The sequence below is a fragment of the Campylobacter sp. BCW_6465 genome (assembly GCF_001762815.1).
GTDB classification, from domain to species: Bacteria; Campylobacterota; Campylobacteria; order Campylobacterales; family Campylobacteraceae; genus Campylobacter_D; species Campylobacter_D jejuni.
In genome coordinates this window covers 1-56,919 of sequence record NZ_MJXN01000017.1, presented here as the reverse complement: position 1 = coordinate 56,919, position 56,919 = coordinate 1, and the positions used below count along the sequence as shown (strand labels likewise).

63 protein-coding genes, 1 tRNA gene and 2 pseudogenes (1 of these 66 only partly in view) are annotated in these 56,919 nt (G+C 29.9%); 44 read left to right on the top strand and 22 right to left on the bottom strand.

Going from position 1 to position 56,919, the window contains the following annotated elements:
- Positions 1-95: the 3' end of a nicotinate phosphoribosyltransferase gene (locus AJ886_RS01780; RefSeq protein ID WP_083267233.1), read on the top strand. Its footprint begins 1,279 nt before the window's first position; only the last 95 of its 1,374 coding nucleotides appear in the window; the start codon falls outside the window, past its left edge; its stop codon occupies positions 93-95.
- Here the strand turns inward: AJ886_RS01780 and AJ886_RS01775 are convergent.
- Positions 64-612: a gamma carbonic anhydrase family protein gene (locus AJ886_RS01775; protein WP_070287054.1), complete on the bottom strand. Its 549-nt coding sequence runs from the start codon at positions 610-612 to the stop codon at positions 64-66. The genes AJ886_RS01780 and AJ886_RS01775 overlap by 32 nt on opposite strands.
- A gap of 88 nt (positions 613-700) precedes the next feature.
- Here AJ886_RS01775 and AJ886_RS01770 point away from each other — a divergent pair, with 88 nt between their 5' ends.
- The gene (locus AJ886_RS01770; RefSeq protein ID WP_002861021.1) at positions 701-1,330 is read left to right on the top strand and encodes a protein-L-isoaspartate(D-aspartate) O-methyltransferase; all 630 of its coding nucleotides are present in this window, start codon (positions 701-703) and stop codon (positions 1,328-1,330) included.
- Between the two features lie 19 nt (positions 1,331-1,349).
- Here AJ886_RS01770 and AJ886_RS01765 read toward each other — a convergent pair whose 3' ends face one another.
- From AJ886_RS01765 to AJ886_RS01720, 10 genes are all read right to left on the bottom strand, one after another.
- Positions 1,350-2,537 (bottom strand): aspartate aminotransferase family protein, encoded by a 1,188-nt coding sequence (locus AJ886_RS01765; RefSeq protein ID WP_074486872.1) that lies wholly within the window; start codon positions 2,535-2,537, stop codon positions 1,350-1,352.
- Positions 2,538-2,540: 3 nt separating this feature from the next.
- Entirely contained in the window at positions 2,541-3,386 is an 846-nt protein-coding gene (gene argB, locus AJ886_RS01760; protein ID WP_074470015.1) for an acetylglutamate kinase, read from the bottom strand.
- Positions 3,387-3,389: 3 nt separating this feature from the next.
- Complete coding sequence (locus AJ886_RS01755; RefSeq protein WP_002861018.1) at positions 3,390-3,836, bottom strand: GNAT family N-acetyltransferase; 447 nt, start codon at positions 3,834-3,836, stop codon at positions 3,390-3,392.
- A gap of 9 nt (positions 3,837-3,845) precedes the next feature.
- Positions 3,846-4,874: an N-acetyl-gamma-glutamyl-phosphate reductase gene (argC, locus tag AJ886_RS01750; protein WP_002861017.1), complete on the bottom strand. Its 1,029-nt coding sequence runs from the start codon at positions 4,872-4,874 to the stop codon at positions 3,846-3,848.
- Between the two features lie 163 nt (positions 4,875-5,037).
- Entirely contained in the window at positions 5,038-6,129 is a 1,092-nt protein-coding gene (locus AJ886_RS01745) for a DNA adenine methylase (RefSeq protein ID WP_002870664.1), read from the bottom strand.
- Between the two features lie 38 nt (positions 6,130-6,167).
- Positions 6,168-6,686: a translation initiation factor IF-3 gene (infC, locus tag AJ886_RS01740; RefSeq protein ID WP_002861015.1), complete on the bottom strand. Its 519-nt coding sequence runs from the start codon at positions 6,684-6,686 to the stop codon at positions 6,168-6,170.
- On the bottom strand, positions 6,683-8,491 hold the full coding sequence (gene thrS / locus AJ886_RS01735; RefSeq protein WP_002861014.1) for a threonine--tRNA ligase: 1,809 nt from the start codon (positions 8,489-8,491) through the stop codon (positions 6,683-6,685). Before thrS ends, infC begins: the two co-directional genes overlap by 4 nt.
- Before the next feature lie 130 nt (positions 8,492-8,621).
- Entirely contained in the window at positions 8,622-9,425 is an 804-nt protein-coding gene (locus AJ886_RS01730; RefSeq protein WP_041159997.1) for an undecaprenyl-diphosphate phosphatase, read from the bottom strand.
- A gap of 73 nt (positions 9,426-9,498) precedes the next feature.
- Positions 9,499-11,496 carry an OPT family oligopeptide transporter gene (locus AJ886_RS01725; protein ID WP_083267232.1) on the bottom strand — a complete coding sequence of 666 codons (1,998 nt, stop codon included), beginning with the start codon at positions 11,494-11,496 and terminating at the stop codon, positions 9,499-9,501.
- A gap of 183 nt (positions 11,497-11,679) precedes the next feature.
- A complete protein-coding gene (locus tag AJ886_RS01720; protein WP_002880928.1) occupies positions 11,680-13,026 on the bottom strand; it encodes a CitMHS family transporter in 1,347 nt (448 codons plus the stop codon).
- 315 nt (positions 13,027-13,341) lie between these two features.
- Here AJ886_RS01720 and AJ886_RS01715 point away from each other — a divergent pair, with 315 nt between their 5' ends.
- The 5 genes from AJ886_RS01715 (at position 13,342) to purF (ending at position 18,262) form a co-directional block, all read left to right on the top strand.
- Positions 13,342-13,689 carry a hypothetical protein gene (locus AJ886_RS01715; protein WP_070287051.1) on the top strand — a complete coding sequence of 116 codons (348 nt, stop codon included), beginning with the start codon at positions 13,342-13,344 and terminating at the stop codon, positions 13,687-13,689.
- A gap of 134 nt (positions 13,690-13,823) precedes the next feature.
- Complete coding sequence (locus tag AJ886_RS01710) at positions 13,824-14,951, top strand: hypothetical protein (RefSeq protein ID WP_070287050.1); 1,128 nt, start codon at positions 13,824-13,826, stop codon at positions 14,949-14,951.
- Positions 14,951-16,132, top strand: a complete 1,182-nt coding sequence (locus AJ886_RS01705; protein WP_002861008.1) for a replication-associated recombination protein A — start codon at positions 14,951-14,953, stop codon at positions 16,130-16,132. Before AJ886_RS01710 ends, AJ886_RS01705 begins: the two co-directional genes overlap by 1 nt.
- Positions 16,133-16,194: 62 nt before the next feature.
- On the top strand, positions 16,195-16,923 hold the full coding sequence (gene dapB, locus AJ886_RS01700) for a 4-hydroxy-tetrahydrodipicolinate reductase (protein WP_002861007.1): 729 nt from the start codon (positions 16,195-16,197) through the stop codon (positions 16,921-16,923).
- Position 16,924: 1 nt separating this feature from the next.
- Positions 16,925-18,262, top strand: coding sequence for an amidophosphoribosyltransferase (purF, locus tag AJ886_RS01695; RefSeq protein ID WP_070287049.1), 1,338 nt, complete (start codon positions 16,925-16,927; stop codon positions 18,260-18,262).
- 2 nt (positions 18,263-18,264) lie between these two features.
- Here the strand turns inward: purF and fliI are convergent, their stop codons facing one another.
- Positions 18,265-19,650: a flagellar protein export ATPase FliI gene (gene fliI, locus AJ886_RS01690; protein WP_002854283.1), complete on the bottom strand. Its 1,386-nt coding sequence runs from the start codon at positions 19,648-19,650 to the stop codon at positions 18,265-18,267.
- Positions 19,650-20,222, bottom strand: coding sequence for a GTP cyclohydrolase I FolE (gene folE, locus AJ886_RS01685; RefSeq protein ID WP_002880936.1), 573 nt, complete (start codon positions 20,220-20,222; stop codon positions 19,650-19,652). The genes fliI and folE overlap by 1 nt, the downstream gene beginning before the upstream one ends.
- Before the next feature lie 143 nt (positions 20,223-20,365).
- Between folE and tig the strand changes: the two genes are divergently transcribed.
- The 10 genes from tig to AJ886_RS01635 all read left to right on the top strand — a co-directional run bounded on the left by tig (position 20,366) and on the right by AJ886_RS01635 (position 29,157).
- Positions 20,366-21,709, top strand: a complete 1,344-nt coding sequence (gene tig, locus AJ886_RS01680) for a trigger factor (RefSeq protein WP_070287058.1) — start codon at positions 20,366-20,368, stop codon at positions 21,707-21,709.
- Positions 21,709-22,293: an ATP-dependent Clp endopeptidase proteolytic subunit ClpP gene (clpP, locus tag AJ886_RS01675; RefSeq protein ID WP_002861003.1), complete on the top strand. Its 585-nt coding sequence runs from the start codon at positions 21,709-21,711 to the stop codon at positions 22,291-22,293. Before tig ends, clpP begins: the two co-directional genes overlap by 1 nt.
- A gap of 35 nt (positions 22,294-22,328) precedes the next feature.
- Positions 22,329-22,856, top strand: coding sequence for a peptide deformylase (def, locus tag AJ886_RS01670; RefSeq protein ID WP_002861002.1), 528 nt, complete (start codon positions 22,329-22,331; stop codon positions 22,854-22,856).
- Positions 22,853-24,358 carry a YifB family Mg chelatase-like AAA ATPase gene (locus tag AJ886_RS01665; RefSeq protein WP_070274893.1) on the top strand — a complete coding sequence of 502 codons (1,506 nt, stop codon included), beginning with the start codon at positions 22,853-22,855 and terminating at the stop codon, positions 24,356-24,358. The genes def and AJ886_RS01665 overlap by 4 nt, the downstream gene beginning before the upstream one ends.
- Position 24,359: 1 nt before the next feature.
- Positions 24,360-25,058, top strand: coding sequence for an NYN domain-containing protein (locus AJ886_RS01660; protein ID WP_002826913.1), 699 nt, complete (start codon positions 24,360-24,362; stop codon positions 25,056-25,058).
- The gene (locus AJ886_RS01655) at positions 25,042-26,412 is read left to right on the top strand and encodes a bifunctional ADP-dependent NAD(P)H-hydrate dehydratase/NAD(P)H-hydrate epimerase (RefSeq protein ID WP_070287048.1); all 1,371 of its coding nucleotides are present in this window, start codon (positions 25,042-25,044) and stop codon (positions 26,410-26,412) included. The genes AJ886_RS01660 and AJ886_RS01655 overlap by 17 nt, the downstream gene beginning before the upstream one ends.
- Positions 26,403-26,969, top strand: a complete 567-nt coding sequence (purN, locus tag AJ886_RS01650) for a phosphoribosylglycinamide formyltransferase (protein WP_044779778.1) — start codon at positions 26,403-26,405, stop codon at positions 26,967-26,969. Before AJ886_RS01655 ends, purN begins: the two co-directional genes overlap by 10 nt.
- Before the next feature lie 72 nt (positions 26,970-27,041).
- Positions 27,042-27,761, top strand: coding sequence for a TerC family protein (locus tag AJ886_RS01645; protein ID WP_070287047.1), 720 nt, complete (start codon positions 27,042-27,044; stop codon positions 27,759-27,761).
- On the top strand, positions 27,754-27,963 hold the full coding sequence (locus AJ886_RS01640) for an alkylphosphonate utilization protein (protein WP_002857271.1): 210 nt from the start codon (positions 27,754-27,756) through the stop codon (positions 27,961-27,963). The genes AJ886_RS01645 and AJ886_RS01640 overlap by 8 nt, the downstream gene beginning before the upstream one ends.
- 9 nt (positions 27,964-27,972) lie before the next feature.
- A complete protein-coding gene (locus AJ886_RS01635; RefSeq protein ID WP_044778718.1) occupies positions 27,973-29,157 on the top strand; it encodes a metallophosphoesterase in 1,185 nt (394 codons plus the stop codon).
- A 12-nt stretch (positions 29,158-29,169) separates the two neighbouring features.
- Here AJ886_RS01635 and AJ886_RS01630 read toward each other — a convergent pair whose 3' ends face one another.
- Positions 29,170-30,528 carry a hemolysin family protein gene (locus tag AJ886_RS01630; RefSeq protein ID WP_002860995.1) on the bottom strand — a complete coding sequence of 453 codons (1,359 nt, stop codon included), beginning with the start codon at positions 30,526-30,528 and terminating at the stop codon, positions 29,170-29,172.
- 100 nt (positions 30,529-30,628) lie between these two features.
- Entirely contained in the window at positions 30,629-31,828 is a 1,200-nt protein-coding gene (locus AJ886_RS01625; protein WP_052859058.1) for a putative transporter, read from the bottom strand.
- 193 nt (positions 31,829-32,021) lie between these two features.
- Between AJ886_RS01625 and AJ886_RS01620 the strand changes: the two genes are divergently transcribed.
- From AJ886_RS01620 to AJ886_RS01600, 5 genes are read left to right on the top strand one after another with little or no spacing between them, the layout of a single operon-like run.
- Positions 32,022-32,138: a hypothetical protein gene (locus AJ886_RS01620; protein WP_011812694.1), complete on the top strand. Its 117-nt coding sequence runs from the start codon at positions 32,022-32,024 to the stop codon at positions 32,136-32,138.
- A gap of 10 nt (positions 32,139-32,148) precedes the next feature.
- Positions 32,149-33,153, top strand: a complete 1,005-nt coding sequence (locus tag AJ886_RS01615; protein ID WP_070287046.1) for a Fe(3+) ABC transporter substrate-binding protein — start codon at positions 32,149-32,151, stop codon at positions 33,151-33,153.
- Entirely contained in the window at positions 33,153-34,769 is a 1,617-nt protein-coding gene (locus AJ886_RS01610; protein ID WP_070287045.1) for an ABC transporter permease, read from the top strand. Before AJ886_RS01615 ends, AJ886_RS01610 begins: the two co-directional genes overlap by 1 nt.
- Positions 34,753-35,661 carry an ABC transporter ATP-binding protein gene (locus AJ886_RS01605; protein ID WP_083261777.1) on the top strand — a complete coding sequence of 303 codons (909 nt, stop codon included), beginning with the start codon at positions 34,753-34,755 and terminating at the stop codon, positions 35,659-35,661. Before AJ886_RS01610 ends, AJ886_RS01605 begins: the two co-directional genes overlap by 17 nt.
- A 35-nt stretch (positions 35,662-35,696) precedes the next feature.
- Positions 35,697-36,902: a saccharopine dehydrogenase family protein gene (locus AJ886_RS01600; protein WP_070287044.1), complete on the top strand. Its 1,206-nt coding sequence runs from the start codon at positions 35,697-35,699 to the stop codon at positions 36,900-36,902.
- Between the two features lie 12 nt (positions 36,903-36,914).
- Here the strand turns inward: AJ886_RS01600 and AJ886_RS10710 are convergent, their stop codons facing one another.
- The 3 genes from AJ886_RS10710 to sodB form a co-directional block, all read right to left on the bottom strand.
- Positions 36,915-37,277 carry a hypothetical protein gene (locus tag AJ886_RS10710; protein ID WP_002870694.1) on the bottom strand — a complete coding sequence of 121 codons (363 nt, stop codon included), beginning with the start codon at positions 37,275-37,277 and terminating at the stop codon, positions 36,915-36,917.
- Positions 37,278-37,386: 109 nt separating this feature from the next.
- Positions 37,387-37,605 (bottom strand): hypothetical protein, encoded by a 219-nt coding sequence (locus tag AJ886_RS10705; protein ID WP_002857297.1) that lies wholly within the window; start codon positions 37,603-37,605, stop codon positions 37,387-37,389.
- Positions 37,606-37,674: 69 nt separating this feature from the next.
- Positions 37,675-38,337, bottom strand: a complete 663-nt coding sequence (sodB, locus tag AJ886_RS01585) for a superoxide dismutase [Fe] (protein ID WP_002851662.1) — start codon at positions 38,335-38,337, stop codon at positions 37,675-37,677.
- A gap of 267 nt (positions 38,338-38,604) precedes the next feature.
- Here sodB and AJ886_RS01580 point away from each other — a divergent pair, with 267 nt between their 5' ends.
- Positions 38,605-38,787: a hypothetical protein gene (locus tag AJ886_RS01580; protein WP_070239765.1), complete on the top strand. Its 183-nt coding sequence runs from the start codon at positions 38,605-38,607 to the stop codon at positions 38,785-38,787.
- 134 nt (positions 38,788-38,921) lie between these two features.
- Here AJ886_RS01580 and AJ886_RS01575 read toward each other — a convergent pair.
- Positions 38,922-38,996, bottom strand: a tRNA-Glu gene (locus AJ886_RS01575).
- Positions 38,997-39,137: 141 nt separating this feature from the next.
- On the opposite strand from AJ886_RS01575, the gene AJ886_RS01570 reads away from it, so the two are divergent.
- On the top strand, positions 39,138-39,701 hold the full coding sequence (locus AJ886_RS01570) for a manganese efflux pump MntP family protein (RefSeq protein ID WP_070277570.1): 564 nt from the start codon (positions 39,138-39,140) through the stop codon (positions 39,699-39,701).
- Here the strand turns inward: AJ886_RS01570 and miaA are convergent.
- Positions 39,687-40,556: a tRNA (adenosine(37)-N6)-dimethylallyltransferase MiaA gene (miaA, locus tag AJ886_RS01565; RefSeq protein ID WP_070276472.1), complete on the bottom strand. Its 870-nt coding sequence runs from the start codon at positions 40,554-40,556 to the stop codon at positions 39,687-39,689. The two genes, AJ886_RS01570 and miaA, sit on opposite strands and share 15 nt — an antisense overlap.
- Before the next feature lie 70 nt (positions 40,557-40,626).
- Here miaA and mqnP point away from each other — a divergent pair, with 70 nt between their 5' ends.
- The 19 genes from mqnP (at position 40,627) to trxB (ending at position 54,080) form a co-directional block, all read left to right on the top strand.
- Positions 40,627-41,511: a menaquinone biosynthesis prenyltransferase MqnP gene (mqnP, locus tag AJ886_RS01560; protein ID WP_070277571.1), complete on the top strand. Its 885-nt coding sequence runs from the start codon at positions 40,627-40,629 to the stop codon at positions 41,509-41,511.
- The gene (locus tag AJ886_RS01555; protein WP_002860983.1) at positions 41,502-41,999 is read left to right on the top strand and encodes a hypothetical protein; all 498 of its coding nucleotides are present in this window, start codon (positions 41,502-41,504) and stop codon (positions 41,997-41,999) included. Before mqnP ends, AJ886_RS01555 begins: the two co-directional genes overlap by 10 nt.
- Positions 41,996-42,511, top strand: coding sequence for a DUF6115 domain-containing protein (locus AJ886_RS01550; protein WP_002851715.1), 516 nt, complete (start codon positions 41,996-41,998; stop codon positions 42,509-42,511). Before AJ886_RS01555 ends, AJ886_RS01550 begins: the two co-directional genes overlap by 4 nt.
- Before the next feature lie 12 nt (positions 42,512-42,523).
- The gene (gene moaA, locus AJ886_RS01545) at positions 42,524-43,486 is read left to right on the top strand and encodes a GTP 3',8-cyclase MoaA (protein WP_044779785.1); all 963 of its coding nucleotides are present in this window, start codon (positions 42,524-42,526) and stop codon (positions 43,484-43,486) included.
- A 2-nt stretch (positions 43,487-43,488) separates the two neighbouring features.
- Positions 43,489-44,232 carry a 7-carboxy-7-deazaguanine synthase QueE gene (locus tag AJ886_RS01540; protein ID WP_070277572.1) on the top strand — a complete coding sequence of 248 codons (744 nt, stop codon included), beginning with the start codon at positions 43,489-43,491 and terminating at the stop codon, positions 44,230-44,232.
- On the top strand, positions 44,229-44,810 hold the full coding sequence (locus AJ886_RS01535) for a 6-pyruvoyl trahydropterin synthase family protein (protein WP_002858675.1): 582 nt from the start codon (positions 44,229-44,231) through the stop codon (positions 44,808-44,810). The genes AJ886_RS01540 and AJ886_RS01535 overlap by 4 nt, the downstream gene beginning before the upstream one ends.
- Positions 44,810-45,235 carry a c-type cytochrome gene (locus AJ886_RS01530; RefSeq protein WP_002860979.1) on the top strand — a complete coding sequence of 142 codons (426 nt, stop codon included), beginning with the start codon at positions 44,810-44,812 and terminating at the stop codon, positions 45,233-45,235. The genes AJ886_RS01535 and AJ886_RS01530 overlap by 1 nt, the downstream gene beginning before the upstream one ends.
- A complete protein-coding gene (locus AJ886_RS01525; RefSeq protein WP_002851635.1) occupies positions 45,235-45,642 on the top strand; it encodes a membrane protein in 408 nt (135 codons plus the stop codon). Before AJ886_RS01530 ends, AJ886_RS01525 begins: the two co-directional genes overlap by 1 nt.
- Before the next feature lies 1 nt (position 45,643).
- Entirely contained in the window at positions 45,644-46,300 is a 657-nt protein-coding gene (locus AJ886_RS01520; RefSeq protein WP_044794468.1) for a 16S rRNA (uracil(1498)-N(3))-methyltransferase, read from the top strand.
- A gap of 78 nt (positions 46,301-46,378) precedes the next feature.
- Positions 46,379-46,579 carry a 50S ribosomal protein L31 gene (gene rpmE, locus AJ886_RS01515; RefSeq protein WP_002860977.1) on the top strand — a complete coding sequence of 67 codons (201 nt, stop codon included), beginning with the start codon at positions 46,379-46,381 and terminating at the stop codon, positions 46,577-46,579.
- A 2-nt stretch (positions 46,580-46,581) separates the two neighbouring features.
- Positions 46,582-47,406 carry a 16S rRNA (cytidine(1402)-2'-O)-methyltransferase gene (gene rsmI, locus AJ886_RS01510; RefSeq protein ID WP_044779787.1) on the top strand — a complete coding sequence of 275 codons (825 nt, stop codon included), beginning with the start codon at positions 46,582-46,584 and terminating at the stop codon, positions 47,404-47,406.
- 13 nt (positions 47,407-47,419) lie between these two features.
- Positions 47,420-48,103, top strand: a complete 684-nt coding sequence (gene rlmB / locus AJ886_RS01505; RefSeq protein WP_002860975.1) for a 23S rRNA (guanosine(2251)-2'-O)-methyltransferase RlmB — start codon at positions 47,420-47,422, stop codon at positions 48,101-48,103.
- Positions 48,096-49,034 carry a hypothetical protein gene (locus tag AJ886_RS01500; protein ID WP_070233488.1) on the top strand — a complete coding sequence of 313 codons (939 nt, stop codon included), beginning with the start codon at positions 48,096-48,098 and terminating at the stop codon, positions 49,032-49,034. Before rlmB ends, AJ886_RS01500 begins: the two co-directional genes overlap by 8 nt.
- Positions 49,028-49,834: a hypothetical protein gene (locus AJ886_RS01495; RefSeq protein WP_070287043.1), complete on the top strand. Its 807-nt coding sequence runs from the start codon at positions 49,028-49,030 to the stop codon at positions 49,832-49,834. Before AJ886_RS01500 ends, AJ886_RS01495 begins: the two co-directional genes overlap by 7 nt.
- Before the next feature lie 11 nt (positions 49,835-49,845).
- The gene (locus AJ886_RS01490) at positions 49,846-51,048 is read left to right on the top strand and encodes an LL-diaminopimelate aminotransferase (protein ID WP_070233490.1); all 1,203 of its coding nucleotides are present in this window, start codon (positions 49,846-49,848) and stop codon (positions 51,046-51,048) included.
- A gap of 3 nt (positions 51,049-51,051) precedes the next feature.
- Positions 51,052-52,299, top strand: coding sequence for a homoserine dehydrogenase (locus AJ886_RS01485; protein WP_044778705.1), 1,248 nt, complete (start codon positions 51,052-51,054; stop codon positions 52,297-52,299).
- Positions 52,299-52,637: a YraN family protein gene (locus tag AJ886_RS01480; RefSeq protein WP_002851874.1), complete on the top strand. Its 339-nt coding sequence runs from the start codon at positions 52,299-52,301 to the stop codon at positions 52,635-52,637. The genes AJ886_RS01485 and AJ886_RS01480 overlap by 1 nt, the downstream gene beginning before the upstream one ends.
- Before the next feature lie 56 nt (positions 52,638-52,693).
- Positions 52,694-53,008 (top strand): thioredoxin, encoded by a 315-nt coding sequence (gene trxA, locus AJ886_RS01475; protein ID WP_002778629.1) that lies wholly within the window; start codon positions 52,694-52,696, stop codon positions 53,006-53,008.
- Between the two features lie 133 nt (positions 53,009-53,141).
- Positions 53,142-54,080: a thioredoxin-disulfide reductase gene (gene trxB / locus AJ886_RS01470; protein ID WP_070233491.1), complete on the top strand. Its 939-nt coding sequence runs from the start codon at positions 53,142-53,144 to the stop codon at positions 54,078-54,080.
- 37 nt (positions 54,081-54,117) lie between these two features.
- On the opposite strand, the pseudogene AJ886_RS01465 reads toward trxB, so the two are convergent.
- Positions 54,118-55,859: pseudogene (locus AJ886_RS01465) on the bottom strand (PhoX family protein).
- Positions 55,860-55,878: 19 nt separating this feature from the next.
- Between AJ886_RS01465 and AJ886_RS10985 the strand changes: the two are divergent.
- Positions 55,879-55,962: pseudogene (locus tag AJ886_RS10985) on the top strand (hypothetical protein); the annotation flags it as partial.
- Between the two features lie 42 nt (positions 55,963-56,004).
- Here the strand turns inward: AJ886_RS10985 and AJ886_RS01460 are convergent.
- A partial coding sequence (locus AJ886_RS01460; protein ID WP_002934477.1) for a methyl-accepting chemotaxis protein occupies positions 56,005-56,919 on the bottom strand: 915 nt, incomplete at its 5' end.

Here is a 56,919-nt window from a genome sequence, read left to right as displayed (position 1 = left end):
GTTTTTTAGATCTTGATCGTTTTGTGAAATTTGAAGTAAAACTCTCGCCTAAACTTCAAAATATCACTGAAGATCTTTTAAAAACTCGTTTTTAAAATCCACATAATTTAAAGCGGATTGTTTTAGAAAGCTTATTTCTTCATTATTTAATTCACGCACAAATTTTGCAGGATTTCCAAGTATCAAAGAGCGTGGCGGAAATTTTTTACCCTTTGTTACAACGCTTCCAGCACCCACTATGCTATCTTCTTCTATCAAAGCATTGTCCATGATAACAGCATTCATTCCGATTAAAACACGATTTTTTATCACACAAGCATGGATAACGCAATTATGTCCTATGGTTACATCATCTCCTATTATTGTAGGAAAACCAGCATCTTTTAACTTTCCTTTTTCATCAAATTCCCTATGCCAAACATGCACCGTGCTAAGATCTTGAATATTGGTTCTTTTGCCAATTTTTATAAAATTAACATCAGCTCTTAAAACACAATTAAACCAAATGCTACTTTCATCTCCTATTTCTATTTCTCCTATGATTTTAGCTCCCTCTGCAACAAAAACATTTTGACCTAGTTTGGGACTATGATTTTTAAATTTTATAAGCATTTTTTTCCTTTTTATTTAAGTATAGCTAAGTTTAACTCTATTTCAACTTTTTTAGTTACAATTTTTATTTAAATTTATAGGAGAAGTAATGAACGCATTTGAACAAAAAAGATGTCAAAATATGGCTGAAGAAATTGCACAAAAAGTTTTTATCAATGAAGAGCTTTTTAATGCTTTTTGTCAAATTCCGCGTGAAATTTTTTCTCCTTTAAAAGCTCATGCTTATCGCCTTGATGCTTTGCCTTTGGCAAATTCTCAATGGATTAGTTCACCTTTAACTGTAGCTAAAATGACTATGGCTTTAGATTTTAAAAATGCTGATAGTATTTTAGAGATAGGTTGTGGAAGCGGCTATCAAGCTGCGATTTTAAGCAAAGTCATAAGGCGTGTTTTTACCATAGAACGCATAGAAAATTTAGCCAAAAAAGCCGCTCAAACTTTCAGAGAATTAGAACTTTTTAATATCAATGTAAAATTTGATGATGGACAAAATGGCTGGAAAAATTATGCTCCTTATGATAGAATTTTATTTTCTGCTTATGCGACACAAATTCCTGAAATTTTACTCGATCAATTAAGCGATGGCGGGATTTTAGTCGCTCCTATTTTACACAATGGCAAACAATTCATCACACGCCTTAGAAAAAATGGCACAAATTTACAAAAAGAAATTTTAGAAGAATGTTTATTTGTGCCTATAGTAGATGGAAAAGAATAAACTTTTTTTACAAAATTTATTAAAAACTCTTTAGAGCCTTTCTTAACTTTTCACTCATTTCATCAATATGTTCTTTTTGCAAAATCAAAGGAGGTAAAAATCTCAAATCATTCTCCCCACAACTTATCAGCAAAAGTGCGTTTTCTTGGCATTTTTGAATGATCTTGGACACTTTTATACTTTTATCAAGACTAAGCCCTTGCATAAACCCTAAGCCTTTGCGTTTTTTACAAAAATCAAATTCTTTGATCAACTCATCTAAACTTTGCTCTAAATAAGGCGTGAGTTTATTGACATTTTCTAAAATTTTTTCTTCTTTAAAAATTTCAAAAATCGCATTCATTCCTGCACAAACCAAAGGATTTCCCCCATAAGTGCTACCATGATCACCCGCTTCTAAAGAATTGCTTGCTACTTTTTGATTTATTACAAAAGCACCCACACTAAGCCCACAGCCTAAGGCCTTAGCTGAAGTCATGATATCAGGCAAAATTTGTGCGTGCTCATAGGCAAAAAATTTTCCACTTCTACCCATACCACATTGAATTTCATCAGCGATTAATAATATATCTTTTTCATCGCAAAGCTTTCTTAAGGCTTTGTAAAAATCTTTATTTGCAGGATTTATCCCACCTTCTCCTTGTACGCTTTCTAAGATAATGGCACAAGTTTTTTCATTTACCAGTTTTTCAACGCTTGAAATATCATTATATTTTGCAAATTTAACCCCTGAAATTAAAGGTTTAAAAGGCTTTTGATATTTTTCATTAGCAGTAAGCGATAAAGCCCCTAAAGTACGCCCATGAAAAGAATGCTTAAAAGCGATAAATTGTCCACCCTTAATACCTTTGTTAAAGGCGTATTTTCTAGCTGTTTTCATCGCTCCTTCTATGCTTTCTGTGCCAGAATTTGTAAAAAAAACACGCTCTAAAGCACTAGCTTTGGCTAAATTTTTAGCTGCAGCGGCTATGTTTTCATTATAATATAAATTGCTAGTATGTAAAAGTTTATCCACTTGAGCTTTGATTTTAGCATTAAATTTAGCATGATTATATCCTAAAGCACAAACGCCTATACCACTTGAAAAATCAAGATATTTTTTAGCCTTATCATCAAAAAGATAAACCCCCTGCCCTTTTTCTAAAACTATATCAAAACGCTTATAAGTAGGGATAATATGACTTTGTTCTTTATAATCCATTTTCATCCTTTAACCCACCAAAGTGCCTATACCTTCATCGGTAAAAAACTCAAGCAACAAAGAATGCTTCACGCGTCCATCTAAAATATGCACCTTTTTAACTCCATTTTCACAAGCATCAATGCAAGATTTTAATTTTACATGCATACCACCTTCTATTTTAGGAGCTAAAATTTTAGCTTGTTCAAGGCTGATTTTAGAAATTAAAGAATTTTTATCATTAAAATCCTCATAAAGCCCTGCAGTATCGGTTAAAAAAGCAAGTTTTTCAGCCCTTAAAGCCTTAGCAATCGCACAAGCTGCGTCATCAGCGTTGATATTATAAGTATTAAAATCCTCATCCATGCCAATAGGAGCAATGATAGGTAAAAAATCTTTTTCTAAAAGCTCTTCTAAAATTTTCGAATTTACCTTTTGTATCGTGCCAACAAAAGCTAAATTTACATCTTTTTTCACACATTCTAAAAGTGCACCATCTTTACCACAAAGCCCTATGGCTTTAACTCCTAAATTTTGCAAACTATGGACTAAATTTTTATTAATATGATTTAAAACCATGCTTGCTACTTCAGTAGTGGCTTTATCACTAATCCTAAGACCGTTTTTAAACTCACTCTTTACGCCTAATTTTTCACACATAGCAGAAATATCTTTTCCCCCACCATGCACAATGATAGGCTTTAAACCCACGAGTTTTAAAAGAGCTATATCTTGCATCACACAATGCTTTAGCTCTTCATCTTCCATAGCTGATCCACCGTATTTTATAAGTATAATCTTAGAATTAAATTTGCGTATATAAGGTAAAGCTTCGATTAAGACATTGGCTTTTTCTAAATATTTTTGCATGATCATTCCTTAAACATTAAAGCTGGTTTGATTATACTCATTTAAAGAAAGATCGTAATAATTCGCATCCTCTCTTAAAGTAAAACCATAATGTTTCCAAAACTCATTGCCTAAATCATTGTTTTTAAAAGCGATTAAGGCGATTTTATTGATCTTTTGAGCTTTTAAAGCCTCGAGACAAAATTTTGTCATCTCGTGTGCTATACCCTTTTTTCTATGATCTTTATGCACACATACATGATAAAATCCCCCTGTGCGTCCATCATGCCCGCAAAGTATACTTCCTACAATTTCTTCATCAATCACTGCTACAACGCTAAGATTTGGGTTTCTATCTAAAAAATTTTCTATATTTTCTTTGCTATCATCAATGCTTCTTATCCCAAAGCCTTTTATCTCGCACCAAAGCTTATAAACGACTTCATAATCACTTTTTTGCATAGCTCGTATTATCATTTTTATCCTTTACAAATTTGCAAAGAATTTAAGTCCTTCATCTTCATCAAAATCAAACATTAAATTCATATTTTGAACAGCTTGTCCTGCTGCGCCTTTAATTAAATTATCAATAGCACCAAGCACAATAACACGCCTTGTGCGTTGATCTATACTAAAATTTATATCCGCAAAATTGCTTGATTTAACCCACCGAGTCTGCGGAAACGACTGCGGCGGTAAAAGCCTTATGAATTTATTGTTTTGATAGTATTTTGTATAAATATCGCGTATATCTTGTTCTTGCAAATTCTCTTTTAAATTTGCATAAGCACTGATTAAAATTCCTCTTTGCATAGGTACAAGATGAGGGGTAAATTGTAGAGTGATTTTCTCTTTGGCCGCATAGCTTAAATGCTCTTCAATTTCGGGAGTATGGCGGTGCGAAGCCAAACCATAAGCTTTGATATTTTCATTAACTTCGCAAAAAAGATTTTCCATCTTTGCACTTCTTCCTGCTCCGCTTACTCCACTTTTTGCATCAATGATAACTGAGTTAAAATCGATGATTTTTTCTTTAAAAAGCGGATAAAGACTTAAGATAGAACAAGTGGTATAGCAACCTGGATTTGCCACCAAACTTGCTTTTTTTATCTCTTCTTTATAAAGCTCGCAAAGTCCATAAACTGCATTTTGCAAAAGCTCTTGATTAGGATGAGTGAATTTATACCAAAGCTCATAATCTTTAGGATTTTTAAGACGAAAATCTGCACTTAAATCAATGATTTTCATCTTTTTTAACAAATTCTCATTTAAAAGCTTAGCGCTAAATTCATGCGGAGTAGCCAAAAACAAAAGATCAAGTTCAAGTTCATCTAAATTTTTATTTTCAAAACATAAATTTAAAGGGGTATTAGGATAAAGATCTTGATAATTTTGTCCCACGCTAGAACTCGAACCTAAATAAGAAATTTCAACTTTGGGATGATTAAGCAAAATGCGTACAAGCTCATTACCTGCATAACCACTCGCTCCTAAAATCCCAACTTTTATTTTCATCTTTATCCTTTAAATGTAAAAGCAAATATTATAAACAAAAAAAGTTAAAAATTTTAACTATTATTCTCTTTAACCTTATCTTTATTGCTCGAAAATCAAAACATCTGAAAAAATAAAATTAATTTAATCATGCAAAATAAAAAATAATTTTAGCAACAAGAATTTAATTTTTAACTAAAATATAAAGTTGTTCATGAAGATGAATATTACGATTTTTAAGATTGCGAGAAGCTCTAAAAGTATTATATTTTTGTTCTAAAATACGACATTTTCCAAGAGTACTTAAACGCTTTAAAAAAATTTCTTTTTTTATAAAACCTTCGCAATTATAAGAAAGTAAAATCACTCTTGCTTTTAAATCATTAATAAGTTCAAATAAAGCGTCTTGGGCAAATTTTGACTTATTAAAAGTACTACGATTCCAATCTTTTGGAATGCCACTGATTTTGGAAATTTCTTCAGGTTTTTTATAATTTGCGATTAAATTTAACATAAAGTAATTAGAGCTATAAGGATGTTGATTGTAAGGAGGATCAAGATAAACCACATCAAAAAAATCAAGTTCTTTTGCAAGCATGCTTGCATCCTTTTGCATCACTTCAAATTCGCAAGAAAAATTTGAAAAAATAGGCATTTTAAGCTCTATTTCTCCTTTAATGCGTTTAAGTGCATTTTGTCCTTCGCCACCAAATTTTCCGATACCATCCTTACCCTTATAAAAACCTTTAAAAACTCCACTAGTATTTGAATGCACACTAGCTTCATAAATTAAAGGGGCTATAAAAAAATGCTTTAATTCTTTTGGAATTTCATTTTCAATTCTTTGTCTCATAGTATCAAGATATAAAGCATTTTTAAAAGTATAAAAAACCCTTTCATTTTTTTTAATATCATCATCATCTTTTGGAGCATAAAGCTCACTGATAAAACCTTTTTGAAAATCTAAATTTTGGGTTAAATTTTTATAACACTTTTTTAGATTTTGGAGTAAATCTTTGTCTTTATTAGCAAGATAACACTTATTGATAAGTTTTGAATAATCTTCTAAATCATTAGCTAAAATATAACTCGAGTATGCCTTTGCAAAGCGACTTACAATACCTGAGCCACTAAACATATCACAAAAACTAAATTTATCTTTACCAAGTTCTTTTTTAGCTACCTTAAAGCCCTTATTTAAAAAACTTAAAAGTGCTCTTTTATTTCCAAGATAAGTTATAATTTGCTCTTTTAAAAAAGAAGGATTTTCTTTCAAAATTTAAAACCTTTAAAAGCCTTATCCACAAAAGTGGATTAAGCTTTTTTTGGAGTTACAAGCATATTTACATAACGACCTTCAAAATTTGGCTCTTTATCACGATTAGCTTCATTTTCTATCATAGTCCAAATTTTTTCAAGCAAAACTACACCTGCTTCAGGAGTTGCCATTTCACGTCCTTTTAAGAACACACGAAATCTCACATGCTTACCTTGTTCTAAAAATTCTAAAGCATGTTTTACCTTGTAATTAATATCATTTTGAGCAATTTTTACAGAAAGTTTGATTTCTTTTATATCAATCACTTTTTGTTTTTTCTTTGCTTCTTTTTGTTTTTTCTCTTGTTGATAACGGAATTTACCATAGTCCATGATCTTGCAAACAGGTGGCTTAGCATCTGCAGCTATCATTACAAGATCAAGTCCTAAACGATTTGCAATTTCTAAAGCTTCATCACTACTGATAATACCATAAACTTTGCCATCATCGCCAACACATCTGATTTCATCCGCTCTTATTTCTTCATTGAGCAATACTTCTTTTTCTTTACTCAAAAGTGTACCTCACTCATTTTCTCCTTAACTAATTTAATAAATTCGTCCAAGCTAAGATTTTTTTGTTCTTTAGCTCTTCTATCTCTTAAAGCAACGCTACGCTTTGCCACCTCATCATCGCCTAAAACTAAAATCATAGGTAATTTTTGCTTTTCAGCGATACGAATTTTTTTACTTAAGCTCTCATTTTTTTCATACACCTCGCTATCGATATTAAGCTCTAATAATTCTTTTTGAATTTCTTTTGCGTAAGCAATATGTGCTTCGCCTATTGGCACTATACCCACTGCGGTTGGTGCGATAAAAAATGGAAACTCACCCGCACAATGCTCGGTTAAAATTCCTATAAATCTTTCAAAAGAACCTAAAATCGCACGATGCAACATTACAGGTTGTTTTTTTTCATTATCACTATCAGTATATTCGAGTTTAAAACGACTTGGCAGGTTAAAATCTACTTGTATGGTTCCACATTGCCACTTTCTTTTTAAAGCATCGGTGATTTTAATATCAATCTTTGGCCCATAAAAAGCCCCGCCACCTTCATCAATACCGTATTTTAAACCTTGTTCATCTAAAGCTTCTTTTAAAGCCTTAGTCGCTATTTCCCAAATTTCATCATCACCTATGGCTTTTTCAGGTTTAGTTGAAATTTCCATTTCATAGCTAAAATCAAATAATTTCATCAAATTATCCACAAAAGCTAAAATTTCTAAAACCTGCTCTTTAATCTGACTTGGCATACAAAAAATATGTGCATCATCTTGAGTGAATTCTCTCACTCTAAAAAGTCCATGCAAAACGCCACTTTTTTCATGACGATGTACCACGCCGTATTCAAAAAATTTCAAAGGCAAATCACGATAACTTCTTACATCACTTTGATAAATTTTAATATGTCCCACACAGTTCATAGGCTTAATGCCATATTCTTGTTCATCAATTTGTGTAAAATACATATTTTCTTTATAGTTTGCATAATGCCCACTGATTTTCCATGCATCTGCTTTTAAAAGTTCAGGCCCACGCACAGGCTCATAACCACGTAAACGATGGATCTTATAAAGCATATGTTCAAGTTTAGATCTAAGTCTTGCACCGTTACTCAACCAAATAGGAAGACCACCTCCGATCTCATCATCAAAAGTAAAAAGTTTAAGCTCTGTTCCAAGCTTTCTATGATCGCGTTTTTTAGCTTCTTCAATAATGGTTAAATACTCTTTTAAACTTTCCTTATCTGCAAAAGCAGTCCCATAAATTCGAGTAAGCATTTCTCTTTTTTCATCGCCACCCAAATACGCTCCTGCAACACGAGTGAGTTTAAAAAAGCGTAAAAATTTCGTATTTGGCACATGAGGACCACGACACAAATCTTCAAATTCACCTTGTTTATAAATACTTACAGCTCCATCAGGAATACGCAATAAAACTTCTTGTTTTAAATCATCATTTTGAAATTTAGCCAAAGCTTCGTTTTTTGTGATTTCATATTTTGAAATTTCAATCTTTGCTTCAGCAAGTTCTTTCATCTTTTTTTCAATTTTTACTAAATCTTCTTCGCCGATCTTACTTTCTACACGAAAATCATAATAAAATCCATCTTCTATAACAGGACCAACGAAAAATTTAGCTTCAGGATACAAACTCTTAATCGCCTGTGCCATTAAATGTGCACAAGAATGACGGATTACTTCTAAACTTTCTTTAGAATTATCAAAATAAATTTCTTTTAAATTTGTATCTTTCACACTTTGAGAGTCAATTATTGTCTCATTGTCCAAATACGCAATAACTTCTTTTTCCATATTTTTAACCCTTTGTCGCTCACTTACCCTGTGAGTGTTTATAAAGTTCTAATTTTAACTTTCTAAGACTTAATTATTTTTGAAATTCAGCTTATTTTTAAAAAAATCTTAGAATAAATTTAATATTTATTTATAGCTTAAATTCACTTCCAGCATTTAAAATCCCACTATAATACAAATAAAAGAAAACAAATCCTAAAATAATACGATAAATTCCAAAAGGGATAAAGTCGAATTTAGAAATAAATTTTAAGAAAAATTTTATAACTAAAACCGCAACAACAAAAGCAGTGATAAAACCTATGCCTAAAGGAATTAAAGAATTTGCATTGCTCAGTAATTCAGGCTCTTTATAAATACTATAAGCTGTAGCAATAATCATCGTTGGAATAGCAAGCAAAAAACTAAACTCAGCAGCCACTTTTCTATTAAATCCTAACAAAAGCCCACCAATAATACTTGCTCCACTCCTTGAAGTGCCAGGAATCATGGCTAAAGATTGAAAAATACCTATACAAAAAGCTTGTTTAAAACTTATTTCTTCTAAGGAATTGATACGATATTGTTTATTTTTGTGCGCAAGTTCTATAAGAATAAGCACAACACCACCAAAAATGAGCATTCCAACCACAACCCAACCATTAAATAAAGCATTTAAGTATTTTGCCACAAAAAGCCCTATAACTCCAGTAGGAAAAAATCCCACTGCAAGTTTTAACCAAATATCAAGCCCTTGAAACAATTTACGCCAAAATACAAAAATTACCGCCAAAATAGAACCAAGCTGGATGATAATCAAAAAACTTTTCCAAAACTCATCTATATCAATACCTAAAATAGTCGTACCTAAAATCATATGTCCTGTTGAAGAAACAGGTAAAAACTCAGTCAGACCTTCTATAATTCCAAGTATTAAAGCATATAAATTTTCCATTTTAATCCTTGAATGATAATTGCAAAAGAAAAACTATATCAGAATGGATTAAATGGGGTTTTAACCCCAAAAATTAAGCATCTTTTTTAACAATACGCTTAATAAAATATAATACAACTCCCACAAAAAAGATAAGTGCGAAAAGCTCGCTATCATGAAAATTTGCTAAATTTAAAGCTAAAGGATTTTCACTACCACCCATACTTACTGAAAATACAGTAATTCCTGCGATAATTACCCCAAAAATACTTTCACCCACTATAAGCCCTGAAGCAAAAAGCGTGCCTCTTTGCTCACAACTTGCAAGTTTTTCTTCTTTATGAGAATTTTTTGCATATTTTTTAGTCAAGTATTGCATTACAATATATTTTAAAATTCCGCCTATAACTAAAGGTATATTTACAGCAGGCGGAAGGTAAATACCTATTCCAACGGCTAAAGGCGGCAAAGACATTTTCTGTGTTCTTCTTAAAATTTTATCTATAATAATCATTAAAATTCCTACAAATACACCAAAAGCCATATAACCCCACTCTATATTGTGATGAAAAATTCCTTGAGCGATAGTACTCATTAAATTCGCTTGCGGTGCTGCTAAAGCCGATGAAGCATCCATACCTTCTCTTGGCATTGCTCCAACAAAACCATAGGCTTGATAAAGCAAATTTAAAACAGGAACTATAGCCAAAGCACCAAAAACACAGCCTACAAGTAAAGCAACTTGTTGCTTCCAAGGAGTAGCTCCGACTAAATGTCCTGTCTTTAAATCTTGTAAATTATCATTCGAAATAGCAGCTGTAGCCAAAATAACACTAGTAGTAAAAATAGCTAATGCTACTGCAAATTTAGAAAGCATAGGATCTTGAAAAAGTTCCACACCTAAAACCAAAAAAACAATAGAAGAAATAATAACACCAATAAGTCCGATTCCAGAAATAGGACTAGAAGAAGATCCTACAAGTCCTGCCATATATCCGCAAGCTGCTGCAACAAAAAAACCTATTAAAACAGAAACTAAAGTTCCAACAAATGAAAATAGCATTTGATAATAAATACTTAAGTTAGCATCTTCAATAAAACTATAAAAAGTAATAAATAAACCCACAACCATTAAAACAAAAAGTATAAAAATACTTTTTAAAGAAAGGTCTATATTTGTTCTTTCATTTTTTTCTTGATTAGTAATTTTAACATTTTTAACAATTTCTTTAATACCTTCAATAACGGGTTTTAAAAGTTCTATTAAAGTCCAAAGCGCTGCTATAGCAATAGCTCCTGTTCCTATAAGCCTTACTTTAGAACTCCATACACTAGAAGCTAAATCTACGGCATTTTTTGCACTATCGAATTCAAAATTTGAAAGATAGGGAGTAAAAATACCCCAAGCTAAAAACATACCTACAAAAAGAGCTATAGCACCTGCTAAACCAACTAAATAACCTGCTCCTAAAAGTGCCAAAGAATATCCCATAGAAAAACCAAAAGCCATTTTATTCCAAATAAAAGCAAAATTACTCTCACTTGCGGCGAGTTTAAAACCATTGCTTAATAAACTAAAAATAGCAGCTATAAAAGAGCCTAATGCTATTTCTTTAATGCCTTGTTTTCCTTTTTTATTACTCTGATCTTTATTGGCTACTTTTAAAATTTCAGCTGCGGCTCTACCCTCAGGATAAGCAAGTTTGCTTTCAACCACCATAGCCCTTCTTAATGGTATAGTAAAAAGCACTCCAAGTCCGCCACCACAAAGACATATCATAAAAGTTTGCCAAAGTGGAAATTCACTCCAATACCCACACATAAAAAGCCCTGGGATAACAAAAATAACCGATGATAAAGTTCCTGCTGCTGAAGCTTGAGTTTGAACCATATTATTTTCTAAAATATTTGAAGTCTTAAAAAGACTCAAAACCGCCATGGAGATGACCACAGCTGGAATTGATGATGAAAAAGTAAGTCCCACTTTTAACCCCAAATATACATTTGAAGCTGTAAAAATAATAGTTAAAATACTTCCCAAAATCAAACCCCTTAAGGTAAGTTCTGGTAAATTTTGTTTTTTGTACATCATTTCTCCGTTTTAAAATTTACTTTCAACGTTAAAAAATATTCTTATAAGTTTAAATTTATAATTTTTCTCTAAAGCAAAATAAAATAATACAAAAAAACGCTTATATTTTTATAAATTTTTGACTCAAAAATATCATAAAACAATGAACCAATCATTGAAAAATCAAAAGTTTTTTTATTTTAATTATATTATCCCAGCTACCTCAGCAAAAATCAAGCAAATAATACTTATACCCCATATATAAAAAAAGCTTCTTTTGATATGATCTTTAATATTAACCTCTGCTAAACCGCAACCTAGCAAAGTTGCAGGCACAACAGGAGAAATAAATGTCGCACAATTTCTTGCTATCACCATGATAATAGCTATAGTCAAAGGTTCAGCGCCAAAAGCCTTAGTTACACTCAAAACTATAGGCATCACTCCATAAAAATAAGAATCTGTACAAAAAATAATTGCCATTGGAACAGCCAATATCCCTACCATCAAAGGAATATAAGCACCTAAATAATCTGGAACAAAATTTAAAATCAAAACACCCATTTTCTCCATAATACCACTTTTATCAAATACACCTATTAATATCCCAGCACCAATTAAAGTAATATACATAAGCATTGCACCAGCACTTGCACGATCTAAAACTTTTTTAGCTATTTTTAAATTAGGATAATTAAGCGGTAAAATTATTGCAAGTCCTATCATAAAGCAAATATAACTAGGAAAAATACCACTAATTAAAAGCCCAATAACCCCAATAGCTACAAGTAAATTTAACCAAAACCATTTTTCATTATGGTGTTCGCTTTTTTCTATATTTAAATTTATTCCAGACAAGTTACCTGCGCCTGCACCTCTTTTTATTTCTATCTTAGCAATCCAAATTGCCAAAAGAAGGGATAATACCAAACCTACAATCTGAATAGGTATAATATGGTGCCAAAGCAAATTTGCATCCATTCCTATATTAGTAGCCGCTCTTAAAGTAGGACCACCCCAAGGAATAACATTCATAACCCCCATAGCCGAAGTAATAATCAATAACATTGAAGTCTTTCTTATACCTAAACGCTCATAAATAGGTAATAATGCAGGTATTACAATAAGAAAAGTAGAAGCACCTGAACCATCTAAATGTACAGCAGCAGTAATAAAAACAGTAAGAATGCAAACTTGATATACATTAGCTTTCATTTTTGATAAAAACGCATTTAAAATTTTAGTAAAAAAACCACTTGCATTTAAAACACTAAAAAAGAGTATAGAAAAAACAAACAAAGCTGCCGTATCCGTTACGCTTTTGACTCCATCTTTAATAAAAGCAACCAATGTTTTAATATCAAAAACACCTCCTTTAACCCCTAAAGCTGCACCCACGCCAAAACCAAGCTGTTCAAGAATAAGTAAAATACAAGCTACGCTAATACTTACACTTATAAAAGCTAATGCCGGAGTAGTATAATCTTTTAGCAAAAGCCAAACTATCAATCCTAATGAGAAAAAACCCAATAAAGCTAAAAAAAATTCCATATCCTATCCTTTTGTATCATTTTTATTCAATAATAAAATGGATATTTTAAGTCCAACTTATATGTGTTTAAATTTATAGCTTTTTGGAAAAAATATATTTTCTAATGTAACTATTTTAAACAAGAATAAAAAATAATTTTTAATTATTTTTGATAAAGTATTCACTCTTTTAAATTTACAACTAGAAGTAACGATAGTCAAAATATAATAAGTTGCATAATATTATCAAAACTAAAAAGTCAAAATTTTAACTTCACATTCACTTCACTTAAAAAGTTTATAATGTTATCACTTTACATTAAAGGAGAAATAATTATGAAAAAAAGTATTTTATTTACATCAGCACTTTTAGCTAGCTCAATGCTTTTTGCAGATAGTCTAAAACTTGAAGGTACTATTGCACAAATTTATGATAACAATAAAACCTTGCTTATTGACTCAATTTATGGCGGACAAATGGCTATAAAAGTTCTACCAAATACCGAAATAGAAATGGATGATTGTGGTATTTTTGGAACAGATAAAGATGGAACTTTTAAAGACTTAAAGGTTGGAAATTTTTTAGAAAGTAAAATTTCTTATGGAGCACCTGCTACACCAAATACTCAAGCTATTCCAGTAGCTAGAAAAATTGAAATTCAATGTTATAAAAAAGCTTATTAATATAAATCCCTTAACAAGGGATTTATAAAAATCATTCTTTACTAAACTACTTCATCACTCTTAAATAAAAATTTAAACTCTTTTTTAACAAGCAATTTATAAAATAACACTTATACTTTCATCCAAGGCAAATAATGAAAAAATGGATTTTTATTGTTTTTTGTTTTATATTAGGTTTTATTATTCATACATTTTATATAGGATACACTAACGAACTTTTATTTAATAAATTTATTAAAAACAGCAATCCTGATTATACAATTACAGATATTTACTTCAAAAAAGGTTTTTTAACTTCTAAAGGAAGTTTTACTTTAAATCACTCTCATACACAGCTTTCAACCAAAATCAACCTTAAATTTAATAATTATTTTTTCTTAAATAAAATTATAAAAGGAAATTTTACAAATCCTTTTGATTTTTTAGATGAAGTGTTAAAAAACAATAAATTAGGAACTTTTACTCTCAAATTACACGATAACAACTCTAAAATATTTCTAAATGTTAAAGATATAAATTTAAGCAATGAAGGCGGAGATACCATCATAAACGGCGGATATATTGAAGCTTTAATGAATAAAAATTTAGAAATTAAAAACATTAAAATACATTTTGATATGATTGATTTTTCTCAATTTTATACTAAATTTGTATTGCAAAATTTAAATTACGAACAATTTTTTAACAATCCTGTACAATTTTATGAGTTAAATTTATTTAGCGATAGCCAACAAGAGATCAACTTTGATTATCTTGTGCTAGATAACAATAAAATCAATTCTTTTTATAGCAAAAACCAAGTAAATTTTAATGAAGAAAATTCAACAATAAACTTAAACATACAAGGAAAATCCAATGAAATTAATATTGATCTTAAATCTTTATTGGGTCAGAATTTGAATTTTGACAAAACAAAATTTAACATAACCATAAATAAATTTCTTAACTCAAATTTCAATATCTCTCATTTTATTCAAAAAAATCTTGATCTAAAAATACAAAATTTAATTCTTGAAAAAAATAAACAAAATATCAGTCTACAAGGCAATTTAAATATTAACAACTCTTATCAAGCAAAATTACAAGTTATCAGTTCAGATGAGCCAGATGAAATTTTTCCTTGGACAAAGGATTATGGAGGTTTAAATCAATATTTTTTAAAAGAAAATAATAACTTTTTTCTAAATTTATCTTATGATAGCTTAGCCAATCCTCAGCTAAAAATTAATGGTAGTGAATTTTCAAATATGGATTTAAATTAATGAGCCTAGCTTTAACCTTTCGCCCTGAAAATTTTGATGATATTTTAGGACAATATGAGCTTATAGAAATTTTCAAAAAATTTACTGCTTTACAAAAACTTCCTCATAGTATTTTTTTTGGAACAGCAGGTTCTGGAAAAACAACTTTTGCTAGAGTTGTAGCCAAAGAATTTGGCTTAGATTTTTATGAATTTGATGGAGGAAATTTTAAACTCGAAGAACTAAGAAAAATTTTAGATAATTATAAAAATAGTCTTTATAAGCCTTTAATTTTTATTGATGAAATTCACCGCCTTAGCAAAACCCAACAAGAAATGCTTTTAATTCCTATGGAAAATTACCGTTTAATTTTAATCGGCGCAAGCACTGAAAATCCCTATTTTGTTTTAAGTTCTGGCATAAGAAGTCGTTCCATGCTTTTCGAATTTAAATCTTTAGGGGTAAAGGAACTTGAAACTTTACTTTTGCGTGTACAAGAAAAAATGAAATTTAGTATTGATAAAGAAGCTAAAGATTTTCTACTTAAAAGTGCTGATGCAAGAGCTATGCTAAATTTGCTTGAATTTGTCTTGGTTTTAGATGAAAAACATATCAGTCTTGAAAATCTTAAAAAACTTCGCAACACCATAAATAGTGAAGGTGTTAGCTCAAAAGATACACATTATATTTTAGCAAGTGCAATGATAAAAAGTTTACGCGGAAGTGACGTTGATGCAGCTATTTATTATCTTGCAAGACTTATTGATGCAGGAGAAAGTGCGGATTTTATCGCTAGGCGTTTGGTGATTTTTTCAAGTGAAGATGTCGGAAATGCCGATCCAAATGCTTTAAATTTAGCGGTTTCGACTCTAGAGGCTGTTAAAAATATAGGTTATCCTGAAGCAAGAATTATCCTAGCCCAATGCGTAGTTTATTTAGCAAGCACAATCAAATCTAATGCAAGCTACAAAGCTATCAATGAAGCTTTAAACTATGTAAAAAATAATGAAGCTTTAGAAATACCTAATTATCTTAACAACAATCATCAAGAAAAACAAAACTATCTTTATCCACATGATTTTGGTGGCTGGGTAGAGCAAAAATATCTTAGTAAAAATTTAAAATTTTATCATAGCAAGGGCTTAGGAGAAGAAGCAAAATTGTTAGATAATTTATATAAATTAAAAAATTATAAAGCTTAATTTTATTATTTAAAATTTACAAAATAAATGCTAAAATCAATATTTTATTTTCAAGGAAAAAGATGATTAAAATAGGAATTTATGGCGCTAAAGGACGCATGGGAAAACAGATTGAAGAATGTTTAAAAAGCGAAACGCAAGCACAAATTTCGATACTTTATAATAAGGGTGGAAATTTAGAAGAGCTTTTTGAAAAAAGCGATGTGATTATTGATTTTTCTTCCCCAAGTGGAACTCATGAGCTTTTAAATTATGCAAGAACTATGCCTAAACCTTTGGTAATAGGTACAACAGGACTTGATGAGAAAATTTTACATTTGATGCAAAGTGCTAGTGAAGTGATGCCGATTTTTTATGCGACCAATATGTCTTTAGGTGTTGCAGTTTTAAACTATCTTGCTAGTAAAGCCAGTCAAATGCTAAGAAATTTTGATATAGAAATTTTAGAAATGCATCATCGCCATAAAAAAGATGCACCAAGTGGTACGGCTATGACTTTAGCCCAAAGTGTAGCAAAAGCTAGAAATTTAGAACTTGAAAAAGTAAGAGTAAGTGGAAGAGATGGCATTATAGGTGAAAGAAGCAAAGATGAAATTGCTGTGATGAGTTTAAGGGGTGGCGATATAGTAGGACGCCATACAGTAGGTTTTTATGAAGATGGTGAGTTTTTAGAACTTAATCATACCGCTACTTCAAGGGCGACTTTTGCTAAAGGTGCGATTAAAATCGCTATTTGGCTTAGTAAGCAAGAAGCAAAAATGTATTCAATCAATGATTTTTTAGGAATTTAAAATGTGTGCAGTTGTAGGAGTTATCAATTCAAAAAATGCTAGCACTTATGCGTATTATGCACTTTTTGCTATGCAACACCGTGGGCAAGAGGCAAGTGGTATTAGTGTGAGTAATGGTAAAAATATTAAGACTATTAAAGCTAAAGGTGAAGTGAGTCAAATTTTTAATCCTGATAATCTAAAAACTTTAGAAGGTGAAATCGCTATAGGGCATAATCGCTATTCTACAGCAGGAAATTCAAGTTTAAACGATGCTCAGCCCATAGTGGCTACTTCGGTTTTAGGTGATATTGCTTTAGCGCATAATGGAAATTTAGTTAATAAAGAAGAAGTAAGATCAAGACTTATTCAAGATGGGGCTATTTTTCAAACCAATATGGATACAGAAAATGTTGTCCATCTTATCGCAAGAAGTAAGCAAGAAAGCTTAAAAGATAGATTTATTGAGAGTTTAAAAGAATGTATAGGGGCTTATTGTTTTGTTTTAGCAAGCAAAGATAAACTTTATGTTGTAAGAGATCCTCATGGAGTACGTCCTTTATCTTTAGGACGTTTAAAAGATGGAGGCTATATAGTTGCTAGTGAAACTTGTGCTTTTGATCTTATAGAGGCTGAATTTATTCGTGATGTTAAACCAGGGGAAATGCTTATTTTTACTCAAGGAAATGATAAATTTGAAAGTATAGAACTTTTTTCTCAAACTCCTAGAATTTGTGCTTTTGAATACATTTATTTTGCTAGACCTGATAGCATAGTAGAAGGCAAAAGTGTGTATGAAGTGCGTAAAAAAATGGGCGAAGCTTTAGCTAAAAAATTTGTTTATAAAGCAGACTTTGTCGTGCCTGTGCCAGATAGTGGAGTAAGTGCAGCTATAGGTTTTGCGCAATATTTACAAATCCCTCTTGAAATGGCAATAGTAAGAAATCATTATGTAGGAAGAACCTTTATAGAGCCAACTCAAGAGCTTAGAAATTTAAAAGTAAAACTAAAGCTTAACCCTATGCGTAAAGTTTTAGAAGGCAAAGAAATTGTAGTCATTGATGATAGCTTGGTGCGTGGCACTACTTCTAAAAAAATAATTTCTTTACTTCGTGCTGCAGGAGCGAGCAAAATCCATCTTGCCATAGCTTGTCCTGAGATCAAATTTCCTGATACTTATGGCATAGATACTCCAACTTTTGAAGAACTTATCAGCGCAAATAAAAATACTGAAGAAGTGCGTGAATATGTAGAAGCTGATACGCTAAGTTTTTTAAGCATAGAAGAATTAACCCAAAGCATAGGCAATGAAAGGAAATATTCTTTAATCAGTTTTGATGGGGATTATTTTATTAAATAATTTTATTTTAAATTAGGATTAGGCAAGGTTGCACTTGCACTTCCTACATTTATATTTTGAGTTGGTGGCAAAGGAGTATTTGGTGTATCAATTTGACTTAAAAGCTCTAAAGTTTGATTAAATTCGAAGCTTTCTTCAGGATTTTGCCCTAAGAATTTTTGCATAAATTCTTTTTTAGAAATAGCTTCATCAAGTTCTTTATCACTTCCTTTTTGATAGGCACCGATGCGAAGCAATACTTCATTTTCTTTTAAAAGCGAGTTTAAACGCTTAAATTTTCTTGCCCAAAGTTTATGTTCAGGACTTATAATGTCACTCATCACCCTTGAAGCAGAGTTTTGTATATTAATAGGAGGATAAATTCCAAAGTCTGTTAATTCACGACTTAAAACAATGTGTCCATCTAAGATAGAACGACTTTGATCAGCAATTGGATCGCTCATATCATCTCCATCTACCAAAACGGTAAAAAAGGCTGTTATAGTGCCTTTACCTTCTTCTTTACCCGTTCTTTCCATGAGTTGAGGCAAAAGACTTAAAACACTTGGTGGATAACCTTTGGTTGTAGGAGGTTCTCCAAGAGCTAGTCCTATTTCTCTTTGCGCCATAGCAAAACGCGTTACACTATCCATGATAAAAAGTACATCTTTACCTTGTTCTTTAAAGTATTCTGCCACACTCATTGCACAAAAAGCACCGTATTTACGCATCAAAGCACTATCATCACTTGTAGCAACAATAATCACTGTATCATCGAGCTTTCCGCCTAAATTTTTTTGTATAAATTCAGGAATTTCACGCCCCCTTTCTCCTATGAGTGCCACTACCTTTATAGGAGCTTTGGAATTTTTAACTATCATTCCCATAAGAGTGGATTTTCCTACCCCGCTTCCTGCAAAAATACCAAGTTTTTGCCCTACACCACAAGTTAAAAGTGCGTCTATGGTTTTAACACCCACGGGAAAAACTTCTTCTATAAGCCCTCTTTTCATCGCATCAATAGGTGCACGCATTATAGGCATATATTTACTTACTTCTATAGCTCCTTTACCATCTTTTGGACGCATAAAAGGATCTACTACTCTGCCTAAAAGTTCATCGCTAACGCCTATTTGCATACCTGCATCACTTATGAAAGCACGATCGCCTATCTTAAAACCTTCTATAAAAGAAAATGGGCTTAAATAGCTAAATTGTTCTTTGATTTCTACGACCATAGCTAGAGTGTTTAAATTTTCATTTTCATTGGAAACTAACTTCACTATATCTCCAACCCCTGTTTTAAGCCCACGAATTTCTATACTTGTAGCAGAAATTTTTGTAATCTCTCCAAAAATAGCACTTAAATTTTCTTTACCAAGTTTGGAACGTAGTTTTTCAAGATTCATTAAAATCTTACCTGTTTAGCAGAGTTTATGAGAGAAAAAAATTCCTCTCTAGTTTTTTCATTTTTCAAGAAAATTCCACGCAAAGCTGAAGTTGTAGTGGTGGAATTAGCTTTTTGTACTCCACGCATTTCAACACACATATGTCTTGCTTCTATGACTACACCCACACCTTTTGCATCGACATTTTCCATTAAAGCTTGTGCGATTTGTTCGGTAAGTTGTTCTTGAATTTGAAGTCTTCTTGCAAACACTTCTACAAGGCGTGGAATTTTGCTTAAACCTACTACTTTTTTATTAGGGATATAGGCTACATGAGCACGCCCAAAAAAAGGTAAAAGATGATGTTCGCAAAGACTGTAAAATTCTATATCACGCACCAAAACCATTTCATTATTAGAGCTTTCAAATAAAGCATTATTTAAAATATCTTTGACATTTTGCGTATAACCACTAGTAAGAAATTCATAAGCTTTAAAAACACGATTTGGTGTTTTAATCAGTCCTTCACGATTTGGATTTTCTCCTATAATTTCAAGCATAGTTTTAACACAATCTTCAAATTTTTTTTGCAAATTTTTCTCCAAAAATATTTTTATTATTTTAATAATAATGTAATATTGCAATTTTATCATAAATTACTTTAAAATTTTATGCAAGTAATAAGGAAAAATTTGCTATGATTGAAAGCAAATTTTATTTTATAAGGAAAAAAACTATGGAAGTAAAGGCAAAGCAACTAGATTCTGTTAATGCGACTGCTAGTGTAAAAATTCCTTCAGGAATGATCAAAAGTGAAGTAGAAAATTTAGCAAAAAAAGCTTCTAAAAGTGTAAAAATGGATGGGTTTAGACCAGGAAAAGTTCCTGTAAGTGCTGTACTTAAAAGATATGAAAGAGAACTCACTCAAGACGCGGAACAAAATCTTTTTAAATCTGCTGTAAATAGTGCTTTACAAGAACTTAAAAAAGAAAGTAAAGAGCTTGTAGGTGAGCCATATTTTGAAAAATTTGATCGTAAAGATGGAGAAATTATTGCTGAGTTAATACTTTCTTTTAAACCTGAAATCAAACTTGAGGGTTATGAAAAACTCATTCCTGAATACCAAACTCCAAAAGTAGGTAAAAAAGAAATTGATGAGAAAAAAGATGAACTTTTAAAGCGTTTTGCTACTCCTGAAGCTATAAAAACAAAAAGAGCTTTAAAAGAAGGTGATTTTGCAAAATTTGATTTTGAAGGTTTTGTAGATGATAAAGCTTTTGAAGGTGGTAAAGCTGAAAATTATGTTTTAGAAATTGGTTCTAAGCAATTTATTCCAGGTTTTGAAGATGGTATGGTAGGAATGAAAATAGGTGAAGAAAAAGATATCAAAGTAACTTTCCCTAAAGAATACGGTGCAGCGCATTTAGCGGGTAAAGATGCCGTATTTAAAGTAAAACTACATGAAATTCAAGAGCTTAAAATTCCAGAACTTGATGAAGAAATGCTTAAAAAACTTTTACCAGGAGAAGAAAAAACTAGTGTTGAAGTTTTAGATGAAAAATTAAAAGAGCAAATCAAAAACGAAAAGCTTTTTAAACTTGTAAATGACGAATTAAAAGGTAAATTTGCAGATGCTTTGATTGAAAAATATAATTTTGATTTACCTAAAGGCATAGTAGAACAAGAAACTGATATGCAAATGCGTGCAGCTTTTAATACTTTTAGCGAAAAAGAAATTGAAGAGCTTAAAGCAAGTAAAGAAAAATATCAAGAAAAACGTGATTCTTTTAAAGAAGAAGCGCAAAAAAGTGTAAAACTTACTTTTATTATTGATGAGCTTGCAAAATTGCGTAAGATTGAAGTAAATGATCAAGAATTGATTCAAGCGATTTATTTTGAAGCATATCGCTATGGTATGAATCCAAAAGAGCATTTAGAAAACTATAAAAAACAAGGAGCTTTACCTGCTGTGAAAATGGCTTTAATTGAAGAAAAACTTTTTAATGATATTTTTATGCCAAAAACAGAAAAATCGGAAAAATCGGAAAAAGCGAGCAAAAAAGAGAAAGAAGATAAATAATGTTTATTCCTTATGTTATTGAAAAATCCAGTCGTGGTGAAAGAAGTTATGACATTTATTCACGCCTTTTAAAAGATAGAATTATTATGCTAAGTGGCGAAATTCATGATGAACTTGCTGCTTCTATCGTAGCACAACTTCTTTTTTTAGAAGCTGAAGATCCTACAAAAGATATTTATCTTTATATCAATTCTCCAGGCGGTGTCATTACAAGTGGTTTTAGTATTTATGATACTATGAACTATATCAAACCTGATGTTTGTACGATTTGCATAGGACAAGCTGCTTCTATGGGAGCATTTTTGCTTAGTTGTGGCGCAGAAGGAAAACGTTTTGCTTTGCCTAATTCACGCATTATGATTCATCAACCTTTAGGTGGAGCTAGAGGTCAAGCCACAGATATTGAAATTCAAGCTAAAGAAATTTTAAGACTTAAAACTATACTTAATGATATTTTGGCAAAAAATACTAAGCAAAAAGTTACAAAAATAGCAAAAGATACAGAAAGAGATTTTTTCATGTCAGCACAAGAAGCTAAAGAATATGGACTGATTGATAAGGTTTTGGAAAAAAGTTTTAAATGATTTCTTTGGAGATCATTTAAAACAAAGGTTTTTTAATGGTTAGAAAAATTATCACTTATCCTAATCCTAGACTTTTTTTAAACTCTGAAATTGTAAATAAATTTGATACAGAACTTCACACCTTGCTTGATGATATGTATGAAACTATGATAGCAAGTAATGGAGTAGGTTTAGCAGCTATTCAAGTGGATATTCCTTTGCGTGCTTTACTTGTGAATATTTTTGATGAAAATGATGAACAAAAAAAAGAAGATTTGCTAGAGATTATTAATCCTGAAATTATTCCTTTAGATGAAGAAATGATCACTTGTACCGAAGGGTGTTTGAGTGTGCCAGATTTTTTCGAAGAAGTAAAACGCTATAATCATATCTTACTTAAATATCAAGATCGCTTTGGAGAATTTAAAGAACTTGAAGCAAAAGGTTTTTTAGCTGTGGCTATTCAACACGAAAATGATCATTTGAATGGACATTTATTTATAGAAAAAATTTCTTTTGCTAAGCGTCAAAAATTCGATAAAGAATTTAAGAAAAAGAAGAAAAATCATAAAAAAGAGAAATGAAAAAACTAAAGTGCATAAGCTTTCATGAAGGCTTAGACATTATAGAGGTAGAATCCACTTTTACAAGAGGTTTGCCAAATTTAAGCATAGTAGGACTTGCAAGTGTAGCGATTAAGGAAAGTGTCGAACGCATCAAAGCCATGCTTTTAAGTTGTGATTTTGCTTTTCCTGCTAAAAAAATTACTATCAATCTTAGTCCTTCAGGCATCCCAAAAAAGGGGTCTCATTTTGATTTGGCCATTGCTTTATTAATCCTTTTACAAAATGAAGAATTAGATGACTTTTTTGTAGTAGGAGAATTAGGACTTGATGGAAGTATTAAAAGCACAAATGAGCTTTTTTCTTTGCTTTTGTTTCTTTCTGCTAAAATTAAAAAAGCTAAAATCGTTGTTCCAAAAAGTATAGCACAAAAAGCTTCCATGATACCGAATTTAGAGGTTTATGGACTTGAAAATTTAAATGAAGCAATAGAGTTTTTTAAAGAAAAAAATTATGAAAATTTTCACTTCTCGCACAATCATCCTTTATTTACAAACCCTTTGCAAATAGAAAATGAAATTTTTTTACAAAATATGGATTTTAAACTTGATTTTAAAGACATCAAAGGGCAAGAAAAAGCTAAAAGAGCTTGTATGATAGCTGCTTTAGGTATGCATAATATCTTATTTGAAGGAAGTCCAGGAAGTGGTAAAAGTATGTGTGCTAAACGTCTTGTTTATATCATGCCTCCTCAAAGTTTAAGTGAAATTTTAATGCAAAATGCTTATATGTCTTTAGATTCAAAAGATTGTGAATTTACTAAAATTCGTGCTTTTCGTCATCCTCATCATACTTCTACAAGAGCAAGTATTTTTGGCGGAGGAACAAAAAATGCTAGAATTGGAGAAGTCGCACTTGCAAATGGTGGAGTATTGTTTTTTGATGAATTTCCACATTTTAACAAGCAAATCATAGAGAGTTTAAGAGAACCTTTAGAGGATTATAAAATTCATATTTCAAGAGTAAATTCTAAAATCACTTATGAAACAAAATTTAGCTTTATAGCCGCTCAAAATCCTTGTCCTTGCGGAAATTTATTTTCTAAAAATCTTTCTTGTGTTTGTAGTGAAAATGAGATTAAAAAATACAAAAATCACATTTCAGCTCCTATTATGGATAGGATTGATCTTTATGTAGCTATGGATGAGATTAGTAAGGATGATAAAACGAGTATAAGTTCTAAAGAAATGAGTGAAAAAATTTTACAAGCTTTTATTTTTGGTAAAAAACGAGGGCAAAAAGAATTTAATGGGAAATTAAAAGATGAAGATTTGAGTCGTTTTTGTGTATTGGAAAAAGATGCTAAAGATACGCTAGATTTAGCAATTTCACGTTATAATCTTTCTTTGCGTTCGCTTAATAAAATTTTAAAAGTTTCAAGAAGTATAGCGGATTTAGAACAAAGTCTTAATATTAACAAAACCCATATTTTAGAAGCTTTAAGCTTTAGAGCAAGGAATTAAAATGGAAAATAAAAGTATAGCTATCTTTATAGATGCAGAAAATATCCCTGCAAAATACGCTAAAAGTATTTTTGATATCGCTTCAGATTATGGAGAGGTTATCATTAAACGCATTTATGGGGATTGGACTCAAAAAAATATACAAGGTTGGAGAGAGCAAATTGCTGAATATTCTTTAATCGCTATGCAACAATTTAATTTTGCAGCCAACAAAAACTCAAGCGATATGTATTTAATCACTGAAATCATGTCCATATTTTATGAAAAAAATATAGATATTTTTGTTATTGTTTCAAGCGATAGTGATTATACTTCACTCATTCAAAAATTAAGAGAAAATAAAAAACAAGTTATAGGAATGGGGCTTGAAAAGTCTATAAAATCCTATGTAAATGCTTTTAGTGAATTTTTTTATTTAGATAAAGATGAGAGTAAAAAAGAAGATATTTTAAGTAAGGATTATTTAAGAGCTTTAATCAATATCACCGAACAGCTCATCGATGAAAAGGGGCGCGCTGAATACGCACAAATCCGCACTAATATGAACCGCAAATACTCGGATTTTCATCCGCAAAATTATGGTTTTAAGAATTTTCGTGCTTTGATCCAGAAATTTTTACCCAAAATGAAAAAATTTGAAGAAGAAAGAGAAAAAAATATATATTTTTTGGTGAAAAAAGATTATGAAAGCTATTATTGATAATATAAAAATTTTAGAACAAAATGCTATAAATAAAGGCTTAGATGAGCTTATTTTAATGGAAAATGCAGGATTAAATTTAGCCAAGCTGATTAAAAAAGAAGCTAAAAAAATCTGCATTCAACGCAAGATTAAAAAAGTAAAAATACTTTTTTTATTAGGCGGGGGTAACAACGCTTCAGATGGCTTGGTGGCTTTAAGAAATTTAAAACACGCTAAAGCTTATAAAATAGGATTTAAAGAAAATACGCTTTTTAAAAAACAAGAGCAAATTTTACAAAATTATGCTTTTAAATTTTGTAAAAAAGAACCCAATTTTAAAAAATTTCATATTATTATTGATTGTATTTTAGGCACAGGCTTAAATCGTTATTTAGATGAAAAAACAAGTTTAATAATTCAAAAAGTTAATCAAAGCAAGGCTTTAAAAATAGCTTGTGATATGCCTACAAATTTGGGATTTTATCCTTGTTTTAAAGCTGATATTACACTTTGCATGGGAGCTTTAAAGGAAATTTTACTTGAAGATTTTGCTAAGGAATTTGTAGGAAGGATTAAAATAGCCAATTTAGGCATTAGCTCTAAGAAATTTTACCCTAATTCTCAAGCTTTTTTGCTTGAAAAAAAAGATTTAAAAACTATAGATAGAAAAATCAACGCTAATAAAGGAAATTTTGGCCATATTTATATAGTTGCCAATGCAAGCGCTGGAACTTTAGCAGGACTTGGAGCCTTAAATTTTGGAGCAGGACTTGTTTCTTTAGTAGCACAAAAAAGCTTCTCGCCTCTTTTGATGTTAAAAGAAAAAATTGAAAATAATGCAAGTGCTATTGCTTTAGGTATGGGGCTTGAAAATTTGGATTTTCTAAAAGATGAAATTTTGCAAAACACTCCTTTGATCTTGGACGCAAACTGCTTTTTAAGTGAAGCTTTGCTTTGGTATTTAAACAGAAAAGATGTCGTTATAACCCCTCATCCAAAAGAATTTATAAAACTTTATAAAATGTGCTTTGATGAGGATTTAGATATAGAAACATTGCAAAAAAATCGCTTTTTCTATGCTAGAAAATTTTCGCAAAATTATGATTGTGTTCTTGTTTTAAAAGGAGCAAATCCTATTATTGTGCAAAAAGAAAAATTATTTGTTGTAAATTTGGGAAATCAAGCCTTAGCTAAAGGTGGGAGTGGAGATGTTTTAAGTGGAATGATTGCTACGCATTTAGGTTTTGGTTTTAGTGCTTTAGAAGCAGCAAAAAATGCTACTTTAGCTCATGGGCTTGTTGCAAAAAAATATAAATTTAATAAAAATAGCTTTGATGCTTTAAAACTTATCAAAGGATTAAAATGCTTGTAAAATTAGCTGTACTTTTTAGTGGAAATGGAAGTAATTTAGAAAATATTTTAGAAAAACTTCATAAAAAAACCATAGGGGAAAATACCTATGAAGTAGTACTTTGCCTTTGCAATAAAAAAGATGCTTTTGGTATACAAAGGGCAAAAAAATTTGGTCTTGATACTATCATTGTTGATCATAAGGCTTATAATACTCGTGAAGAATTTGATACGATTTTAGTACAAAAAATCAAAGAAAGTGGAGCAAATCTTACTGTATTAGCAGGTTTTATGAGAATTTTAAGTCCTGTTTTTACAAAAAATATTAAGGCAATTAACCTTCATCCTTCTTTATTGCCACTTTTTAAAGGAGCACATGCGATTAAAGAAAGCTATGAAAGTGATATGAAAGTAGCTGGCGTGAGTGTGCATTGGGTCAATGAAGAACTTGATGGTGGGATGATTATAGCTCAAAAAGCTTTTGAAAAAAGAAATTTGAGTTTTGAAGAATTTGAAGAAAAAATTCATAGCCTAGAACATGAAATTTTACCCTTAAGTGTGATTGAAATTTTTTCTTAAAGAATTAAAGGTATTTGCTTTAAAACTATAAAATATCGCTTTAAAAAAATTTTAAAATTTTCAAGGAAATTTATGTTTGAATGGATATTTAGTATTGATGCTTGGATTACTTTAGCTACTTTAAGTGCTCTTGAAATTGTACTAGGGATAGATAATATCATTTTTTTAGCTATTTTAGTAAGTAAACTACCCCCTGAACATCGTGATAAAGGACGTATCTTAGGTTTAGCTTTTGCAATGATTACAAGAATTTTACTTCTTTTGTCTCTTTTTTGGGTGATGAAACTTGTAACACCTTTGTTTAGCGTATTGGGCAATGAAATTTCAGGTAGAGATCTAGTTCTTTTACTAGGTGGGCTTTTCTTGATTGTAAAGTCTATTAAAGAAATTAAAGTGCAAATTTCTCATCAAGAAGAAAGTCAAAGTCATTTTAAAACAAGCAATAAACTTTGGATAGTTGTAGCTGAAATTGCTGTGATTGACATAGTATTTTCGCTTGATAGTGTGATTACCGCAGTAGGAATTGCTCAAGATGTAACCATCATGATTATCGCTGTTATTATCGCAGTAGCTGTGATGCTTTTTGCTTCTAAACCTATAGCAGATTTTGTTGAAAAATATCCAAGCATTAAAATTTTAGCCTTAGCTTTTTTGGTGTTAATAGGCGTAGTTTTAGTTGCTGAAAGTTTTGATATTCATATTGATAAGGCATATATTTATACTGCTATGGCTTTTGCTTTAGTGGTGCAAATTTTAAATATTTTAGATCAAAGAAAGGAAAAAAATGGCTAAAGACGCTAATGGAACAGAACTTAACGCAGGTGATAGCGTGAGTGTAATAAAAGATCTTAAGGTTAAAGGTGCAAGTACAACTTTAAAACGTGGAACTACTATAAAAAATATTAAGCTCACTTCTAAAGAAGGTGAAATTGAGGCTAGAGTAGATAAATTTGGCGTTATTGTTTTAAAAACTGAATTTTTAAAGAAAATCTAGGCAAAGAATGTGCGAATCTTACTTGTTTTAAGAGGGAATTATTACGCAGGACAAGAAGAATTTATCAAAAATAATAAACTTCAAAATTATACACTTGATTTAAATGCTTTGCGTCTTTTATCAGGAAGCGTTAAAAATATAGTCAGTGAATATAAAATTTTAAATGTTAAAAACGATGAAGATTTGAGTAAAATTTTACTCAAACTTCTAGAAATGCGTATGCAAAAAGGTGAGTTTTGCATCATAAACGCTTACAATGAAACATTAAAAATTTATAAAGACTTAGCTAAACAATATCGCTATAAAATGTATGTTATTGTTTTTGATAACTCTTTAAAACAATGTCAAGAAAAAAATCTTTTAGAAGCTAAAAAAAATGGATATATCATCCCTTATGCTCTTTTGGAAAAAACTCAAGATTTGCTCAAAAAAAATCCAAAAAAATACCCAATTTTAGACTCGAGCGATTGGAAAAAATGTCTTTACCAAATGCCAAATTTAAGCAAATACAAAAAAATTCATCATATAGGAGATTTACAAGGTTGTTATAGTGTTTTAAAAGAATACATTAAAACAATCAAAGAAGATGAATTTTATATATTTTTAGGAGATTATATCAACAGAGGTATAGAAAATGGCAAAGTAATAAAATTTCTTTTAAAAATTTGCGAAAAAGAAAATGTATGCTTATTAGAAGGAAATCACGAAAGACATCTTATAAAATGGGCTAATGGAGAATTGTCAAATTCCAAAGAATTTAATGAAAATACTTTAAAGGATTTTAGAAAAGAAAAACTTACTCCAAGAGATGCTAGAAAACTCTATCCTCATCTAAAAGAATGTTTATACTACAAATTCCAAAATAAATTCATATTTTGTTCACATGGAGGAGTAAATTTTATACCCTCCAAACCTGAAAAAATAAGTTTTATACCAAGCCATGATTTTATTTATGGTGTAGGTGGATATGAGGACAGTCAAAAAGTAGCAAATCAATTTTGTAATTTCACCTCGGACAATCTTTATCAAATCTTTGGACACAGAAATAAAGAAAAACTTCCTATGAAAATAGCCAAAAGAGTATTTTTATGCGAGGGTAAAATAGATGATGGTGGATATTTACGCGTAGTTACACTAGATAAAAAAGGTTTTGAGTGTATAGAAATTAAAAACCAAATTTACAAAAAGAAATAAGCCTAAAGAGGCTTATTCTTCATCTTTATTTGTTTTTTTAACCACCTTAACACGCTCTATAGAATTCCCATCCATTTTTTTAACTTCATAGTAACAAAGTTCATCTTCAATGCGATCTCCTACTATAGGCAAGCGTCCTAAAAGATTAAATACATATCCACCTATAGTAACTTGTTCTAAATCCTCATCATAGTTTATTACAAGCATTTCTTCAACAGTTTCTATATCGCATCGTCCTTGAAATTCATAGATATTTTCAGCAAGTTTTTTATAGCTGTCTTCTTCATGCTCGCTTTTAATTTCGCCAATAATTTCTTCCATGATATCTTCCATGGTTAAAATTCCAGCAGTTCCACCATACTCATCAACTACTAATGCAGTATGAGAGCGTTCTTTATTCATCATTACAAGTACTTTTGAAATGCTGATATTTTCAGGAACCAAAATCAAAGGTTTAACAAAAGTATCTAAATTTTGACTTTTATGGCTTAATTCATTTTGTATTATATCTCGTATGTGTATCATCCCTAAAATAGTATCTTTAGAACCGTCAATATAAGGAAAGCGAGTATGTTTATGTTCACAAATGATTTGCATATTTTCTTCGTAACTTTTTTGTTTATTTAGACAAATCATATCTTTTCTAGGAGTCATAATCTCTTTAGCAACAGTATCTGAAAAATCAACAGCATTGCGTATGATCTCTGTTTCAAATTCATCTAAAACTCCACCTTTTTGACTCTCACTTGCTATGATTTTAATTTCTTCTTCGCTATGAGTTAGCTCGCTTTCTTTAGCAGGTTTTATTCCAAAAAGTTTCAAACTTATAGCTGCTAAAAAATCGAAAATTTTAATACAAGGCAAAAAGAGTATCCAAAACCAATGAAGCGGTCTAGCTATAAATAAAACTGCTTTATCCGCAACTGCAATAGCTATACTTTTTGGCACAAGTTCTCCTAAAACCACATGTAAAAGAGTAATAATGCTAAAAGCAATAATAAAAGCTATAGTATGGATAATAACAGTGCTAAAACCAAGATTAATAAGCGGAATTTCTAGCATTTTTGCAATAGCAGGTTCACCTATCCAACCAAGAGCTAGAGAACTTAAAGTGATTCCTAATTGACAAGCACTAAGATAAGTATCGAGTCTTGAAGTAACCTCCAAAGCTTTCTTGGCACCAGCTTTTTTTTCTTTTACCATCTCTTCAAGCTTGGAACGACGTACTTTAACAATACTAAATTCAGACAAAACAAAAAAACCATTTAAAAACACTAGAGCAAGTGCAACAACAACCATAAGTATAGAATATCCTGCATCAAAAGATGCTGTAGAAGTTTGGTTTAAATCCAAAACCTGACTGGGGTCCAATGAAGCTCCTTAAGAAATAAAATATTATTAAACCTTATTATACACAATTAAAAGTAAATTTAATATTTGAATTTTTTCTTGTATCTTATTAAGATAAAAGCTAAGACTTATAAGAAATATTTTTCTCAAATTCTTTTAAACGCTTATATATGCTTCTAAGTTGAGTGATAGTTGTCCAGTTTGTGATAAAAACACTAAAAGAGCTTCGTACTTGATCAAAAGCATTGTTAATCTGCATTACAATACCAAGTCCTATAGCTCCAGCAAAAAGCCCTGGTGCCATGATTAAAAATGGCACTATAACTATCATTTGCTCAAATAAAATGAGCCAAATATTAAAATATCCATAATGTAAAAAAAGTCTTTTATAGTTAAATTTAAGCCCTGTAAAAAGCTCTATCATAGTCTCATTTTTAGCATATTCTTTGCGATTATCCTCAGCATAAACAAGCTCTTTTCTAAAAGCTGCTTCAGCTTTTTGATTGTTATATTCAAGTCCAGGAAGCTTAATACCTACAAACCATGACACAACCAAGCCTCCTAAAGAAATCAAAAGTGCAATATAAACAAGCAAACCATCAATGTTTTTTAAAAAATAAAAAGAAGAATTTTCGCTTAAATTTGCAAATAAAGCTTTACTCACAACATCACTTAAACTCCATAAAATCGGAATAAATGCTACAAGGGTCATCAAAGCTTTTATAAAACTAAGTCCTAAACTCTCTACGATTTTGGAAAAATTATAAGTATCTTCTTGAATTCTTTGCGAACTTCCTTCTATATTGTCATCTTTATTTTTCCAAAATTTTAAATAAGAAAAAGTCATAGCCTCACGCCACTTAAAAGCATAGACGCTAGCAAAATAGATATTAATCGTAGCGATTAAAACATAAGGAATAGCAATAGCCAAAAAAACTAAAATCAAAGCATAAAAATCATTTGCTGAATAATTTGGCTTTTCAATCATAGCCCTAGAGTTGAAAAAATATTCTAATAAATTTTGATAATAATACAATGCGCCTTTATTGATAAAATTAGCTTTTTGGAAATTTTGCTCAGCTCTTTGATTAGCCTCTTGGATTAAAGTGGCATTATTTTCGAAATTAGTTTCTATTTTTTGCGTAGAATTAGAATCCAAAAGTTCTATTTTTGGCTTTTGTAAAACATTGTAAAAATCACTATACCATGAATTTATAGCAACATTAAGACTTGTTTGAATAAAAAGAAAAAATAAGAGTAAAAAAAGTCCTAAATAAGCCCATAAAGCCCATTTTTTACTTTTAAAAAATGAAGAAAACATGCTACCACCTTTTAAAAGAAAAATTTTAATCAACTTTATTTAATCAAGAGTTTATTAAAAATCATAAATTTATCAATATATGTGTCAAAAATAAACCTCTTTATTCTTTAAAGAAATATAAAAATATAAATATTACGTCATATTTACTTTTTAATATTAATATTTCTTATCAAAATATCTAAAAAAGGAATTAATGTCTATGAAAAAAATAATTTTATTTTTACTATGCGTTGGCTTTGCTTTTGCTTGCTCTGAACATTCTCATACCGATTTTAAAGATCTTAATAAAACCGAGTATAATTCTCAATAAGGGATAAAATATGAAAAAAATCTTCTTTATGTTTTTAACAGCTGTTTCATTTTTAGGTGCTAGTGAGCTTAATATTTACTCAGCAAGACATTATGATGCTGATTTTGAAATCATAAAAAAATTCGAAGAAAAAACAGGCATTAAGGTCAATCATACTCAAGCTAAAGCTTCAGAACTTATTAAAAGGCTTTCTCTTGAAGGAAATAACTCTCCTGCTGATATTTTCATCACAGCTGATATTTCAAATCTTACAGAAGCTAAAAATTTAGGACTTTTATCCCCTGTTTCATCAAAATATTTAGAAGAATTTATACCTGCTCATTTAAGAGATAAGGATAAAGAATGGTTTGCGATTACAAAAAGAGCAAGAATTATTGCTTACAATAAAAACGCAAATATCGACATTAGCAAAATGAAAAATTATGAAGATTTAGCAAAAGCTGAATTTAAAGGAGAAATTGTTATGAGAAGTGCTACAGCTCCTTATAGCAAAACTCTTTTAGCATCTATTATAGCTAATGACGGAAATAAAGAGGCTAAAACATGGGCTAAAGGTGTGCTTGAAAATCTTGCGACAAATCCAAAGGATGGAGATAGAGATCAAGCCAGACAAGTATTTGCAGGCGAAGCTAAATTTGCAGTTATGAATACTTATTATATAGGGCTTTTAAAGAATTCTAAAAATCCAAAAGATGTAGAAGTGGGCAATTCTTTGGGTATTATTTTTCCTAATCAAGACAATAGAGGAACGCATATTAACATTAGCGGTATTGCTATGACAAAATCAAGTAAAAATCAAGATGCGGCTAAAAAATTTATGGAATTTATGTTAAGTCCTGAAATTCAAAAAATTCTTACTGATAGTAATTATGAATTTCCTATAAGAAATGATGTAGAATTAAGCCAAACGGTAAAAGATTTTGGAACTTTCAAAGAAGATCAAATCCCTGTGAGTAAGATAGCAGAAAATATTAAAGAAGCGGTTAAAATTTACGATGAAGTCGGTTTTAGATAATGTATAAAACCTTAAAATACTATAAACTCGGGGCAATTTTACTTGCCCTTTTTCTCGCTTTACCTATTTTTGGTATTTTTGCTGAACTTTTTTATATTTTATTTCAAAATTTTAATACAAGTAATTTAACCCAATTTTCATCTATTAAAGAAAATTTGAGTCATTTTTTTGATTATTTATTTTTAAAATTCATCAAAGATACTTTTATAATTAGCATGGGAGTATTGTGTTTAAGCTTGATTTTGGGTGTGAGTTCTGCTTATTTGATCGCAAATTATGATTTTTATTTCTGTAAAATTTTAGAAAAATTACTCATTTTACCCTTAGCCATATCTGCTTATATTTTAGCCTTTGTTTATGTGGGAATTATGGATTTTCAAGGATTTTTTCACGAAAATTTTGGCTTTAGAATAGATTTTTTCAATCATTATGGTGTTATTTTTGTTTTGGCTATTTCTTTATATCCTTATATTTATTTATTTGCTAAAACAGCTTTTAAAAGTGAAGCTAAAGAGGCTTATGAAGTAGCTAAAATCATGAAGTATTCTGAATTTAGAATTTTTACACGCGTGGCACTTTTGAGCGCAAGACCTGCCATTTTTTCTGGAGCTTTATTGGTTTTAATGGAAACTTTAAGTGATTATGGTGCAAGTGCTTATTTGGGAGTGGATACTTTTTCGGCTGGAATTTTTAAACTCTGGTATGATTTGAATGATTCTTATTCTTCTAGTGTTTTATCGGGTATTTTAATGCTTTTTGTATTTTTGATTATGTATGTGGATTATTATTATAAAAATAAACATCATTATAGTTTTAATCAAAATTTAGCTCTTTTTATCAAAAAAAGAAATTTAAATCCTATTAAACAAATTCTATCCTGTATTTATTGTTTTATGATTGCTTTTGTAGGTTTTATTTTACCTTTTATTTGGCTAGTTTATTGGGGGCTAAAAGATCATAAGCTTTTTGAATCACAATTTTATATTATCAGTTTTCAAACTATAATCTTAGCTTTAGTCACTGCTTTAATTACCACTTTTTTAGCTTATTTTTTGATGTTTAGTTCTAGGATAGTTAAAAATCATTTTTTTAATTTATTTATTTTAAAAATAAGTTCTTTGGGTTATTCTATACCTGCTGCTGCTTTAGGGATTAGCATTATAGTGCTTTTTGTATTTTTGGATAAAATTTTTCATATGAGTTTATTAGGAAATTCTTTACTTGTTCTTGTTTTTGCTTATGTAATTCGTTTTTTAGCGAGTGCAATTTATTCTTTAGAGGGAGGATATAATAAAATTCATCTAAATATTGATGAGGCAAGTTTAAATTTAAGAACGAGTTATTTTATTTTATTTTTTAAAATTCACACACCTTTAATGAAACATTTTTTATTTTTGGCTTTTATTATTGTTTTTATTGATACGATTAAAGAACTTCCTTTAAGTAGAATTTTAGCACCTTTTGGCTTTGAAACTTTAAGTGTTAAAGCTTTCTGGTTTGCAAGTGATGAAAGAATTTATGATGCAGCTTTGCCTTCCTTGTTTATCGTTTTTCTTTCTTTAATGGTTGTTGTTTGGATGGATAAAATCACAAGGAAAGATGATGTTAGAAATTAAAAATTTATCTAAAAATTTCGGAAAAATACAAGCTTTAGAAAATATCAATCTTCATATCAAAGAAGGAGAATTTTTAAGCATTTTAGGAGGTAGTGGAAGTGGAAAAAGCACGCTTTTAAGGATTATTGCTAAGCTTGAACAAGCTAGTTCTTATGATTTGTTTTCTTGCAAAGGTGAAGTGGCTTTGATGTTTCAAAATTATGCTTTATTTCCTCATTTAAATGTTGAGAAAAACATACTTTTTGCACTTTACGATAAAAAAGATAAAAATCAAATTTTAAATCATTTGCTTAAAACTTTTGAAATTGAAGATTTAAGATATAAAAAAATCGATGAAATTTCAGGAGGGCAAGCGCAAAGAGTGGCTTTTGCTAGAGCTATAGCAAGAGGATGTCAGCTTTTGCTTTTAGATGAACCTTTTTCTAATTTGGATCAAAATTTAAAACAGGATTTAAGAAGAGAATTGAAAAAAATGATAGAAAATCAAGGCATTACGGCTATTATGGTAACTCATGATATTGAAGATGCTTATTGTATGTCTGATCAAATCGCTTTTTTAGAAAAAGGAAAAATTTTAGCTCATGCAAATCCTAAAGAGCTTTATTTTAAGCCTGATTTTAAAAGTGCGCAAATTTTACCTGATTTAAATATCATAGAAGAAAAACTTGATTTAGAAGATGAATTTTTTGCTTGGATAGCTTCAAAAAATTATATTTTTGGTTATGCAGAACTTAAAATAGGAAATCGCTTTGAGGCTAAAATTTTACAAAAAGAATTTTTAGGGGCTTTTTATAGACTTAAGTTAAGATATAAAAATATAGAATTTTTTATGTTATTAAGCTCAAATTATAACTTAGAAGAAAAAATAAATTTTGATATTATCAATTTTTAGTTAAAATTCCTAAAAATCTTTTAAGGACAAATTTCATGAAAAATCTTTTAATCATAGGCGCAGGTGGAGTAAGTCGTGTGGCTACTGTAAAATGCGCAATGAATTCTGATACTTTTAGCAAAATCACTTTAGCTAGTAGAACAAAAAGCAAATGTGATGAAATCGCTACTTTTATCAAAGAGCGTTTAGGGGTTCAAATTGAAACAGCGCAAATTGATGCTGATGATAGCAATGCGGTTGTAGAACTTATCAAGAAAATAGGAGCGCAAATTTTACTCAATGTTGCTTTGCCTTATCAAGATTTGAGTTTAATGGATGCTTGTATAAAAGCAGGGATTGATTATATAGATACGGCAAATTATGAACATCCTGATTTAGCTAAATTTGAATACAAAGAGCAATGGGCGAGAAATGATGAGTTTAAACAAGCAGGAATTTTAGGACTTTTAGGAAGTGGATTTGATCCTGGTGTAACTAATGTTTTTTGTGCTTATGCACAGCAAAATTTATTTGATGAAATTTCTTATATAGATATTTTAGATTGCAATGCGGGTGATCATGGCTATGCTTTTGCGACCAATTTCAACCCTGAAATCAATCTACGTGAGGTTTCTGCTAAAGGGCGTTATTGGGAAAATGGCAAGTGGATAGAAACAGAGCCTATGGAAATAAAAATGGAGTGGGATTATCCAGAAGTAGGTGTGAAAGATAGCTATTTGCTTTATCATGAAGAACTTGAAAGCTTGGTAAAAAATATCAAAGGTTTAAAAAGAATACGCTTTTTTATGACTTTTGGACAAAGTTATTTAACTCATATGAAATGCCTTGAAAATGTTGGAATGCTAGGGATTAAACCTGTGATGCACCAAAGAAAAGAAATCATTCCTATAGAATTTTTAAAAACCTTACTTCCTGATCCTGCAAGTTTGGGACCACGCACTAAAGGTTATACCAATATAGGTTGTGTGATTCGTGGTAAAAAAGATGGAAAAGACAAGCAAGTTTATATTTATAATGTTTGCAATCATGAAGAATGTTATAAAGAAACTGGTGCACAAGCTGTGAGCTATACTACAGGTGTTCCTGCTATGATAGGTACGAAATTAATCGCTAAAGGGATTTGGCAAGGAAAAGGCGTGTTTAATATGGAAGAATTTGACGCTAAGCCTTTTATGGAAGAGCTGAATTCTCAAGGACTTCCTTGGAAGATTATCGAAATGACTCCAAGCTTAGGAGAGTAAGTGCTAGAGCACTTACTTTTGTCCTATATAAATAAAGTGCTCCACACTGCCTTCAAAATTATATAGATTAATTAATTCATAATCTCCCCAAAATAAAGGTTTAAAAGGTTTAAAATCTTCTTTTAATTCTTCTATGTCTTTAGTAAAGCGTATATATGAAGAACCGCTCAATCTACCACTTGGACATCCTTTTACTTCACGTAAGCCATTATCCATAAGTTCTCCTCTTTCATACATACTATAGCCTTTATCACTCATCATAGTTGCAAATATAATAGCTCCTTCATTGCATAGTTCATAAAATTCTTGCACAGCTTCTTTAAAAGCTTGTTTTGTAAGATAATATAAGCTTTGATTTGCAAATATAAAATCCATTTTTGTATTGAAGAGTTTTTTAAAGCTAGAATTAGGAGATATGATGTGAAAATTTTTAGAATCTAAGCAAGGATCTTTTTCCCAAACTTTTTTTAAACTAGGAACTATATCAATGCCATAAGGCTCTATACCCCCCCCCAGTTATATTTTTAAAATACTTAGAATGCACTCCATTTCCGCAACCAAAATCAAGTAATTTTCCACTTGTTTTGCTTAGTTTGTATTTTAAGATTCTCTCGTAAAATCTTATAACATGACCATCAGGATATTGAAGTCCATAACCTTCTTTGTCATATTTTTGAGTATATGCAGATAAAGAATTATCCATTTTTTGCTCCTTTTCGTATAGAATTTTGACATTAAGCCAAAATTCATTCTAACACAAAAAGGATTAAAATTATTTTACAGGGTGAAGTTCATTTGCATAAAAACTAACTGATCCCATACCTTCTTTTAAAGCCCATTCATAAGCTTTTGCAACAAATTCCCAATTGATATGAGCATAGAATTTCTCTAAATAAGCAGGGCGTGCATTACGATGATCTACATAATAAGCATGTTCCCAAACATCTACAACAAGTAAAGGAACTTTATCTTCAGTAATCGGTGTAGCTGCGTTTGAAGTGCCTACAAATTCTAGCTTTTGATTTTTAGTATTATAAACTAACCAAAACCATCCTGAACCAAAAACTCCTGTAGCACCTTTGATGAATTCAGCTTTGAAATTTTCTAAAGATCCAAATTCTTTTTCTAGCGCCGCTTGTAAATTAGCATCTATACTTTGACATGAACCGCCACAACCACAGCCTGTACTTGGCTTAATGCAATCAAAATAAAAATCATGATTATAAACTTGAGCTGCGTTATTAAATACGCCCCCATTTGAAGTTTTGATAATACTTACAAGATCTTTACCTGCAAATTCAGTATCTTTGATAAGATTATTTAGATTTGTAACATAAGTATTGTGATGTTTTCCATGATGATAGCTAAAAGTTTCAGCACTCAAAAAATCACCAAAAGCATTGGTATCATAAGGTAATTTTCTTAATTCAAACATAATTTCTCCTTTATTTTTAGTTTGATATTGAAAATATTACCATAATAATATTAAAAAGAGTAAAAATATCTTAAAAGCTTAGTGGGTAAAATTTCTATTTATTTAATCTAAATAAAATAAGATATATTTATAATATATTTTAATAATAATTTAAATGTATATAAAAAATTATATTTTTTTGAAATATTTTTACAAAAAATATCTATTTGTTGGTTTTTAATAATTACAATTAATTTGCAACTAAAAATTATTCATAAGGAGGAAAATATGAAAAAAGTTGTACTAATCTCAGCATTACTAGGTGCTCTCGCAGCTAATGTTTTTGCAGCTAATACTCCAAGCGATGTGAATCAAACACATACAAAAGCTCATCATTCAAAAGCTAAAGCTGATAAAAAACATGAAGCTAAAACTCACAAAAAAACAAAAGAGCAAACACCAGCTCAATAATGCCCAGCCTTGATATAAGCCTATAATAGACTTATATCAAAAACTATTCGTATTCTACAAAATAAATTATTAATATTTATTAAATTTTAATAGAAAAATGAAAAAATAGTTATTTTAAAAGAAAAATTAAAAAGTGGTGACCCATACGAGACTCGAACTCGTGTTACCGCCGTGAAAGGGCGATGTCCTAACCGCTAGACGAATGGGCCACTTTTAAGGAGTAAAAAATAAAATTGAATTATATATATTTATTTCTTAAAATTTAATTAAATATATCAAAATTATGTGATTTTTATCTTTGTTTGATTATAATTTCATCTTCAATTTTTTATAAAATTTTAGGATTTATTATGGATTTTTATAGTCTTATTTTTTTATCCTGTGCTTTAGGAATGGATGCTTTTGCTGTATCACTATGCAAAGGTTTTAGTGTTAAAAAACTACATTTAAAACATTATTTTATTGTTGGAATTTATTTTGGTGGATTTCAAGCCTTGATGCCAACTATTGGTTATTTTATAGGCATAACTTTTGCATCTTTTATTGCAAGTATTGATCATTGGATAGCTTTTATTTTACTTTCTTTAATAGGATTAAAAATGATCAAAGAGTCATTGGAAAATGAAAATTGCGATAGTAATGCCAACCAATTTGGCTTTAAAACCATGCTAGCTTTAGCAATTGCTACGAGTATCGATGCACTAGCAGTTGGTGTGAGTTTTGCATTTTTAAATGTAAATTTATTATTAGCCATATTTTTAATAGGTATTATCACCTTCATTTTATGTATCATTGCTCTAAAAATAGGAAATAAATTTGGAATTTATCTTAAAAATAAAGCTGAACTTTTAGGCGGATTGGTTTTAATTATATTAGGAGTAAAAATTCTAGTAGAACATTTATTTTTCGATTGAAAATTTCATTCTTAAAGTAGCTAAAGCTTTATCAAATTCCAAGGCTTTACTTTGAAATTTTTTATTAAAAGTTCTTTGTCTTTTGGCAAGTTGCGTAGTATGTATCGTGATTAAATTTTCAAGCTCTTTAAAGGAAATTTCTCCATCTAAATATTCTTTACACTCTTTCAAACCTATAGAATTTAATGCTTTAAGCTTATGATCAAATTTAGAAAAAAGAATTTTTGCTTCATCTAAAAGTCCATTATCAAGCATTTCTTTTGTTCTAGTTTGAATACGTTTTTTTAAAATTTCTTTATCCCACTCAAGCTCATAAATTTCTATATCTTTAAGCACCCCAGTTTTTTGTGTTCTTTTTAAAAATTCACTAGGAATTTCTCTTGTTTGCTCATAAATACCCAGCCATTTTTTTAATCTATAAGTATCATTTTTTTCTATTTTATAGTTTGGATCAATATTTAATAAAAGAGCATAAATTTCATCATTATTTAAAGAACTCTTTGACTCTAAGGTTTTTTCACTCAAACCATCTATCATAGTTTTTAAATAAAATCCAGTTCCACCTACTATAATTAGAGGTAAATTTCTAGCTAAAGCAAATTCTTTTGCTTTTTGATATTCTCTTATGAATAGCTCAACATTAAAATGTTCATTCACACTCAATAAATTTACCCCAAAGTATTTTATACTCGCAAGATCATCTTGTGAAGGCTTGGCACTTGCTATATTAATTTCTTTATAAACACAAAGACTATCAAGACTTAAAACAACAGCATCAAATTCTCTTGCTAAAGTATTGGCTATGTATGTTTTTCCACTCGCGGTTGTTCCTATTAATGCTATTTCAAAAAACATTTTAATATTTATCCTAAAATTTATAAAAATTTTAGTAAAATCATAGCAAAAAATATTTTAAAGTAGAAAAATGAACACATTCTGGATAAAATTTAAAGATATTTTAGAACTTGTAGTATTTAAGCATTCTATTTTTGCTTTGCCTTTTTTATTTTCCTCTATGATTGTAGCATCAAAACTTGCAAATGACACTACTTGGTTTGGTTTTAAGGCATTGATTTTAGGCATTATTTGTGCGGTAAGTGCAAGAAATTTTGCCATGGCTACAAATCGTTTAATGGATGAAGATATAGATAAGGATAATCCTCGTTGTGCAAATCGTCCTAATGTCAGTGGAAAAATAGGTAGAAAAAGCGTATGGATTTTTATTATTATTAATGCACTTATTTTTATATTATGTTCTTATTTTATTAATACCTTGGCTTTTTATTTGTCTTTTCCTGTGCTTTTTGTATTGGCTATTTATTCAGCTTTTAAACGCTTTAGTTCTTTAGCGCATTTAGTTTTAGGATTTTGTTTAGGACTTGCGCCTATTGCAGGAAGCGTTATAATTATGGGTGAAATTCACATTTATAGCGTTATTTTATGTTTAGGTGTAACTTTTTGGACAGCTGGGTTTGATCTGCTTTATTCTTTACAAGATATGGAGTATGATAAAAAAATAGGACTTCACTCTATCCCTGCTAAATTTGGCTCAAAGGCCACTTTATTTATATCAGCTTTTTGCCATATTTTAGCGGTATTATTTTGGCTTCTTTTTGTGTGGGAAGTTTGGGGTGTAGCACTTGGAAAAATAGCACTTACTGGGGTAATTATAAGCGGTATTATTTTAGCCTTGGAACATAAAATTGTTCACAAGAATTTTGCTCATATTGATAGAGCATTTTTTACTCTCAATGGTTATTTAAGTATTATCTTTTTTATTTTTATTTGGATTGATTTATTATGGAATTAACACTTTTTAAAGCAGGATTTGAAGCTCATTTAGAATGTTGTAAAATAGAAAATAACCGTTTTCTTGGAGAATACCTAAAACTTGGAGCAATTTCTCAAATTTTAAAATGGAAAAAACTTGCTTTACGCATTGATTTTGACGAGGGTGAAAAAATTATTTTTGATCTTCTTTTAAGTCTAAAAGAAGATATTTTAAGGCTTGAAAATTCTTTAGATAAAAATAAAGAACTTATACCGCTTAAGCAAAAAGGGGTAGTAGAATCTTTGAATTTTGAATATCTAAATTTTTTGGATACTATTTTAGAAGAAGATAAAGAATATTATTTAAGATTTGATTTAAATAATCAAAAAATAGCTATTTTTATCAAAGCTCAAAGTCAAACATTGGCAAAAATTATCAAAATTAAGCCTGAAGACAAAATGGCTTTTGATGCTTTTGTTGTTGAAATTCAAAGAAATATGATAAGAAATAAGAAAGGCCAAGAATGAGTGATGATGTACTTTATTTAGTTTTTATAATTGTGCTTTTAATTGCAATGCTAGCCTATATGAATATCAAAGAAAGAGAAAATAATGCAAAAATAGCAAAACTTCAAAATGTGATAGAAGATATTACCAAAGAACTTCATTATTTTCGTAAAGAATTAGGAGTTAAAGATGATAGCGAAGAGGATGAAGACTATAAAACCTCTCTTTTAAAAGAAGAAATTATGATTGAACTTGATAAACAAATCAGTTCAAAAATCACTCCTGTTTTAAGAACACTAAAAACTATGGAACATATCATAGAAGATTTTCAAAATGAACAACAAAATCGTCTTTTAAATTTGGAACAAAAAGCACAAAGCATGGCTAAACTTACGCCAAATTACGATACAGAAGAACAAAAAATAGAAAATCTTTTCAAAGAAGGAAAAAGCATAGAACAAATCGCTAAAGATTTACGCATTGGCACTGGAAATGTAGAACTTGTCTTAAAATTTAAGAAATTAATAAAATAGAATGGAAAATAAATGCTTATAGATCAATTCGGTAGAAAGATAAATTATCTTAGAATTTCAGTTACACAAAGATGTAACTTTCGCTGCCTTTATTGTATGCCAAAAATTCCTTTCGATTATCAGCCAAAAGAAAATTTATTAAGCTTCGAAGAACTTTTTTTATTTGTTAAAGCAGCTATAGACGAAGGAATTGAAAAAATCCGTATAACAGGTGGGGAACCTTTATTAAGAAAAGATTTAAGTATTTTTATAAAAATGATTAGCGATTATAAAAGCGATATTGACCTTGCTATAACTACAAATGGATTTTTACTAAAAGACTTTGCTAAAGACCTAAAAAATGCTGGACTTAAACGACTTAATATTTCACTTGATACCCTAGATCACAAAAAAGCAAAAACTCTTGCGCAAAAAGATGTATTAGATAGTGTTTTATCTGGAATTGATGAAGCTTTAAATCTAGATTTGAAAGTAAAACTTAATACTGTAGCTCTTAAAAATTTAAACGATGATGAACTGATATCTCTTTTGGAATTTGCAAAATCAAAAAAAGCTCAAATTCGCTTTATAGAATTTATGGAAAATACTCATGCTTATGGTAAATTACAAGGATTAAAAAGAGATGAAATTATACAAATTTTGAGTCAAAAATATCAAATTCAACTTATAAAAAAAGATGAAAAAGCACCTGTAAGTATTTACAAGGCAGATGATTATGAATTTGGAATTATAGATCCTCATAGCCATGAATTTTGCGATTCTTGCAATCGCATACGCTTAAGTGCTGAAGGCTTGTTAATACCTTGCCTTTATTTTGATGAAGCATTAAGTATAAAAGAAGCAGTTCGAAAAGGTGATATTAAAGCCGCTGTAGAAATATTACAAGAAGTATTAAGAAATAAACCAGAAAAAAATAAATGGAGTGTTGTTGATAATAAAACCTCATCTCGTGCTTTTTATCAAACTGGAGGTTAATTTTGCAACTTGTTGAAAGTTTCTTAAGTATTCAAGGAGAAGGTAAATATAATGGAAAATTAGCTATTTTTATGCGTTTTGCTGGCTGTAATTTCAACTGTTTAGGTTTTAATGTAAAAATATCAAAAAACAATAAAACTCTCATCGGATGTGACACGATAAGAGCTGTTTTCACAAAAGATTTTAAAGAAAGTTATGAAACTTTAAATGCTAATGAACTTTTAAAAAGAGTGATAAAATTAAAACAAGACTTTAATCCTATAGTTGTTATCACGGGTGGAGAGCCATTAATCCATTATGAAAATCCTGAATTTATAGAATTTATCCAAATGTTATTAAAAAATAAATTCGAAATACACTTTGAAAGCAATGGAAGCATAGAAATTGATTTTGATAGATATCCTTTTTACAAAGAATGTATTTTTGCTTTAAGCGTTAAACTCCAAAATAGCGGGATAAAAAAAGATAAACGATTAAATTTTAAAGCTTTAAAAGCATTTAAAAATTACGCAAAAGATAGTTTTTATAAATTTGTCTTAGATGCCAATACCCTTGATAATTCATTTTTAGAAATCAATGAAATTCTAAAAGAAGCTCCAAATCAAATTTTTTGTATGCCTATGGGTGAAAATGAGCAAAATCTTAAAAAAAATGCTCAAAAAATTGCTGAATTTTGTATTAAGAATGGTTATAATTATTCTGATAGAATTCATATTCGTCTTTGGAACAATAAAGAGGGTGTATGATTATAAGAAAATTATTTGAATTTGAAAACGCACACATTGTTAGGTTTTGTTCTTCTAAGCGTTGCAAAAGTAGCATTCATGGACATTCTTACAAAGTTGAAGTTTTACTTGAAAGCAAATATTTAGATAATGCTGGAATGGTCTATGATTTTGGACTTTTAAAAACCTATATACGCCAAATTATTGATAGTTTTGATCATGCTATCACTCTTTTTAAATATGATGACGCAAAATATTTAGAAGAAATGAAAAAATATTCAAGTCGTTGGATTTGCCTGCCTGTTAATGTAAGTGCTGAAAATTTTTGTCGTGTATTTTTCATACTTATAGATGCTTTATTAAAACAAACAAAAATGGTAAATGGAGAACAAGGAGTGACTTTACAAAGCATCATTGTTCATGAAACAAGAACAGGCTACGCACAAGGTTTTAGAGAAGATGCCTATAGTGAGCTAATGCCAAAAATTTCACTTCAAGACATAGAATTTTCCAATGGCATTAAAGCAGAATGGAATGATATAGATTTTTATAACAAATTAAAAAATGAAGAAATTTTTATAAATCCAAAGGAGATTTAATGCAAAAAGCCAAAATTTTAATTGCCTTAAGTTTTTTTTTATTAGTTTTATCTGCCTGTTCTAATGATGAAAAAAATATTTCCAAGACTCAAAATACAGATCAAGAAGTAGTCCAAATAGAACAAAACGATGAAAAAACAGAATTAAGTGACTCCAACCTGCCTTTACCTGTAGATGATGAAGCACAAAGTTCAGATGATGAACATGAAGCCAATCCTACTATTATCAACTCTTTATATAAACAAAAATGTGCCACTTGTCATGGAGAAAAAGGGGAATTAAAACCTAAAAACAGCACAGCCATTAAAACCTTGGGCAATAAAATTTTTATACAAAAAATAAAAACGATAAAAGATAAAAACCATAGTTTTTTAAGTGATGAACAAATTCAAAATTTAGCTGATTTTATAAACAAAGGAAAATAATGGATCAAAGTTACGAATTCTTTTTAGCTTTACATCTTTATAGTCTTTATGCGAGCGGTTTTTTAATGCTTTTTTATCTTATACTAACACAAGGAAATTTTAAAACCGAATTCATTTTTATTCGCAGAATACGATTATTTTTACCAATTTATTATTTATTTTTAGCTTTGATTATTTTTACAGGTTGTTTGTTATCAGCAATGAAACAATTTCAAATGAATGTCAATATCTGGGTAATGATTTTTTCTTGGATCTTAATTTTTGCCTTAGCAATTTTTCACTTTGTTTGTTTCAAAAAAGCAAGAAGATTTAGAAAATATGCCACTTTTAGATGGATTAGTTGTTTGATTTTACCTTTTGAAATTTTTTTATTGTTTTTGCCTTTTTTAATAGAAAGATATCTATAAAATGCAATTTTTGTATAACAAGCAAGCTGGAGAAGAGTTTATACAACTTCAAGGAGAAAATTTTAATCATTTAAAAGTAAGAAGAGTAAAGGAAAATTCGGAGCTAAATCTTAGAAATTTACAAGATAATTTTCTTTACAACTATACAATCACAAATTTAACAAGAAATTCTTGCACTTTAAAATTGTTAAACAAAAAATCACAAAATATAAAACAAAGTGAATTAAACTTAGCCTTAGCCATTATAGATATTAAAATTTTAGAAAAAACTCTACCTTTCTTAAATGAACTTGGAGTAAAAAAGTTACATTTGGTTTTTACAAATTTTTCACAAAGAAATTTTAAAATCGATTTAGAAAGATTTGAAAAAATCATTATTTCTTCTTGTGAACAATGCGGTAGAAATACTAAAATGGATTTAATTATCCATCAAAGCACTCAAGAATTTGTTCAAAAATTTCCAAATGCAATTATGGTTGATTTTCAAGGAGAACAACAAAGTCATTTCGATGAAAAAGAATTGTATTTTATAGGCCCTGAAGGTGGATTTAGCAATGATGAGAGATTGTTGTTTAACCGGAAAACCTCTCTTAAAAGCTCTAATATTCTAAAAAGTCAAACAGCTATTATAGCTATAGCTTCAAAAATTTTGCTTTAAATTTTCTTAAATTAATCTCTTTTTTATGTTAAATAATTTATAATCACGGCTTATTGTTTTAATTTTTAAGGAAAACTAATGAAAAAAGAAATTCACCCAGAATATGTAGAATGCAAAGTAAGTTGTGCTTGTGGAAATACTTTTACAACAAAGTCAAACAAAGCAGAATTAAAAGTAGATATTTGTTCAAACTGCCATCCTTTTTTTACAGGTAGTGAAAAAATTGTAGATGCTGCAGGTCGTGTAGAGAAATTTAAGAAAAAATACGCAATGCAATAATTATGCTTTATTTTATTCCTACTCCCATAGGAAATTTAAGCGATATTTCTTTTAGAGCCTTAGAACTTTTAAAGACTTGCAATCTTGTATTTTGCGAAGATACGAGAGTAAGTAAGTCTTTGATTTCATTATTAAATGCAAAATTTCACACTGATATACATATTTCTAAATTTATAGCCTTACACTCCCATAATGAAAAAGAGGTTTTAGCAAGTATTGATTTAAAAATATTTGAAAAAAATGTAGCTTATTTAAGCGATGCAGGAATGCCAGGGATTAGTGACCCTGGCAAGGCTTTGGTAGAATTTGCACAAGAAAATAATATCGCCTATGAAATTTTACCAGGTGCAAATGCAGCCTTAGTTGCTCTTGTAAGCTCGGCATTTTGTCAAAAAGAATTTATCTTTATCGGTTTTTTAGCCAATAAAGGCAAAGAAAGACAAAAAGATATAGAAAAAATTTTAAACTTTCCTTATCCAAGTATTATTTACGAATCCCCCAAGCGTATTTTATCTTTGATAGAACAAATTATGATTCTAGACAGCCAAAGAGAAATTTTTTTGATTAAAGAAATCAGTAAAAAATTTGAAAATAAATTTAAAGGCAATGCCAAAGAGCTTTTTGAAATTTTAAAAAAGTCTAATTTAAACGGCGAATGGGTTGTAGTACTGCAATCAAAAGAACAAAATTTTTTGCAAAATACTCTTTGTGAAAAAGATATTATGGATTTAGAGCTGCCTTTAAAAGCAAAAGCAAAATTATTATCAAAGTTCAATGGAAAAAATGCAAAAGAAATTTATCAAAAACTGCTTTTAAGTCAAGATTAGGTAAAATTTTAATATGATAGTTTATGGGAAGCAAATATTTTTTTATATTTTGGAATATCATAAAGACTGTATCAATAAGCTTTATTTAGCAAAAGAATGTGACAAAGCTACTTTTTCAAAAATCGCAAAATCAGGTTTTAAAATCAAAAAACTTGATTTTAAAACTGCTCAAGCTTATGCGAAAGGTGGAAATCATCAAGGTTTTTTGCTAGATATTAAAGAAAGTTCTTTTGCAAATTTAAATGAGATTAAAAAAAATGATTTTATTGTTATGCTTTATGGAATTAGCGATGTAGGAAATATAGGGGCTATCACGCGTACAGCTTATGCTTTAGGGGTTGGGGCTTTAATTTTTATTGGTGAAAAATTAGCCATGGAAGGAGTAATTCGCACAAGCAGCGGAGCGGCTCTTGATTTACCTATTGTGATAAGCAACGATGCTTTAAGTGTAATAAATGAACTAAAACAAGTGGGTTTTTATTTTTATGCGAGCGATGGCTCGGGAAAAGAAATTCACAGTGTAAAAATAAGCAATGGTAAAAAAGTTTTAGTTTTGGGTAGTGAGGGTTTTGGTTTAAGCTCTAAAATTGTAAAAAAATGCGATGAATGTGTGGGCATTGCGATGAAAAATAATTTTGATAGTCTTAATGTCAGCGCTGCTTTTGCAATACTTTGTGATAGGATGTTAAATGCTTAATTGGAAAAAAATACAAGAATTAAATTTAAAAGAAGTTGCAGCAAAAACGCAAATTGAACTTGATTTTCTTGAAGCTTTAGCAGAAAAGAATTTTGCTGTTTTAAGTCGTTTTAATGTTAAAGGTTTTGTTAAAATTTTAAGCAGAGAATACGAACTCGACTTTAGTGATTTTAATGAAGAGTATGAAGCTTATCTTAACGAAAACAATCCTACTCCACAAACAAAATCAAAAATGATAACCCCAAAACTAGATGCTTATAGTCAAAAATCCTCTAATGCTTGGCCTTTTTTGATTGTTCTTATTGTTTTAGTGATTATAGGAAGTGGAATTTATTATTTTGATACACTTAAAACTTTTTTCAAAGATGAACAAAATAATACTAGCACAACAGTTATAGATATCATAGGACAAGCACAAGAAAATTTAAAATCTTTAGGTGGAAATAATGTTGTTGTTATAGACAACAATAAAGCACAAGAAACAAATCAAACAGAGAGCGTTTTACCAAGCCAAAACATCTCGTTACAAGAAAATGATAAAAACATAAGCATAGAAAATAATATCAGTGAAAATAACACAACCTTACTCGATGAAGAAAAAAATACCCAAATCCAAGAAGACATAAATACACCAAAAACTAATTCTTTAAAAGAAGCACATTTTAAAACCTCTACCAAGATTTGGATAGGTTTGATAGATTTAAAAAGCCTTAAAAAAACAAGCTTTGTTAAAGAAAAAGATTTTAATATTTCTTTAGATAAAGATCAGTTAATTTTAACAGGAGCTGCAGCTTTAACAATATTTGATCAAGAAAATAAAGAACAAAAATTTCCTGCAGGAATTTCAAAACGTTTCTTGATTAAAGACGGAAAAATTACAAGTATTTCAGCTGCTGAATTTGCAAAATTAAATAAAGGTAAAGAATGGTAAAAAAAATTATTATTCTTACTCTTTATGTTAATATATCTTTTGCAATCTCAAGTCTTGATTTGGCAAAAAATTTAATAAACAATCCTAGTAAAAATTCTCAACTAGAATTATTATTTTCAAATAATTCTTACATAGATAATAATAGAAATTGTGATATTGCAAAAATATCTCAAATATTAAAAACCAACTCTTTAATTACCTTAACACTATCAAATCCTCAAAGTCTAAGACTAAATTTTAAAGCAAAAGCTGATGAAGTTATGTTTTTTAAAATTTTATCCGATGTTTTAACAGATGCCGGATATATATATTTTATCCCTACAGATTTGATTTTAAGAGAAGGAAATATTGACTATACCATACAAGTAGAATCTCAATATGTTTTAGATCCTGGAACGCTTTACAATCTCTTAAAAGAAAATTCTGTCTATATAAATAATATTAAGCGTATTGGGGCATATGATTATGAATATGATTTAAATTTTTCCAATGCTGTATTAAAAACCAATACAAATGTTAATTTAAATACTCCAAAATCATTAGAAAAACCCCTTAAAGACTATGTGCTTGATTTAAAAAATGCTACAAATTTGATTATTGATGCAAATGATTTAGACAATTGGTTTCCTAAAATCTTCTTTTTAGATAAAAATCTAAATCTAATTAAAGCAGTAAAAAGTGAAAATAAAAATAATCATTTTTCAGAACTTATTCCAAATGGTGCTATATATGCTATTGTAAGCGATATGTATAGTTTAGATAATATACGCAGGGGTTTAAAAATCACACTTAAAAAATAAAGGATTAAGAAATGTTTGATGAAATCCGTTTTAATACCATAGAAAGACTTCCAAATTATGTTTTCGCAGAAGTAAATGCGATAAAAATGGCAGCAAGACGTGCTGGAGAGGATATCATCGACTTTTCAATGGGAAATCCCGATGGTAAAACTCCACAACACATTATAGATAAACTTTGTGAAAGTGCTAACAAAGATAAAACCTCGGGATATTCTACATCCATGGGGATTTATAAACTTCGCTTAGCAATTTGTAATTGGTATAAAAGAAAATATAATGTCAATCTAGATCCTGAAAATGAAGTTGTAGCTACCATGGGTTCAAAAGAGGGTTTTGTAAATCTTGCAAGAGCGATTATAAATCCTGGAGATGTTGCTATTGTGCCAACTCCTGCTTATCCTATACATACTCAAGCTTTTATTATAGCAGGAGGCAATGTAGCAAAAATGCCTTTAGCTTATAATGAAAAATTTGAGCTTGATGAAAATCAATTTTTTGAAAATTTACATAAAACTTTAAATGAAAGCATCCCGCGTCCAAAATATGTCGTTGTTAATTTCCCGCATAATCCAACAACAGTAACTTGTGAGAAAAGTTTTTATGAAAGATTGATAGCAACGGCAAAAAAAGAAAGATTTTATATTATTTCAGATATTGCATATGCAGATTTAACTTATGATGACTATAAAACTCCTTCTATTTTGGAAATTGAAGGTGCAAAAGATGTAGCGGTAGAAACTTACACTCTTTCAAAATCTTACAATATGGCAGGCTGGCGTGTAGGTTTTGTAGTAGGAAATAAACGCTTAGTCAGTGCGCTTAAAAAAATAAAATCTTGGTTTGATTATGGTATGTATACGCCTATTCAAGTATCAGCTACCATAGCTTTAGATGGAGATCAAACTTGTGTGGATGAAATCCGTGCAACTTATGATAAAAGAATGCACATTTTACTTGAAGCTTTTGAAAACGCAGGCTGGAAACTTCAAAAACCAAGAGCAAGTATGTTTGTTTGGGCAAAACTCCCTGAAAGCAAAAGACATTTAAAAAGTTTAGAATTTTCAAAGCAACTTTTACAACGTGCTAGTGTTGCAGTAAGTCCTGGGGTAGGTTTTGGCGAAGCAGGTGATGAGTATGTAAGAATTGCTTTAATTGAAAATGAAAATCGCATACGCCAAGCTGCACGCAATATCAAAAAATATTTAAAAGAGTAAGTTATGAAAGTAGCAATTCTTGGTTATGGCACTGTTGGAAGTGCAGTGGTTAAATTTCTTTTAGAAAACAATAAACTTATTCGTGCGAGATGTGGGCAAAGCATAACTCCTGTGATCGCTCTTGCTAGAAGTCCTAAAAAAAACGCTTTAATTCCAATTACTCATAGCGTTGAAGAAATTTTAAATGCTGATGTAGATGTTTTTGTAGAGTTAATGGGTGGAGTGGATGAAGCTTTTAAAATAGTGAGTGAAATTTTAAAAAAGAAAAAAGCTGTTGTTACTGCAAATAAAGCTATGCTTGCTTATCATCGTTATGAACTTGAAAATTTGGCTAAAAATTTAGCCTTTGGTTATGAAGCAAGTGTGGCTGGGGGAATTCCTATTATAAAGGTTTTAAAAGAAGGTTTAAGTGCAAATAATATTTTGGCTATAAAAGGGATTTTAAATGGTACGAGTAATTATATTTTAAGTTCTATGAGTCAAAAAAATATGAGTTTTAAACAAGCCTTACAAATAGCTCAAAATTTAGGCTATGCAGAAGCTGATCCAACTTTTGACATAGAAGGACAAGATGCAGCTCATAAACTGCTTGTTTTATCAAGTATCGCTTATAATCTTAAAGCTAAACCTGAAGATATTTTGATCGAGGGTATTAGCGAAATTGCGCCTGAAGACATGTATTTTGCTAATGAGTTTGAATTTACCATAAAACTTTTAGGTATAGCCAAGGTGCGTGAAGATAAAGTAGAATTAAGAGTGCATCCTACTATGATAGATAAAGAAAAAATGCTTGCAAAAGTCGATGGAGTGATGAATGCTATAAGTATTAATGGAGATTTGTTGGGTGAAAGTTTGTATTATGGAGCAGGAGCAGGAGGAGAGGCCACTGCAAGTGCTGTGATTTCAGATCTTATGGATATAGCAAGAGATCAGGTAAAAGCACCAATGCTTGGTTTTGTGAATACTTTAGAATACGAGCTTTTAAGCAAAGATGAAATTTATACAAAATATTATTTAAGGGTGAAAGTTGAAGATAAAATAGGGGTTTTATCTAAAATCACACAATTGATGAGTGAAAATAATATTTCTATCGATAGTTTTTTACAAAAACCTAAAAAAAATGATGAAAATTACAGCACTTTATTTTTTACTACGCATTTAACTTATGAAAAAAGCATACAAAATTTGCTTGAAATTTTGCGCAAACAAGATTTTATAAAAACCAAGCCTTTTATGATGCGTATAGAATAATGGGTGTAAAAGCTTATTTAGATGGAATTTTAGGTGAAGATAAGGCTTGTAAATTTTTAAAAAAACAAGGCTTTGAAATTTTAAAAAGAAATTTCCATTCTAAATTTGGAGAAATCGATATAATAGCCAAAAAAGATGAAATTTTACATTTTATAGAGGTTAAATTTACTCAAAATGATTATGAAGTTTCTGAGCGTTTGGATAGAAAAAAACTTGAAAAAATTTTAAAAACTATAGAATTTTATCATCTTAAAAATGGAATTTCATCGGATTTTCAGATTGATCTGATTTGCATTAAAAATGATGTGATACAATTTTGCGAAAATATAAGTTTTTAAGCTGATATTTAAAAAAATAAAATACAATTAGACAAAAATTAAAGAAAGGAAAAATTATGGGAAAATATATTGAATTAACAAGTGATAATTTTGCTCAAGCAAAAGAAGGTGTAGCTTTAGTTGATTTTTGGGCTCCATGGTGCGGACCTTGTAGAATGCTTGCTCCAGTTATTGATGAACTTGCAAACGACTTTGATGGTAAAGCTAAAATTTGCAAAGTAAACACAGATGAACAAGGTGATTTAGCAGCTGAATTTGGTGTTCGCTCTATTCCTACGCTTATTTTCTTTAAAAATGGTGAAGTTGTAGATCAACTCGTTGGTGCACAATCTAAACAAGCAATTAGTGATAAACTAAACTCTTTACTATAAACTAAAGGCTAGTATAACTAGCCTTCTTCTTAAAAATTTCAAATTTATACTAAATAATAATTTTTATTAACTACTATTAAGAATAATTTTTATATCATTATTAATAATAAAATTCAATATAAAGGAAATGTAAATGTTAGATGTAGCAATCATAGGTGGAGGTCCTGCTGGACTTAGTGCCGGACTTTATGCAACTAGAGGTGGTCTTAAGAATGTAGTAATGTTTGAAAAAGGTATGCCTGGCGGACAAATTACCTCAAGTTCTGAAATAGAAAATTATCCAGGTGTAGCCCAAGTTATGGATGGAATTTCTTTTATGGCTCCTTGGAATGAACAATGTATGCGCTTTGGTTTAAAACATGAAATGGTTGGAGTAGAACAAATTTTAAAAAATAGTGATGGAAGTTTTACCATCAAATTAGAAGGTGGTAAAACAGAACTTACTAAAGCTGTGATAGTTTGTACAGGTTCAGCTCCAAAAAGAGCAGGTTTTAAAGGCGAAGATGAATTTTTTGGAAAAGGTGTAAGCACTTGTGCAACTTGTGATGGATTTTTTTATAAAAATAAAGAAGTTGCAGTTTTAGGTGGTGGAGATACGGCTTTAGAAGAAGCTTTGTATCTAGCAAATATTTGTTCTAAGGTTTATCTTATCCACCGCAGAGATGAGTTTAGAGCAGCTCCATCTACAGTAGAAAAAGTTAAGAAAAATGAAAAAATAGAACTCATTACTAGTGCAAGTGTAGATGAAGTATATGGTGATAAAATGGGTGTTACTGGTATAAAAGTAAAATTAAAAGATGGTAGTATTAGAGATTTAAATGTTCCAGGAATTTTTACTTTTGTTGGTCTTAATGTAAGAAATGAAATTTTAAAACAAGACGATGGTAAGTTTTTATGCAATATGGAAGAAGGTGGGCAAGTAAGTGTTGATCTTAAAATGCAAACTAGTGTTGCTGGACTTTTTGCCGCAGGAGATCTTAGAAAAGATGCACCTAAGCAAGTGATTTGTGCTGCAGGTGATGGAGCTGTAGCTGCATTAAGTGCTATGGCTTATATAGAAAGCTTGCATTAAGATTTTATAAAGTTGCTAAAAGCAACTTTATTTTTATTTAGCTTCCTATCACTCCACCATCAAGTTTTCTTATCATCATTACACTCGATCTTGGCGTTTTTCCATAAGGAAAAGTACTACCTTTTAAACCTTCTCCTGGATGTTGTATGCCTACAAACATTGTAGTATAATCCTCACTAAAAGCAATCCCTGTTAATTCACAAGCAATAGGTCCTGTTAAAAAGCGTCTGATTTCCCATGCCTTCGTATTCATCTTTATTAGAATAAGATCCATCTATTTGTATCCAAAGTCTTCCATCTCTATCAAATTTAAGTCCATCAGGAGAATTAAATTTATTTTCACTTGTAATATTATTTGAGCCTTTATATAAGCCTTGTTGGTTATCAGGATTTCCAGCAAGAGCAAAAATTTCCCAAGTAAAATCATCGTCTTTATGAGAATTTCTTGGCATCCATTTTAAAATTTGTCCATAAACATTTTTAGTTCTTGGATTTGCTGCATTAGGTTTTTGGCGATTTTTGTTGTTCGTTAGTGTTGCAAATACCTCTTTAGAACCACTTTGTCTATAGCTTGCTATCCATTCACATCTATCCATGGGAGTTGCACCTACAATGCTTGCGGCAAGACGCGTATTGATGAGTACTTGAGCTTGAGACTTAAAACCATTTTTTTCATCTAGGTCGTTTTTGCCATATTCTAAGGCTATCCATTTTCTCTGTCCTTTAAAATCTCCCACATTGCCGTTAAACTGTCCTACATACAAAGTGCCTTCATCTAAAATTTTACTTGTATCAGCACCTTTTTTGTATTTATGTTTGCTAACAAATTTATAAATAAATTCATTCATCTCATCATCACCCATATAAACTATAACAGAACCATCTTTTTCTACGATAATTTCTGCATTTTCATGTTTAAAACGCCCTAAAGAAGTTCTTTTAACAGGTGTGCTTTTTGCATCAAAAGGATTGATTTCCACTATCCAACCAAAACGATTGGCTTCATCGATATTTTTAGCTCAATCGAATCTTTCATCAAATTTTTCCCATCCATAAAGACTAGTTTTGTTAAATCCATAGCGCTTAAAGGCATCATTAAATTCTAGATTTTCATCTGAACTTCCAAAAAAATCGTCAAAATTTTCTTCACAGGTGATATAAGCTCCCTAAGGTATTTGTCCATTTGCATAATTTGCAAAAGTTCCATGAATAAATTTTTCATTTTTTAAAACTTCTTTTTTAGCTGCTCACTTACTTGCATTTTAGTGTTTACATCGATTCTGTGGTTATACTTAGAGTCTAAAAACAGTCCAATCATCATCTTTTTTTCGATTTCTAAGATACTCACACCCACACTAGCTTGCTCATATAAAAAAATATCTTCTTTGCTTAATTTTTACCATGATGATTAAATATGATTTCAGGATTTATATATTCATTATTAACGGCTAAAATTCCTCTGTTTTTTGAAAGTGGAAAAAATTCATACCATCATCATTATCTCCAAAAAACCAAATGAGCATTTTTAACCGCATTCATATCGATGATTTTATTTTTATCATAAGGTTTTGCTTTGCTAAAAAGTGGATCATCTCAAGAAATTAAAACCCTTGCTTCATAACCTTGTGGTGCTATAACTTTATCTTGTGTGCTTGCATCAACAACTTTAAAACCTAGAAAATCCTTATCCTTAAGCATAGCAGCACTTAAATTTGAACTTAAAAAAAAAGCCACCACAGAACCTAAAGCTGAACCTTTTAAAAACAATATTCTTTCCATTTATTTTTACTCCATTTAAAATTTAAAACAATGTCTTGAAATCAAAAGTGTTTCAAATTGGCAGAATTTATGTAAGAGTAAAAATCAAATTTTAAATCAATAAGTAAATTTAGAGATAACTAGCTTTTTAGCTAGTCATCTAAGATTAAAACCTCTTCTTCTTAACATCTTCTAAGATATTATTAGCTATATCACTTACTGTACTAGAAATAATAGCTGATTCATTAGCAATTTCAACATTATCTTTAGTAGTTTGATCAATTTGTGCTACGCTATCATTGATTTGAGTAATACCTGCAGTTTGTTCTTTAATACTTTCTGCCATATCATTGATAGATTGAACAAGTAAATTAGTATTAGCTTCTATTTCAGATAAAGACTTTTGAGTTCTCTCAGCTAGCTTTCTAACTTCATCAGCCACAACAGCAAAGCCTCTACCATGTTCTCCAGCACGAGCCGCTTCAATAGCTGCATTTAAAGCTAAAAGATTGATTTGATCTGCAATATCACCTATGATACCTGTAACATTTTTAATCTCTTCAGATTGAGTGATAACATCACTAGTTTTAACTGAAACATTTTGCATAGAAGAAGTGATCTCTTCTAAAGCTGCTGCAGTTTCTTCTAAAGATTGAGCTTGAGAATTTGAAGAAGTGGTTAAGCTTTGAACAGCAGTTTGTAATTTTCCACTTTCATTAGCTAAAGCATTAGCAAAGTCTGAACTTTGTTTTAGCATTTTAACTATTTCATCACCTAAAGCATTAGTAGTTAATTCAACACTTCCTGAAGCATTAGAGATTTTATTTCTAAAATCTAAGCTTTTGTATTCTTCAAATATTTTATGAATAACATTCATATCAGAACCTACTCTAGCTTGTAAAACATCAAGAAGTTTATTTAGAACATTTTTAAGTTCAATAAGTTGTGGGTTTCTTGGATTAGCAGTAATTCTTGCTGTTAAATTACCACCTTCTACAACTGATACGGTTTGAACTGATTCTTTAACAGCTTGATTGTCTTGTTCTAAACCTTTTTTAGTAGCAAGGATGTTTTCGTTGAT

What these genes read in the sequence shown, in the direction of transcription:
- def (WP_002861002.1), top strand. Translation starts at nt 22,329, where the DNA reads ATGGTTAGAAAAATTATCACTTATCCTAATCCTAGACTTTTTTTAAAC.
- AJ886_RS01705 (WP_002861008.1), top strand. Translation starts at nt 14,951, where the DNA reads ATGAGCCTAGCTTTAACCTTTCGCCCTGAAAATTTTGATGATATTTTA.
- mqnP (WP_070277571.1), top strand. Translation starts at nt 40,627, where the DNA reads ATGAACACATTCTGGATAAAATTTAAAGATATTTTAGAACTTGTAGTA.
- rlmB (WP_002860975.1), top strand. Translation starts at nt 47,420, where the DNA reads ATGATAGTTTATGGGAAGCAAATATTTTTTTATATTTTGGAATATCAT.
- AJ886_RS01725 (WP_083267232.1), bottom strand. Translation starts at nt 11,496, where the DNA reads ATGATGTACAAAAAACAAAATTTACCAGAACTTACCTTAAGGGGTTTG.
- sodB (WP_002851662.1), bottom strand. Translation starts at nt 38,337, where the DNA reads ATGTTTGAATTAAGAAAATTACCTTATGATACCAATGCTTTTGGTGAT.
- AJ886_RS01660 (WP_002826913.1), top strand. Translation starts at nt 24,360, where the DNA reads ATGGAAAATAAAAGTATAGCTATCTTTATAGATGCAGAAAATATCCCT.
- AJ886_RS01480 (WP_002851874.1), top strand. Translation starts at nt 52,299, where the DNA reads ATGGGTGTAAAAGCTTATTTAGATGGAATTTTAGGTGAAGATAAGGCT.
- AJ886_RS10705 (WP_002857297.1), bottom strand. Translation starts at nt 37,605, where the DNA reads ATGGATAATTCTTTATCTGCATATACTCAAAAATATGACAAAGAAGGT.
- AJ886_RS01520 (WP_044794468.1), top strand. Translation starts at nt 45,644, where the DNA reads ATGCAATTTTTGTATAACAAGCAAGCTGGAGAAGAGTTTATACAACTT.
- AJ886_RS01775 (WP_070287054.1), bottom strand. Translation starts at nt 612, where the DNA reads ATGCTTATAAAATTTAAAAATCATAGTCCCAAACTAGGTCAAAATGTT.
- rpmE (WP_002860977.1), top strand. Translation starts at nt 46,379, where the DNA reads ATGAAAAAAGAAATTCACCCAGAATATGTAGAATGCAAAGTAAGTTGT.
- AJ886_RS01625 (WP_052859058.1), bottom strand. Translation starts at nt 31,828, where the DNA reads ATGTTTTCTTCATTTTTTAAAAGTAAAAAATGGGCTTTATGGGCTTAT.
- AJ886_RS01645 (WP_070287047.1), top strand. Translation starts at nt 27,042, where the DNA reads ATGTTTGAATGGATATTTAGTATTGATGCTTGGATTACTTTAGCTACT.
- AJ886_RS01600 (WP_070287044.1), top strand. Translation starts at nt 35,697, where the DNA reads ATGAAAAATCTTTTAATCATAGGCGCAGGTGGAGTAAGTCGTGTGGCT.
- AJ886_RS01530 (WP_002860979.1), top strand. Translation starts at nt 44,810, where the DNA reads ATGCAAAAAGCCAAAATTTTAATTGCCTTAAGTTTTTTTTTATTAGTT.
- AJ886_RS01550 (WP_002851715.1), top strand. Translation starts at nt 41,996, where the DNA reads ATGAGTGATGATGTACTTTATTTAGTTTTTATAATTGTGCTTTTAATT.
- AJ886_RS01605 (WP_083261777.1), top strand. Translation starts at nt 34,753, where the DNA reads ATGATGTTAGAAATTAAAAATTTATCTAAAAATTTCGGAAAAATACAA.
- AJ886_RS01665 (WP_070274893.1), top strand. Translation starts at nt 22,853, where the DNA reads ATGAAAAAACTAAAGTGCATAAGCTTTCATGAAGGCTTAGACATTATA.
- AJ886_RS01580 (WP_070239765.1), top strand. Translation starts at nt 38,605, where the DNA reads ATGAAAAAAGTTGTACTAATCTCAGCATTACTAGGTGCTCTCGCAGCT.
- purF (WP_070287049.1), top strand. Translation starts at nt 16,925, where the DNA reads ATGTGTGCAGTTGTAGGAGTTATCAATTCAAAAAATGCTAGCACTTAT.
- trxA (WP_002778629.1), top strand. Translation starts at nt 52,694, where the DNA reads ATGGGAAAATATATTGAATTAACAAGTGATAATTTTGCTCAAGCAAAA.
- argC (WP_002861017.1), bottom strand. Translation starts at nt 4,874, where the DNA reads ATGAAAATAAAAGTTGGGATTTTAGGAGCGAGTGGTTATGCAGGTAAT.
- argB (WP_074470015.1), bottom strand. Translation starts at nt 3,386, where the DNA reads ATGATCATGCAAAAATATTTAGAAAAAGCCAATGTCTTAATCGAAGCT.
- moaA (WP_044779785.1), top strand. Translation starts at nt 42,524, where the DNA reads ATGCTTATAGATCAATTCGGTAGAAAGATAAATTATCTTAGAATTTCA.
- AJ886_RS01755 (WP_002861018.1), bottom strand. Translation starts at nt 3,836, where the DNA reads ATGATAATACGAGCTATGCAAAAAAGTGATTATGAAGTCGTTTATAAG.
- AJ886_RS01720 (WP_002880928.1), bottom strand. Translation starts at nt 13,026, where the DNA reads ATGGAATTTTTTTTAGCTTTATTGGGTTTTTTCTCATTAGGATTGATA.
- AJ886_RS01620 (WP_011812694.1), top strand. Translation starts at nt 32,022, where the DNA reads ATGTCTATGAAAAAAATAATTTTATTTTTACTATGCGTTGGCTTTGCT.
- AJ886_RS01615 (WP_070287046.1), top strand. Translation starts at nt 32,149, where the DNA reads ATGAAAAAAATCTTCTTTATGTTTTTAACAGCTGTTTCATTTTTAGGT.
- clpP (WP_002861003.1), top strand. Translation starts at nt 21,709, where the DNA reads ATGTTTATTCCTTATGTTATTGAAAAATCCAGTCGTGGTGAAAGAAGT.
- miaA (WP_070276472.1), bottom strand. Translation starts at nt 40,556, where the DNA reads ATGTTTTTTGAAATAGCATTAATAGGAACAACCGCGAGTGGAAAAACA.
- AJ886_RS01610 (WP_070287045.1), top strand. Translation starts at nt 33,153, where the DNA reads ATGTATAAAACCTTAAAATACTATAAACTCGGGGCAATTTTACTTGCC.
- AJ886_RS01710 (WP_070287050.1), top strand. Translation starts at nt 13,824, where the DNA reads ATGAAAAAATGGATTTTTATTGTTTTTTGTTTTATATTAGGTTTTATT.
- AJ886_RS01500 (WP_070233488.1), top strand. Translation starts at nt 48,096, where the DNA reads ATGCTTAATTGGAAAAAAATACAAGAATTAAATTTAAAAGAAGTTGCA.
- trxB (WP_070233491.1), top strand. Translation starts at nt 53,142, where the DNA reads ATGTTAGATGTAGCAATCATAGGTGGAGGTCCTGCTGGACTTAGTGCC.
- AJ886_RS01640 (WP_002857271.1), top strand. Translation starts at nt 27,754, where the DNA reads ATGGCTAAAGACGCTAATGGAACAGAACTTAACGCAGGTGATAGCGTG.
- AJ886_RS01485 (WP_044778705.1), top strand. Translation starts at nt 51,052, where the DNA reads ATGAAAGTAGCAATTCTTGGTTATGGCACTGTTGGAAGTGCAGTGGTT.
- thrS (WP_002861014.1), bottom strand. Translation starts at nt 8,491, where the DNA reads ATGGAAAAAGAAGTTATTGCGTATTTGGACAATGAGACAATAATTGAC.
- AJ886_RS01490 (WP_070233490.1), top strand. Translation starts at nt 49,846, where the DNA reads ATGTTTGATGAAATCCGTTTTAATACCATAGAAAGACTTCCAAATTAT.
- AJ886_RS01715 (WP_070287051.1), top strand. Translation starts at nt 13,342, where the DNA reads ATGAAAAAAAGTATTTTATTTACATCAGCACTTTTAGCTAGCTCAATG.
- AJ886_RS01570 (WP_070277570.1), top strand. Translation starts at nt 39,138, where the DNA reads ATGGATTTTTATAGTCTTATTTTTTTATCCTGTGCTTTAGGAATGGAT.
- AJ886_RS01765 (WP_074486872.1), bottom strand. Translation starts at nt 2,537, where the DNA reads ATGAAAATGGATTATAAAGAACAAAGTCATATTATCCCTACTTATAAG.
- tig (WP_070287058.1), top strand. Translation starts at nt 20,366, where the DNA reads ATGGAAGTAAAGGCAAAGCAACTAGATTCTGTTAATGCGACTGCTAGT.
- AJ886_RS10710 (WP_002870694.1), bottom strand. Translation starts at nt 37,277, where the DNA reads ATGGATTTTATATTTGCAAATCAAAGCTTATATTATCTTACAAAACAA.
- AJ886_RS01655 (WP_070287048.1), top strand. Translation starts at nt 25,042, where the DNA reads ATGAAAGCTATTATTGATAATATAAAAATTTTAGAACAAAATGCTATA.
- AJ886_RS01555 (WP_002860983.1), top strand. Translation starts at nt 41,502, where the DNA reads ATGGAATTAACACTTTTTAAAGCAGGATTTGAAGCTCATTTAGAATGT.
- AJ886_RS01525 (WP_002851635.1), top strand. Translation starts at nt 45,235, where the DNA reads ATGGATCAAAGTTACGAATTCTTTTTAGCTTTACATCTTTATAGTCTT.
- fliI (WP_002854283.1), bottom strand. Translation starts at nt 19,650, where the DNA reads ATGAATCTTGAAAAACTACGTTCCAAACTTGGTAAAGAAAATTTAAGT.
- AJ886_RS01770 (WP_002861021.1), top strand. Translation starts at nt 701, where the DNA reads ATGAACGCATTTGAACAAAAAAGATGTCAAAATATGGCTGAAGAAATT.
- rsmI (WP_044779787.1), top strand. Translation starts at nt 46,582, where the DNA reads ATGCTTTATTTTATTCCTACTCCCATAGGAAATTTAAGCGATATTTCT.
- AJ886_RS01730 (WP_041159997.1), bottom strand. Translation starts at nt 9,425, where the DNA reads ATGGAAAATTTATATGCTTTAATACTTGGAATTATAGAAGGTCTGACT.
- purN (WP_044779778.1), top strand. Translation starts at nt 26,403, where the DNA reads ATGCTTGTAAAATTAGCTGTACTTTTTAGTGGAAATGGAAGTAATTTA.
- AJ886_RS01495 (WP_070287043.1), top strand. Translation starts at nt 49,028, where the DNA reads ATGGTAAAAAAAATTATTATTCTTACTCTTTATGTTAATATATCTTTT.
- dapB (WP_002861007.1), top strand. Translation starts at nt 16,195, where the DNA reads ATGATTAAAATAGGAATTTATGGCGCTAAAGGACGCATGGGAAAACAG.
- AJ886_RS01535 (WP_002858675.1), top strand. Translation starts at nt 44,229, where the DNA reads ATGATTATAAGAAAATTATTTGAATTTGAAAACGCACACATTGTTAGG.